We start from the raw sequence: 57,671 nt of genomic DNA, 5'->3' as shown, positions 1-57,671 counted from the left end.
AGGAACCGGGAGAAGGGACGTCAGGGGGACCGGTACAGCCCGATCTCCCGCCGGGACAGCGGCTCCAGCGCGGCTGGCCGGTCACGCACTACGGTCCGGTCCCCAAGTTCCGGCCCGAGCGCTGGGAGTTCCGGGTCTTCGGCGCCACCGCCGACGGCGGCAAGCGCTGCTGGAACCACGAGGAGTTCACGGCCCTGCCGTACACCACCGTGGTGGCCGACCTGCACTGTGTGACGAAGTTCAGCATGGTCGGCGCCGAGTGGGGCGGCATCCCGGCCGCCACCGTCCTCGACCTCGCCCCGCCCGCGCCCGGCGTCACCCATGTGATGGTGTGGGCCGAGTACGGGTACAGCGCCAATGTGCGGCTGTCCGACTTCGCCGCCGGGACCACCCTCTTCGCCACCCACAAGGCCGGCGAGCTGCTCACCGCCGAGCACGGCTTCCCGCTGCGCCTGGTCGTTCCCCACCTGTACGCCTGGAAGGGCCCCAAGTGGGTCCGCGGCGTCGAGTACATGACCGCCGACCGCCGGGGCTTCTGGGAGGAGCGCGGCTACCACAACGTCGGCGACCCCTGGCGGGAGCAGCGGTACTCCTACCAGGAGGAGCCGGGGGAGGGGCCCGAGCTGTAGGGCGCTGAGCTTGCGGGGGTTTCAGCCGTCCCGGAGCTTCTTCAGGCGCTCCACGTCCGCCGCGTGGCCCTCCTTGCCGCCCGGTGTCTCGATGACCAGCGGTACGCCCTCGGTCGCGGGGTGCGTCATCAGCGCGCGGAACGGGTCCTCGCCGATGTGGCCGGCGCCGATGTTGGCGTGCCGGTCCTTGTGGGCGCCCACCACGTCCTGGGAGTCATTGGCGTGGATCAGCTTCAGCCGGCCCGCGCCGACCGTGTCCACCAGCAGGTCCAGCGTCCGGTGGGCGCCGGCCGGGCCGGTCAGGTCGTGCCCGGCGGCGAAGATGTGGCAGGTGTCCAGGCAGACCCCGAGCTTCGGATGGGCGTCCAGCGCCTCGAAGTACGGGCCGAAGTCCCAGGTCCGCGAGCACAGGGAGGCACCCTGCCCGGCGGTGGACTCCAGCAGCAGGTACGGGTCGTCGTCGTGGGTCAGCTCGTCCAGCAGCGGCAGCAGGTGCGCGCGCACCTGGGCCAGGGCCACCGACCGGTCCCGGCCGCCGGTCGCGCTGCCGGTGTGCACGACCACGCCGAGCGCGCCGATCTCCCGGCCGCGGCGCAGCGAGTGCCGCAGCGATTCCACCGACCGCTCCACGGTCGCCTCGGTGTGCGAGCCGAAGTTGATCAGGTAGGGGGCGTGCACCCACGCGGTGACCGACTCCGCCGCGCAGGCGGCGCGGAACGCCTCGTCCTGCCGGGGGTTGCCCACCGGGGTGGCCCACCCGCGCGGGTTGGCGACGAAGACCTGGACGGCCTCGGCCTTCAGCTCACGGGCGTAGGACAGTCCCACGGAGTGCAGTCCGCCGGCCACGGGGACGTGGGCGCCGACGGGGTTGCGGGGGGAGGGCGGGGGCGGGGGTGAAGTGCTCATGTCCCGATCCAGGATGCCAGGCTCCGTGCGGTGACCACGTACGGGGCCGCACGCGCGATCGATCCGGAGCGGGGCGGGTCAGCGGATCGTCAGGGTGATCGTCGAGCCCTTCGGGGCGGTGTCGCCGCCCTCGACGGACTGGCTCTTGACGGTGTCGCCGAACAGCCCGAGCAGCCCGCGGTCCTCGTCCACCTCGAACCCGGCCGCCTTCAGCTCCTCCTCGGCGTCGTCCACGCTGTCGCCGACCACGTCCGGGACCTCGATCATCTCCGGGCCCTTGGACAGCGTCAGCGTCACGGTGTCGCCCTCGGCGACCCGGCTGCCGTCGGCCGGGGCCTGCCGGGCGACCTGCCCGGCCTCGTGGTCGTCGGAGGTGACCCGCTCGGCCGCGACCTTCACCTTCAGGCCGGCCTCCGCCAGCTCGGCCCGCGCGTCGCCGAGGTCCTCGCCGGTGACGTCGGGGACGTCCACCGGGCGGCCCTTGCTGACGGTGAGGGACACCGCCGAACCGGCCCGCACCGTCGTGCCCGCCTTCGGGCCGGTGGCGACCACGAAGCCCTTGGGGACGTCCTCGCTGAACGCCTGGGTGACCATGCCCGGCTCCAGCCCGTCCTGCTTCAGCACGGACCGGGCCCGGTCCAGCTTGTAGCCGCTCAGATCGGCCACCTCCACCGTCCGGGGGCCGTCGGAGACGGTGAGCGAGACGGAGTCGTTGCCGCGGATGCGGGTGCCCGCCGCCGGGTCGGTGCTGATGACCGCCCCGCGCTTCACCGTGTCGCTGTACGCGTGCTCGACGTCGCCGACGTCCAGGCCCGCGTCCGCCAGCCGGTCCTTGGCCTGCGCCTCGGTCTTCTCCAGCAGCGGCGGGACCTGGGTGAACTGCCCCGAGTTGATGTACCAGACGCCCGCGCCGACGCCCAGCGCCAGCAGGACGGCGACGACGACGGCGAGCGGACCGCGCCGGAGCGCCGGGACCCGTCGCCGCGGGGGCTCCGGCGGCGGGGGCGCCAGCCTGCTGGTGCGGTGGAAGGCGTCCGTGGCCTCGTCGTCCTCGTTCACCGGCAGCGGCCGCACGGCCAGGGAGCGCGGGAGCACGCTCGTACGGTCGTCCGCGGTGTCGTGCCCCTCCGCCAGCGCCTGCGGCGGTACGGCGTCCAACTGCTCGTCGGTCAGCGCGCCGCGTGCGCGGCGGGCCCCGGCGAGCAGCGCCACCGCGTCGTACGGGCGGATCTCCGGGTTCCGGGCGGTCGCCGAGGCGACCAGCTCGTCCAGCTCGAACGCGAGGCCCGGCACCAGGGCCGACGGCGGCGGCACGTCCTCGCCCAGGTGCTGGTAGAGCACCTGGGCGGGGGAGTCCCCCTGGTGCGGCTTGGCGCCGGTCAGCATCTCGTACAGGACGACACCGCACGCGTACACGTCGACGCGGGGGTCGGCGGTGCCCTGCTCGATCTGCTCGGGCGCCAGATAGGAGACGGTGCCGAGGACCGCGCCGGTGCTGCTGGTGACCGTGTCCACGGCCCGGACCAGCCCGAAGTCGGCGACCTTGACCCGGCCGTCGTCCCCGATCAGCACGTTCTCCGGCTTCATGTCGCGGTGCACGAACCCCGCGCGGTGCGCGGCGCCGAGCGCGGCCAGCACCGGCTCCAGGATGTCCAGCGCGGCCCGGGGCTGCAGCGCCCCGCGCTCGCGCAGCAGGTCCCGCAGGGTGCAGCCGGAGACGTACTCCATCGCCAGGTAGACGTACCCCGCGTCGGTGCCCTGGTCGAAGACCTGGACCACGTTGGGGTGGGCGAGCCGGGCGACCGACTTGGCCTCGCGGATGAACCGCTCGACGAACGTGCCGTCGGCGGCCAGCGTCGGGTGCATCACCTTCAGCGCGAGCACGCGGTCGAGGCGGGTGTCCACGGCCCGGTAGACCGTGGCCATCCCGCCGACCGCGATCCGCGCGTCGACGCGGTACCGGCCGTCGAGCTGTCGCCCGACCAGAGGGTCCTGAAGGGTCGTGTCCACGCAGGCGAGTCTACGAGCCGGCACCGACACCGGGCCGGGCCCGGCCGCGGCGGGCCCGGTACTGGAGCGGAGCTGTGACGCAACACACCCCCGGACGCGGGGCCGCGCGCCGCGCGGTGCGCCGCGCCCGCCGGTCCCGTGGCGCGGATCACCGCGCCACTCCCGGCCCGCAGCCGTCCCGGCGCCGCGCCGGGACGGCTCCGCTCCGGTCCGTGGCCGGGTCGGGCCCGCTCCGGTCCGTAGTCGGGTTCGGTGCCGCGTCGGGGGCGGCTTCGCTTGGGTCCGTGGCCGTCCCGGTGCCGCATCGGAGGGGCCCGTTTCGGTCCTCAGGCGGGTCCGGCGTCGGGGACGGCTCCGCTTCGGTCCGTGGCCGTCTCTGGCGCCGCGTCGGGGCGGCTTCGCTCAGAAGGCGGGCCGTTCCGGGTCCAGTGCGGCGCGGCCCGCCGTCGGCGAGGACGGCTCGGCGAAGTGCCGGCGCGGAATCCGCCCGGCCCGCCTGGCGAGCCGGCCCGCCTCCACCGCGTGCCGCATCGCCTCCGCCATCAGCACCGGCTCCTGCGCCCGTGTCACCGCCGAGGCGAGCATCACCCCCGCGCAGCCCAGCTCCATCGCCAGCGCCGCGTCCGACGCCGTACCGGCCCCGGCGTCCAGGATCACCGGCACGCACGCGTGCTCGACGATCAGCTCGAAGTTGTGCGGGTTGCGGATGCCCAGGCCCGAGCCGATCGGCGAGCCCAGCGGCATGACCGCGGCGCAGCCCACGTCCTCCAGCTTGCGCGCCAGCACCGGGTCGTCGTTGGTGTACGGCAGGACGGTGAACCCGTCGTCGACCAGTGTCTCGGCCGCGTCCAGCAGTTCGATCGGGTCGGGCAGCAGGGTCCGCTCGTCGGCGATGACCTCCAGCTTGACCAGGTCGGTGCCGAGGGCCTCGCGGGCCAGGCGGGCGGTCAGGACGGCCTCCCCGGCGGTGAAGCAGCCCGCCGTGTTGGGCAGCACGCGGATGCCGAGCCGCTCCAGCACCGACAGCACCGAGCCGTGCACGGAGGGGTCCACGCGGCGCATGGCGACCGTGGTCAGCTCGGTCCCGGAGGCCACCAGCGAGCGCTCCAGCACATCGAGGCTGGGCGCCCCGCCGGTGCCCATGATCAGACGGGACGTGAAGGACGTACCGCCGAGGACGAAGGGGTCGTCGGCCATGGGTCAGCCTCCTTGGACGGCGGTGAGGACTTCGACGCGGTCGCCGTCGGCCAGCGCCGTGGACGACCACCGCGCACGCGGGACGACGGTCTCGTTGAGGGCGGCGGCCACCCCGGAGGGCGCCTCGGTGAGCGTGCGCACCAGGGCGTCCAGGGCCGTGCCGGGAGCCACCTCGCGCGGCTCCCCGTTGACCGAGATGTTCATACGGGCTGCTCCGTGGGGACGTCGGCGGCGTCGAAGCGCCGGGGGGTGAAGGGGCGGGCCTCCTCGGGAAGCTCGCCGCTGGTCAGCAGGTGGGCCATGACGTCGCCGGTGACCGGGGTGAGCAGGACGCCGTTGCGGAAGTGGCCGGTGGCCAGCAGCAGCCCGTCCAGCGCGGTCGGGCCGAGCAGCGGCGCGTTGTCCGGGGAGCCGGGCCGCAGCCCCGCCAGGGTCTCCGTCAGGGGCAGCTCGGTGATGCCCGGCACCAGCTCGTGGGCGTCGCGCAGCAGCTCGTACACCCCGCCGGCGGTGACGGTGGTGTCCCAGCCCAGTTCCTCGCTGGTGGCGCCGACGACGAGTTCGCCGCTCTCCCGGGGCACCAGGTAGAGCGGGTTGCCGCGGACCACCGCGCGGACCGTGCGGTGCAGCAGCGGCGGCCGGTCCGCCGGCATGGCCAGCCGCAGGACCTGCCCCTTCACGGGCCGTACCGGCGGCAGGACCTCCTCCGGAACGCCCGTGAGCCGCCCGCTGAGGCTGCCCGCGGCCAGTACCACCCGGCCGGCCGGCAGCGCCGTGCCGTCCTCGGTGACCACGCCCGTCGCCCGGTCCCGGACCACGGTCAGCCGCTCGGCGCGCACCCGGTGCAGGACCACCCCGGCCCGTTCGCAGGCGGTCACCAGGGCGCGGGCGAGCCGCCGGGGGTCGATCTGGTGGTCGCCGTCCACCCGCAGCCCCCCGCGCACGCCCGGCGCGAGCATCGGCTCCAGGCGGCGGCACTCACGCCCCGACAGCCACTCCGCGTCGAGGCCCGAGCGGACCTGGAAGGCGTGCAGCTCCCGCAGGTGGGCGCGGTCGTCGGCGTCGAGGGCGACGGCCAGGGTGCCGCACCGGCGGTACCCCAGGTCGTGCCCGGTCGCCTCGGCCAGCTCGGCCGCGAAGGCGGGGTAGCGGCGGGCCGAGGCCAGGTTCAGCGCGAGCAGGGTCTGCTCGCCGTAGTGCAACTCGGTGACGGCGGCCAGCATCCCGGCCGCCACCCGGGCCGCCCCGCCGCCCGGCGCGGGGTCGACCACGGCCGCGGCCAGCCCGCGCTGCGCGGCCCGCCAGGCGGTGACCAGGCCGATGACGCCGCCCCCGACGACCAGGACGTCGGGGACACGGGGGTTGCGTGCGGATCGCTCGGACGACATGGGTGTCCAGCCCCTCCCTTCGCCGGCATGACCCGGATCAGGTTCGTACGGTCGGAGGCCGCCAGCCTCCCTCTCAGCCCGGTGCGTCCGGGCTCCCGCGAGTGCGTTACGTCGGCCACCCTAACCGTTCGGTCTCCGCGCCGGTAAGGGAGCGTCCCGGCGGCCGGCCGGGCGGGCCGGCTGTGCAGCACATCACCCACCGTGCCGCCTGACTGACGTTCCGTCAGGTGTCTATGGTGATCAGGTGAGCGATCAGACGCAGGAACGGGCGGAGTCCGCGCGGCGGCGCGTGGTCGTCGTGGGAGCGGGCATGGCCGGCGTGCAGACGGCCGTCGCCCTGCGCGAACAGGGGTTCACCGGCACGGTGACCCTGATCGGCGCGGAGCCCCACCAGCCCTACGACCGGCCCCCGCTGTCCAAGGCCGTCCTCCTCGGCACCGCCGAGGGCTCCGCCTTCGACGTCGACTTCGAGGCGCTCGGCATCGAGGTCCGCCTCGGCTGCGAGGCCCTGGGCGTCCGCCCCGACGCCCGCCTCCTGGACACCGCCGCGGGGCCGGTGCCGTACGACGCCCTGGTTCTGGCCACCGGCGCCGAACCGGTCCGGCTGCCCGGCACCGAGAGCGTCCCCGGCGTCCATCTGCTGCGCACCCTGGACGACGCCGAGCGGCTGCGCCCGGTGCTCGCCCGCCAGCACGACATCGTGGTGGTCGGCGCGGGCTGGATCGGCGCCGAGTTCGCCACCGCCGCGCGGGAGGCGGGCTGCGCGGTGACCGTCGTGGAGGCCGCCGCCCGGCCGCTGGCCGGCGCGCTGCCCGCCGACGTGGCGGCGCCGATGGCCCGCTGGTACGCCGACGCCGGTGCCGTCCTGCGCACCCACGCACGCGTGGCCCGCGTCGAGCCCGGCGCGGTGGTCCTCGGCGACGGCACGCGCGTGCCCGCCGGCGCGGTCGTCGTCGGCATCGGCGCCCGCCCCGCCACCGCCTGGCTGGCCGGTTCCGGCATCGCCCTCGGCGCGCACGGCGAGGTCCTCGCCGACGACCGGCTGCGCACCTCGGTGCCGGACGTCCACGCGGTCGGCGACTGCGCGTCCTTCCCCTCCGGCCGGTACGGCGAGCGGCTGCTCGTGCACCACTGGGACAACGCCCTCCAGGGGCCGCGCACGGTGGCCGCCGACATCGTCGGCGCCGGCACCGGGCAGGAGCCGCCGGTGTACGACCCGGTGCCGTACTTCTGGTCGGAGCAGTTCGGCCGCTTCGTGCAGTACGCCGGGCACCACACGGCCGCCGACACCACGCTCTGGCGCGGTGACCCGGCCGGCCCCGCCTGGACGGTGTGCTGGCTGCGCGGGAGCCGGCTGGTCGCCCTGCTGGCCGTCGGCCGCCCCCGCGACCTCGCCCAGGGCAAGCGGCTGATCGACGCGGGCACGCCCGTGGACCGGGGGCTGCTGGCCGACCCGGCCCGGCCGCTGAAGGCGGCGGTGGCGTAGTCCGTCCGTCCTGGCCGGACGGGTCCGGCTTCCTAGTGTCAGTGGCAGATGGCAGGCTTGATACGTGACCGAGATTGACGCAAAGATCGATGCTCTCGTCCCCGCATGGCTCACCCTGCCCGACATCGCCGAGATGTTCGACGTGGAGGTGACCCGCGTCCGGCAGTTGGTCAAGGACGGCCAGCTCATCGCCGTACGCCGCGGGGAGAACCGCGCGCTGCACGTGCCCGCCGCCTTCATCGACGGGGACAAAGTGGTCAAGGGCCTGTCCGGGACCCTGACGCTGCTGCGTGACGACGGGTTCACGGACGAGGAGATGCTGGAGTGGCTCTTCACGCCCGACCCGTCCCTGCCCGGCACCCCCGCGCAGGCGCTGAGCGAGAATCGCGGCACGGAGGTGAAGCGCCGCGCCCAGGCGCTCGCCGTCTGACCCGACCGACCACCCGGTGTGCGGGCCGCGCCCCTGAGGGGACCCGGCCGGTACGCCGCCGAGGACCGGCGCCGCCCGCGCCGGGCGCCACCGACGCGTGACGCACCGGAGCGGGCGCGCCGCCGACACCGGCGCCAGCCGACACCGGCGTCGCCGCCGGGTGTGCCACCGGGGGCCGGTGCCACCCGTCGGCCCGCCATTCGACCAGAGGGGGATTCCCGTATGCCCGTGACCGCCGACCGCGGGGGCGCCACCGCGCGTGAGCGACTGGCCGACGCCCGGCTGTACCTCTGCACGGACGCGCGCAAGCGCCAGGGCGACCTGCCGGAGTTCCTGGACGCGGTGCTGGCCGGCGGCGTCGACATCGTGCAGTTGCGGGACAAGGGCATGGAGGCCGCCGAGGAACTGGAGCACCTGGCCGTGTTCGCCGACGCCTGCGCCCGGCACGGCAAGCTGCTCGCGGTCAACGACCGCGCGGACGTCGCCCACGCCGCCCGCGCCGACGTCCTCCACCTCGGCCAGGGCGACCTGCCGGTGCCCGCCGCCCGCGCCCTCCTGGGCGAGGACGTCCTCATCGGCCGCTCCACCCACGCCGAGTCCGAGGCCGCCGCGGCGGCCGCGCAGGACGGCGTCGACTACTTCTGCACGGGCCCGTGCTGGCCGACCCCCACCAAGCCCGGTCGCCACGCCCCCGGCCTGGACCTCGTGCGCTACACGGCCGGGCTGGGCACCGGCCGCCCCTGGTTCGCCATCGGCGGCATCGACCTCGGCACCCTCGACCAGGTCCTGGACGCGGGCGCCCGCCGGGTGGTCGTCGTCCGCGCGATCACCGAGGCCGGTGACCCGGGCGCCGCGGCGGCCGAGTTCGCCAAGAAGCTGCGCGGCGCCGGTGATGTCCAAGGGGTGGACAACTAATGGACAATTCGGACGATCTTCCGTCTCCGGTTGGGGGACCGGCGCCCCCTGGCTAACCTGCCGGTATGGCCCTCGGAACCGCGTCCACCAGGACTGATCGCGCACGCACCGTCCGCGACATGCTCGCGTCCGGCAAGACGACGTACTCGTTCGAGTTCTCCGCGCCGAAGACCGCCAAGGGCGAGAAGAACCTGTGGAGCGCGCTGCGCAGGGTGGAGGCGGTCGCCCCGGACTTCGTCTCCGTGACATACGGAGCGGGCGGTTCCACCCGGGCCGGCACGGTCCGGGAGACCGAGCAGATCGTCGCCGACACCACGCTCACCCCGGTCGCCCACCTCACCGCGGTCGACCACTCCGTCGCCGAGCTGCGCAACATCATCGGCCAGTACGCCGACGCGGGCATCCGCAACATGCTCGCCGTGCGCGGCGACCCGCCCGGCGACCCCACCGCCGACTGGGTGCCGCACCCGCAGGGCCTGACCTACGCCGCCGAGCTGGTCGAGCTGATCAAGGAGTCGGGCGACTTCTGTGTCGGCGTGGCGGCCTTCCCGGAGATGCACCCGCGCTCCGCCGACGCGGACACCGACGTGGCGCGCTTCGTCGACAAGTGCCGGGCCGGCGCCGACTACGCGATCACCCAGATGTTCTTCCACCCCGAGTCGTATCTGCGCCTGCGCGACCGGGTGGCGGCGGCAGGGTGCGCGACCCCGATCATCCCCGAGGTCATGCCGGTGACCAGTGTGAAAATGCTGGAAAGGCTGCCGAAGCTCAGCAACGCCTCGTTCCCGGCCGCGTTGAAAGAACAGATCCTCGGAGCAAAGGACGATCCGACCGCTGTACGCTCCATTGGCATCGAGTTCGCCACGGAGTTCTGCGCGCGACTGCTCGCCGAGGGTGTGCCCGGACTGCACTTCATCACGCTCAACAACTCCACGGCGACGCTGGAAATCTACGAGAACCTCGGCCTGCACCAGCCACCGCGGGCCTAGACCGGCCGCACGTACATGCGACACACTGCGTAACGGTCACTGGGAGAGGGGCGTACATGGGCTGGACGGTCCTCTACATCGCGTTCGGCGGCGTCGCGCTGTGGCTGCTCGGTGAGGTGCTGCTGCAGTACAAGGCGCGGCTGCGCTGGCGGCTGCTGGCCTTCGCCGGCTTCCTCGGTGTCGTGGCCGGAGTGCTGATCCAGTCGGTCGTCGTCATCGGACTGGGCGCGGCGGCCTTCGCGGTCGGCCAGACCTACGTCACCCTGTCGTTCCGCCGCGGCTTCGCCTCCGGCTGGGCGGTCAACGCCCCGGCCGGACTCGTCGGCGGCAAGCGCCGCCGCCCCGAACGCGCCCGGCAGGAACCGGCGTCGGAGGTCTCGGGGCCGGAAGCGGCCGGACCCGGTCACGGCGCCCACGACGGCCACACCCCGGAGTCCCACGCCGCCGACGCCTACGGCCACGACTTCGACCCGGACGACGTCTTCACGCCCGTCCGCCCCGCCGACCCCGCGGCCGCGGAGACCACCGCCGTCTACGAACCGCAGCCGATGCCCGAGGACTCCGGCTCGTACGACACCTACGGCGGCGCCGGCTACGGCCACGACCAGCACGCCCCGGCCGCCTACGACTACTCCGGCTACCCCCAGCAGGAGTACGGCTACGACGGCGCCGGCCAGCAGCAGTACGCCGCCTACTCCGACCCGTACATCGGCACCCACACCTACGGCGGGGCCCCGTACGACACGGGGTACGACACCGGCACCGGGGCGCAGCAGTACCCCCCGCCGGATTACCCGCAGGACCCGTACGCCACCGGCGGCTACGGCGGCCAGACCCCGGCGGGCGGCGTCTGGGTGCCGCAGCAGCGCACCACCGACGACGCCTACGGCGGCGAACTCCCGCCCGAGCAGCCGTACCCGCCGTACCACGGCGACGGCCAGGGCCAGAGTCAGGGCCAGGGCCAGGGGCACGGCTTCGACGAGCAGTACCGCTTCTGATCCTGACGGAGGGTCACCGGGGCCCGGTCCTCACCGCGAACCCCGGAACTCCGGTCCCTCCACGATCAGTCCGGCCACCAGCGCGCCCGACATCCCGGCGTGCGGCAGGCCGCCGCCCGGATGCGACCAGCCGCCGACGGTGAACAGCCCCGGTGCGCGGGTGCCGTTCGCCGGGTGCAGCAGCCGTCCGCCGGCCGCGGCCAGCGCCGGGGCCGGCACCGCGCCGCCCGCCGCGCCGGTCGCCTCCTCGATGTCGGCCGGGGTGCGCACCTCGTGCCAGAGCAGCCGGTCGCGCAGCCCCGGTATCGCGGCCTCGGCGGCGGCGATCAGGTCCTCGGCCCGGCCGCCGGGCTCCGCGCCGGCGCCGGAGGCCGCCGGCACCGCCGCCGAGAGCACGACCGCCTCGTGCCCGGTGTCGGGGACCAGCGCCGGGTCGTCCGGCCGCAGCACGGTCACCGTCGGACGCGCGGGCGCGCCCGGCGCCGGTCCGAAGAGGGACGCCAGCTCGGCGTCCCGGTCCGGCGCGTGCACCACCGTGCGGTGCGCGACGCCCTCGGGACGGGCGCCCCGCAACGCCAGCAGCACGGTGAGCCGGCTCGCCGCCGACCGCCGCGCCGGGACCTCGTCGGCACCGCGCGCCACCAGGTCACCGGCGACACGGTCCAGGACGCCCGGTGCGACACCGGCGACCACGAAGTCGGCTTCCGCGACCTCGCCGCCGGCCAGCTCCACACCGGCGGCCCGGCCGTCCTTCTCCGCGACCGCCGTGACCTCGGTGCCGAAGCGGAACTCCACCTTGCGGGCCAGGCACCGCTCGTACACCGCCCGCGCCAGCTCCCGCAGCCCGCCGCGGACGTACCACGTGCCGAAGGCGTGCTCCATGTAGGGCAGGACGGCCGCGCTCGCCGGGGTGGTGCGCGGGTCCAGCCCGTACGCCAGGGCGTGGCTCTCCAGCAGGGCGGCCAGCCGGGGGTCGCGCAGCTCCCACGCGCCGACCTCGGCGAGCGTGCCGGCCCGGCGGGTGCGCAGCAGCCGCCTGTGCGGCACCGCCGGGTAGGGCTCGCGCTCGGCCAGCACCCGCCAGTTCGGCCACAGGGGCTCTTCCAGGAGTGGTCTGCGGGTGCGGTCCCAGGCTTCCCGGGCCCGCACCAGGAAGTCGCCCCAGCGCTGCCCGGCATCCGCCCCGAGGGCCGTGTCCAGGGCGGCGACGACGCCGGCGCGCGAGGCGTTGGGCAGCGCCGCCCCGGTGCCGTCCGCGAACACGTGCCGGGCGCTGGGGTCGACCTGCACCGCCTCGACGCGGCTCTCCAGCGGCTCCTTGCCGGTCTTCAGGAACAGGTCCCGCCAGACCGCGGGCAGCGGCAGCAGACCGGGGCCGGTGTCGAAGCGGAAGCCGTCCCGCTCGAAGCGGCGCACCGCCCCGCCGTACGTCGCCGTACGCTCGTACACCACCACCCGGTGGCCCGCGACGGCCAGCCGGGCGGCGGCCGCCATCGCGCCCATCCCGGCGCCGATCACCGCAATCCGTGCCATGCCAGGGACTTTATCGGCCACCACCGACAGTCCCGCCCGCAGGGGCCCTGACCTGCGGCGATGACCGGCAGTGCCGGGACGGGGGAGTATCGGAGCGGACGTGTTGCGCCCCGGGCGGTGTCGCGGGGGTGTGGGGAGGGGTACGCAGGGGTGAGTACGCGTACCTAGCCGGACAGTTGAGTAGCCGCGCGGATGGGGTCCCACCTGCGCGGACGAGAGAGTGAGGGCACGGAGAGGGGCACGGTCCGGCACCGGCGACACGGGGCGCCGGAACGGACCGGGCCCGCGATCCGCTCCTTCCGCCGGCCGCGGTCGGCGGGAGCGAGGCACGGGGGAACCCGGGGGACGACCGAGAAAACGGGGGAACCACGGGGGAGCAACAGGGAGCGCCGGTCGGCGATGGCCCGCGGGGGACGCGGCCACGGCGGACCGGCGCTCTCCCCGTTGCCGCGGGACGGGCTTCGGCGGCCCCCGCTCCGCGATGAGCGTGCCGACCTGCCGCCTCGCGGTGCTTCTGCCGAGCGACCGCGTTGCGGCCGGCGGCACCGCCCCTCCACGGCCCTGGGCGCCCAACAGCCCGCCCGATTCCGCATCCACGCCCTCGTCCGGGGCAAAAGACCAGGTCACAACGGATTGTCAGTGCCATACCGCACGATGGGCACATACAGCACTACGTGTGCTGTGACAGCGACGACAGGAGGTTCGTCATGGCCAACTCGTCCGCAGCAGCCGCCCGTCGGCGCCGCGCATCCGGCCCTGCCCCCTCACTGACCGGACCGGCGAGCGACGTCCACCCGGTGCTGCGCCGGGCCACGGCCCCGCCCGCCGCTCTCGACCTGCTCGCCCAGGCCCGCGCCGGACTGGACGAGGCCACCGTCCTCGAAACCCCCAACGAGCGGTACGCGCAGGCACACCTCGCCGCCCTGCGCACCGCCGCCGCCGTGCTCGCCGCGCGGGGGCGCCCCGAGACCACACCCCGGGCCCGCGCCCGCATCCGGAGCGCCTGGGAAGTGCTCCCCGAGATCGCGCCCGAGCTGTCCGAGTGGAGCGCGCTGTTCGCCTCCGGGGCCCGGCGCCGGGCCCGCGCCGAGGCGGGCATCAAGGGCGCGGCCAGCGGCCGGGACGCCGACGACCTGATCCGGGACGTGGCGATGTTCCTGCGCCTGGTGGAGCGGATGCTCGTCCTCCAGCCGGTCCTGCCGCAGCCCCGCCCCGACACCGACCGGCCGGGCACCGGCACCCCGGGCCGAGACATACCGGACGCGGGATGAACCGGCCCGCCCCGCCCCGCCCGCCGGGGTGACCAGGCACGGCGGCCGAGGCAATAGGGTGGAGGGCGCCTGAAGCCCGCCTGCCCCCGCCGCACCCCGGCCGGGGAGGCACCCCGTTCGCGCCGAGGAGTCAACTGCCGTGTCGGACCCGTCGCGCCCCCGCGCCTCCCTCCGTACCGCCGTGGTCTGGGAGGTCCTCCAGGACGCCCTCGACCGCCGGGTCAAGGCCACGGGCCGGCAGGCGCTGGACGTCCTCGACACCGGAGGCGGCAGCGGCAACTTCGCCGTGCCCCTGGCCCGCCTCGGCCACCGCGTCACCGTCGTCGACCCCAGCCCCAACGCGCTCTTCGCGCTGGAGCGCCGGGCCGCCGAGGCCGGCGTCGACGACAAGGTGCGCGGCGTCCAGGGCGACGCCCACGGCCTGTTCGACGTGGCCGAGCGCGGCGGCTACGACGCGGTGCTCTGCCACGGCGTCCTGGAGTACGTCGACGACCCCGCCGAGGGCGTCCGCAACGCGGTGGCCGCGCTGCGCGCCGACGGCGTCCTCAGCCTGCTCGCCGCGGGGCTCGGCGGCGCCGTGCTGGCCCGCGCCCTCGCCGGGCACTTCACGGAGGCCCGGCAGGCCCTCGGTGACCCGGACGGCCGCTGGGGCTCGGGTGATCCCGTCCCGCGCCGCTTCACCGCCGAGCAGCTCACCGGGCTGGTCGAGGGCGCCGGCCTGCGGGTCGGTGCCGTGCACGGGGTGCGGGTCTTCGCCGACCTCGTTCCCGGCGTGCTGGTGGACACCGAACCGGGGGCCCTGGACGCGCTGCTGAAGCTGGAGGCCGCCGCGGCGGAACTGCCGGCCTTCCACTCCGTGGCCACCCAGCTCCACGTGCTCGGTGAGACCGGTGGGACCGAAGGGATGCCAGGGACCTGAGTCACCCCCGGGACCGTGCCGCTGATCAGCGGGTTGCGGGCACATGGAGTACGCCACAGGCCCCCCGAACGGGGGCCCGGCGCCGTATGATCGAGGGAGACCGCCCGGCATGACGGGTCGGCCGCCGGGGAATGGGAACCTCAGCGAGCCGGGACGGCCATGACGGAGTCCGGTTGGCCAATTGGCGTAGAGGGGCGGGTTTCACGGGGGCGATTCCCTGCCTATCCTGAAGGGACCCCCCCCGGGTCGCCCCGGCGACTGCACGATGAGGAGGACTCCGTGCCGCTCTCGGAGCACGAGCAGCGCATGCTCGAGCAGATGGAGCGAGCGCTGTACGCCGAAGATCCCAAGTTCGCGACAGCGCTCGAGGGAAGCGGGCTGCGTACGTACACCCGGCGACGGGTCTACCAGGCGGTCGCGGGCTTCCTCGTAGGTATTGCGCTCCTCATGGCCGGCATGGTCGCCCAGCAGGTCTGGCTCAGCGTGGTGGGATTCCTCGTCATGCTGGGCTGTGCCGTGCTCGCGGTGACCGGATGGCGCAAGGCTCCGAAACCGGGTGAGCAGCCCGCCGCCGGAGCGGCGCCCCACGCCCGCCACCAGGGACGTCAGCGGCGTTCCGTGATGGACCGCATCGAGGAGCGCTGGCAGCGCCGCCGGGACGAGCAGCAGGGCGGCCACTAGCCCGGCGGGCGCGCCGCAGCCGCACCCGGACAGACGTATGTGAGAGGGGTGACCACCGGCGAGGTGGTCACCCCTCTCACGCATGCCCCGGGGCGGCCGGGGCATGTCCGCCCGCCTCCGGGCCCCGAGCGGCGGGGAAACCCAGGCCCCGGGCCCGCGCCACGTCCGCAGCCGCGTGCGGGGGCGTCCGGCCCCCGCGGTCCGCTCAGCCCCGCTGTCTCAGGGGCCTGCGGGGCAGGTTCGGGCGGGCTGCCCGGACGCGGTGGCGCAGGGCGGCCCAGCGGGTGGAGACCGTCCATGCCGCGCGTACCGCCGAGCGGGGGGCGAAGCGGGCGCGGAGCCTCGTGCTCCGGCCGGATCTGGCGCGCAGCCCCGCGGCCACCCGCTGGACGTCGTCCGCGAGACCCGCCGTCCGGCGCGGCCGGGGAGCGTAGAGCACCTGCTCCACCGCGTCCGCCACCCGGTGCACCGCCTCCGCCGCCACCGGGTCCAGTTGCCCCAGCCGGATCATCCGGACCGCCGCCTTGCGCGGGGTCTGCGACTCGTCCGGCGCGATCCCGAAGTCCCACGCCGTGTCGGTCAGCTCCTGCCAGACCGCCAGGGTGTGCGCCACCGCGCCCGCCTCGCCGCGGCCGTGCGCCCCGAGCCGCACCGCACGGGCCCGCGTCCGCCACAGCATCGGCGACAACGGAACCGCCAGCACCACCAGGCCGGCCAGGGTCCACAGCAGCAGCGCGTACCACTTCGGGCCGTCGTCGCCCGCGGCGAGCGCCGCCTCGGGGGACTCGCTCTCACAGCCCTCCAGCTTCTTCTGCTGCGCGGTGCAGCCCTCGCTCGCCGAGGCCGACGCGGCGGGCGCCTCCGACGCCTCCTGCGAGGGCCGCGCCACGTCCGGCACGGAGGTGCCCGGGGCGTCCGGCACGGTGTACGCCGGTATCGAGCCACGGTTGGGGGTCGGCTCGAAGCGAGTCCAGCCGACGCCCTCGAAGTACAGTTCCGGCCAGGCGTGGGCGTCCCGCAGGCTCACCGACACCGAGCCGTCCGTCTGCGGGGAACCCGGCGCGAAACCGACCGCGACCCGGGCCGGTATGTCCAGGGAACGGGCCATCGCCGCCATGGCGAACGAGAAGTGGATGCAGAAGCCCTGCTTGTCCTTGAGGAACCGGGCGATGGCCTGGGAGCCGCTGCCCACCTGCACGTCGGTGTCGTACTCGAAGCCCCCGTTGACCGCGAAGTACTCCTGGAGCGCGACCGCCCGGTCGTAGGCGGTGGCCGCGCCCTCGGTGACCTCCCGCGCGGTCCTGGCCACCACCGGCGGCAGCGAGTCCGGCAGCTCGGTGTACTCGCTCTCCAGGGACGCCGGGGGCCGCGGCGCGGCGGCGAGCTGCTCCGCCGTGGGCCGCACCTGGAGGCTGCGCACCTCGTACGTCAGACCGCGGGTGTTCTGGCCGTGGTCGCCGACCAGGGTCATGCCGACCGGCTCGTACCGCCACTCGCCGCCGACCTGGACCCCGCTCGGCGGGTACGGCATCGGCAGCCAGTCCTGGGCGTACCAGTCCGCCGCCGAGACGGTGGCGGTCATCTCCGTGCGCTCGACCTCGGGGCCGAGGCCGGCGGGCAGCGGGAAGGTGCCGTCCGGCACGGCGACGATCTGCCGCTTGGACGGCTTCCAGGTGGTGCCGTCGAAGTCGTCCAGGGAGACGATCCGCAGGTACAGGTCGGAGATGTCGTTGGTCCTGGTGCGGACGGAGAGGACCTGGCGGTCCTCGTCCACGTTCAGGCTGTCGCGCAGGGAGACCAGCGGGTTCACCGCCGAGATGGTGCCGCCGCCCCCGCCGCCGGAGCCCATGCCGGTGCCGGTGCCGTCGAGCAGCCCGCCGTCCATCGCCGGCAGGGCGAGCGGCACGACCAGGGCGGTGCCGAGCGCGACCGCGCCGATCCGCCGGCCGGTGCGCACGGGTGCCGTCGCGCCGGCCGGTCCGCCGCCCGGGGTGCGCGGGACGCCGCCGAAGACGCGGCCCCACTGGGAGAACCGGTCCCGGCCCTCGATCAGCAGCAGCATCAGATAGCCGGCCGCCGCGACCAGGAACCACAGCCAGTCGGTGCCGCCCTCGGACAGGCCCGCCGCCACCGAGTACAGCGCCAGCAGCGGCAGCCCGGCCGGGGCGGCGCCGCGGAAGGTCACCGCGAGCGTGTCCACCAGCAGGCCGATCACCAGCACGCCGCCGACCAGCATCAGCCGGATGCCGTCGGACTCCAGGGGCGCGGGGATCGCGTACCGCGCGATGTCGTCGGCGCCCTGTTGCAGCAGGTCGGCGAAGTGCCGGAAGGTGCCGGGGCCGGGCAGCAGTCCGGCCGCCGCCTGCTCACGGGCGAAGACCAGGGTCAGCGCCAGCAGCCCCACCAGGGCCTGGGCCGCGACCGTCAGCGGCCGGGGCAGCGGCACCGTGCGGGCCGCCGCGCCCACCCCGGACTGGACGGCCAGCAGGAACGCGGCCTGGAAGATCCAGGTCGCCGGATCGACCAGCGGCAGCAGCGCGCACGACGCCATCAGCGTCGCCGCCCACGCCCCGAGCGCCAACCTCGCCCGCCCGCTCATCGCACACCTTCCCCGCCGCCGCCCGCCACGCGGCGGCCCGGCCGCCCGCGCCACCGGGACGCGCCCGGCGCCGATCGTGTCCGCCCGCGCCCCGGGGATGCCCCCGGCGCCGGCCTCGCCCGCCCGCTCATCGCGTGCCCTCCCCGCCGGTCGTCGTCAGGCCGGAGCGGGAGTGGTCGGCCGCGCGCCACAGGGTGTCCAGAGCGGCGCCGCGGGGGACGCGGACGACCGTCCAGCCGGCCTCGCGCAGCAGCCGGAGCCGCCGCGCGCTGTCGTCGGACTCGCCGGGCACGTCCGCCGGCTCCCGCAGCCAGGTCCCGCTGTCCAGCACGAAGGCGATCGCGCCGCCGCTGCGGTGGCGCATCTTCGCGGCCACCGTGGCCTGCTCCTCGTCGAGGTCGCCGAAGAACGCCACCAGCAGCCCCTCGTTGCCGCCGCGCAGCACGTCGTAGGCGCGGGACAGGCCCGTGCCGTCGGAGTGGTCGATCACCGCGAGGGTGTCCATCATCAGCCCGGCCGCGTCCGCCGTCTCCTGGCTGGCGCCCGCGAAGCCGTCACCGCCCTCGCCGGGCAGCGAACTGCCGGTGTCGGTGAGCAGCCGGACGGAGAAGCCCCGCTCCAGCATGTGCGCCAGCACCGACGCCGTGCCGGACACCGCCCACTCGAAGGCCGAGTCGGGTCCCGCGCCCGCGTAGGCGACGCCCCGGGTGTCCAGCAGCACCGTGCACCGGGAGCGCTGCGGCTGCTCCTCGCGGCGCACCATCAGCTCGCCGTAGCGCGCGGTGGACCGCCAGTGCACCCGGCGCAGGTCGTCGCCGTAGCGGTAGCCGCGCGGGATCACGTCGTCCTCGCCGGCCAGCGCCGGCGAGCGCTGCCGCCCGTCGCCGTACCCCTTGGCCTCGCCGCCGAAGCGCACCGGCGACAGCGGCTCCACGCGCGGGATCACGGTCAGCGTGTCGTACGTGGAGAAGGACCGGGTCAGCTCGCACATGCCGAACGGGTCGGCCAGCCGCAACTGGAGCGGCCCCAGCGGATACCGGCCGCGCAGGTCGGAGCGGACCCGGTAGGACACCTCGCGCCGGCCGCCCGCCTCGACCCGGTCCAGGACGAACCGGGGACGCGGGCCGAGCACGTAGGGAACCCGGTCCTGGAGCATCAGCAGGCCGGTGGGAAGCCGCGAGACGTTCTCGATCCGCAGGTGCACGCGGGCCTCACCGGCGGCGGGCACGCGTGCGGGGGAGAGCCGGCGGCTGCCCGCGACCCGGTACCGCGTGCGGTACAGCACCGTCGCGCACACCAGCGGCAGCACCGCCAGCAGCAGCCCGACGCGCAGCAGATCGCTCTGCCCGAGGACGTACGCGCAGACCGCGGCGGCCACACCGGCCGCCAGGAAGGAGCGGCCACGGGTGGTCAGGCCGGCCAGCGCCGTGCGGACACCGCCCTTGTCGTCCGTCCCGTCCGCCGCCCGGCCCGTCCCCCCGGTGGTCATCACAGCCTCCGCGGCGGCTGCTGGGGATAGGCCGGACCGCCGCGGCCCAGGCCGAAGCCGCTCGGCTGCTGGGGCGCCGCGGGCACCGGGGTGTGCTGGAGGATCTCCCGCACGACCTGCTCGGCGGTGCGCCGGTTGAGCTGGGCCTGGGCGGTGGGCAGCAGCCGGTGCGCCAGGACGGCGACGGCGAGGGACTGCACGTCGTCCGGCAGCGCGTACTCCCGCCCGCTCAGGGCGGCGGTTGCCTTCGCCGCGCGCAGCAGGTGCAGCGTGGCCCGCGGCGAGGCGCCGAGCCGGAGGTCGGGGTGGGTGCGGGTGGCGGCGACCAGGTCCACCGCGTACCGCCGGACCGGGTCGGCGACGTGGACGCCGCGCACCGCCTCGATCAGCTTCACGATCTCGTGGGCGTGCGCCACCGGCTGGAGGTCGTCCAGCGGGCTCACCCCGCCGTGCACGTCGAGCATCTGCAACTCGGCCTCCGGGCTCGGATAGCCGATGGAGACCCGGGCCATGAACCGGTCGCGCTGGGCCTCCGGCAGCGGATACGTGCCCTCCATCTCGACCGGGTTCTGGGTGGCCACCACCATGAACGGGCTGGGCAGCTCGTAGGTGCTGCCGTCGATGGTGACCTGGCGCTCCTCCATGGACTCCAGCAGCGCGGACTGGGTCTTCGGCGAGGCGCGGTTGATCTCGTCGCCGATCACCACCTGCGCGAAGATCGCGCCGGGCTTGAACTCGAAGTCCCGGCGCTGCTGGTCCCAGATGGACACCCCGGTGATGTCCGAGGGCAGCAGGTCGGGCGTGAACTGGATACGCCGCACGGAGCAGTCCACGGACCGCGCCAGCGCCTTGGCCAGCATGGTCTTGCCGACTCCGGGGACGTCCTCGATCAGCAGATGTCCCTCGGCGAGCAGCACGGTCAGCGAGAGCCGTACGACCTCGGGCTTGCCCTCGATCACGCTCTCCACCGAACCGCGTACCCGCTCCACCACCGCGGTCAAGTCAGTGAGGCTCGCTCGATCGTCATAGGTCGTCACCCGGCCCTCCTCGGCCCATCCCCACGCCCGCCGCGGAGCGAGGGGTTACCCCAGCTTTCCGGACCGATGCCCCGTACCGCGGACAGGCCCACCCCGAACACGGACACCGGGCGGGAAAAGTTCCGCACGGCACCGCTTCAGGCATTCTTGCCGCCGTTACCGATTCGTGTCACTCGCCTGTGGACAACTGCCAGCGATATGTCGGGTCTTGCGTCTTTCGCGCGTCCTGTCGGTCCGCTGTCCCCGGCACCCGGCCGGGTCGGGCGGGGACGGCCTCGCGCGGCAGGCCGGCGCGGGTGCCGCCGGTGGCGGCGCCGGAGCCGGCGGAAACCGGCGCGGAGGACGTCATAGCCACGACGGTACTGGCCGGCCGCCGACCCGGCTCGCCGTGCGCGGGGCCGGGGAACCCCGGGCCGCCCTGTGGTGAGCTGGGCCACAGGAGTGGTGTGGGCGCGTCCGTCCGGGTGACCGGCCGCCGCCGTCCGCATCCCGGGCCCCGGGTCCGCGACGCGCAGGCCGGTTGATTGACCGCGCGAGACGGTGGACTAAAGTGGCGCGAAGCGGGAGGCGAGGCTCTCCCCGCTGGACTGAATCCCCGGAGACCTGCGCGATGTCCGCCAGGTCTCCCCACGTGCGCGGCGCGTACGTACGGCTCGGCCTCCTCCCGCTCCCGGCCGGCCGACGCTCGCAGGCGCCGGCAGGTCTCCCCTTCGCGAGAGGGCGGGGACCCGGCGGTACGTGACGCCGCGCCGGACCCGAGAGGCCGACCCCCCTTGAGCCAGAGTCGACACGTCCCGGTGATGCTCCAGCGGTGCCTGGACCTGCTGGCGCCCGCCCTGCAGGAGCCGGGGGCCGTGGTCGTGGACTGCACCCTGGGCCTCGGCGGGCACAGCGAGGCGCTGCTGGAGCGGTTCCCCGGGGTACGGCTCGTCGCCCTGGACCGGGACAAGGAGGCCCTGAGGCTGTCCGGCGAACGGCTCGCGCCGCACGGCGAGCGCGCCACCCTGGTGCACGCCGTCTACGACGAGCTGCCCGACGTCCTCGGCCGGCTCGGCGTCCCGCGCGTCCAGGGCGTCCTGTTCGACCTCGGCGTCTCCTCCATGCAGCTCGACGAGGCCGGCCGGGGCTTCGCCTACGCCCAGGACGCCCCGCTGGACATGCGCATGGACCAGACGACCGGCATGAGCGCCGCCGAGGTCCTCAACACCTACCCGCCGGGCGAACTGGTCCGCATCCTGCGGGCGTACGGCGAGGAGAAGCAGGCCAAGCGGATCGTCTCGGCGATCGTGCGGGAGCGCGAGAAGGAGCCGTTCAGCAACAGCGCCCGCCTCGTGGAGCTGATCCGCGCCGCCCTGCCCCAGGCCGCCAAGCGCACCGGCGGCAACCCGGCCAAGCGCACCTTCCAGGCCCTGCGCATCGAGGTCAACGGCGAACTCGCCGTCCTGGAGCGGGCGATCCCGGCCGCCGTGCAGGCGCTCGCCGTGGGCGGACGGATCGCGGTGCTGTCGTACCACTCGCTGGAGGACCGGCTGGTCAAGCAGGTCCTCGCGGCGGGCGCCGCCACCACCGCCCCGCCCGGACTGCCCGTCGTGCCCGAGCGGTACGCCCCCCGGCTCAAGCTGCTCACGCGCGGTGCCGAACTTCCCACCGAGGAGGAGATCGCGGAGAACCGGCGGGCCGCCCCGGCGAGGCTGCGCGGGGCCGAGCGCATCAGGGAGGACGCCGAGTGAGCCAGGCCAGGCGCGGGCGCGGCCCGCACCGAGGGGAGGGTGTGTGAGCGGGAAACCGGAACTGAAGGGCAGGGCCGCCCGGCTCGCCCGGCTCTTCCCGACGGGCGGGGGACAGGCTGCCCGCGCCCCCTTCGTCCTCCTGGTCGTCGTCCTCCTCGGCGGCGGTCTCCTCGTGCTGCTGGTGCTGAACTCCGCGCTCAGCGAGGGATCGTTCCAGCTCGACGACCTCAAGCAGCAGACCAAGGAACTCACCGACGAGGAACAGGGCCTCCAGCGGGACGTCGACGCCTACTCCGCCCCGCAGGCCCTGCAGCGCCGGGCCCGGGAACTGGGCATGGTCCCCGGCGGCGACCCCGCCTTCCTCGCTCCCGACGGCACGGTCAAGGGCGCTCCCGCCCCGGCCTCGCCCGCGAGCGCGCCCCTCGTCATCGCACCGGAGGCGCTCACCGCGCGGCCGGTCCCGGCGACCCCGACCCCCGGCAGGTGACGGAAGTGGCCAACGACTCCGGCAGGCAGACGCCGCGCCGCCGTGTGCCCGGACCCGCCGGGCCGGTGCGCTCCGGCGCCGGGCGCCGGCCCGGCCCCGGCGCCCGCCCCGCCCGCCGCCCCGGCCCGCCGCGCCGCCCGGCCCCGCCCAAGGTCATCCGCCTGGGCAGCCCCCGGCCGCGGCTGCGCCTGGTCGGCGTCGCGCTGGCCCTGGTGCTGACCGCCTTCACCGTACGGCTGCTCCAGGTGCAGGCCGTCGACGCCGGCACGTACACCGCCAAGGCCGAGCAGAACCGGTACGTGGTGCACACCCTGACCGCCGAGCGCGGCGGCATCACCGACCGCGACGGCGTGGCGCTGGCGGCCACCGTGGACGCCTACGACATCACCGCCGACCCCACGATGTTCACCCGCGAGGAACTGAAGGTCGGCGACGGCCCCGAACAGGCGGCGGCACTCCTCGCGCCGATCCTCGGCGAGAGCGAGGACGACCTGGCCGCCCGGCTCCGTCCGAAGGACGGCAACCTGCGCTACGTCCGGCTGGCCCGTGCCAAGACCCCGCAGGTGTGGAACCAGATCAAGGACCTCAAGAGCGCGCTCACCAAGAAGGCCGAGACCGACAAGTCGGCCGTCAACGTGCTCGCCGGTGTCTTCGCCGACCCCAGCAGCAAGCGGGTCTACCCCAATGGCGACCTCGCCGCGAGCGTCATCGGCTGGGTCGACGCCGAGGGCCAGGGCGGCGGCGGCCTCGAACGCAAGCTCGACAAGACGCTGGCCGGCCAGGACGGCGAGATCCGGTACGCCCAGTCAGGCGGCCACCAGGTGCCCACCGTCGGCGCCAACGAGACGCCCGCCGTGCCCGGCAGGACCGTGGAGCTGACCCTCGACCGGGACATCCAGTGGGCCGCCCAGGACGCCATCAGCGACCAGGTCGAGGAGTCGGCGGCGGACGGCGGCTACGTCGTCGTCCAGGACACCCGGACCGGCGAGATCCTCGCCATGGCCAACTCGCCCGGCTTCGACCCCGGCGACCTCACCCACGCCGACCCCGCCGCGCTCGGCAACGCCGCCCTCCAGGACGCCTTCGAGCCCGGCTCCACCGCCAAGGTGATCTCGATGGCCGCCGTGCTGGAGGAGAACGCCGCCACCCCCACCACCCACGTCACCGTCCCCAACCGGCTGCACCGCGGCGACCGGCTGTTCAAGGACGACATCGACCACCCCACCTGGTACCTCACGCTCAACGGCGTGCTCGCCAAGTCCAGCAACATCGGCACCATCCTGGCCACCGGAGAACTGGGCGAGAACCAGCGCGAGGCCAACCAGGTCCTCTACTCCTACCTGCGCAAGTTCGGCCTCGGCAGCTACAGCGGCCTCGGCTTCCCCGGCGAGACCAAGGGCATCCTGGCCCCTCCGGAGCAGTGGTCGACCTCGCAGCAGTACACGATCCCCTTCGGCCAGGGCGTCTCCCTCAACGCGACGCAGGCGGCCTCCGTCTACTCCACGATCGCCAACGGCGGCGTCCGCATCGAACCCACGCTCGTGAAGGGCACCACCGGCCCCGACGGTCGCCTCACCGCCGCGGCCAAGCCCAAGAAGACCCGGGTGATCAGCGAGAAGACCGCCGAGACCCTGTCCAGGATGCTGGAGTCGGTCGTCGACGACGAGGAGGGCACCGGCACCAGGGCCCGCATCCCCGGCTACCGGGTGGCGGGCAAGACCGGCACCGCCAACCGGGTGGACCCGGTCACCGGCAAGTACAAGGGGTACACCTCCTCCTTCGCCGGGTTCGCGCCCGCCGACCAGCCCCGCGTCACCGTCTACTGCGCCATCCAGAACGCCACCGAGGGCAGCTACTTCGGCGGACAGATCTGCGGACCGGTCTACAAGCGGGTGATGGAGTTCGCGCTGAAGACGCTCCAGGTCCCGCCGACCGGGGCCGAGCCCGAGAACTTCCCGGTCACCTTCCAGCCCTGACCTGATCGAACCGAAGCCGTACCGAGCCACCAGGAACCACCCGTGACAACGATCACCCCCGATCCCGGGAACCAGCACGGCCCCCGCCCCTCACTTCGCCCGGAGGCCGGTCAGCCCGGTACGCTCACCGCCGTGCCACAGCCTGATCAGTCCCGAACCACCCAGAAGGGCCAACCCGTGAGCCATCCGGGACCGCCCCGGCCGGTGCAGGTCTCCGCCACCCCCCTCGCGGAACTCGCCGGCCAACTGGGGGTCACCGCGCCGGAGGGCGGCGCCGAGGTCACGGGCATCACCCATGACTCCCGGGCCGTCCGCCCCGGCGACCTGTACGCCGCCCTGCCCGGCGCCCGCGCGCACGGCGCCGACTTCGTCACCCAGGCGGCCGGCCTCGGTGCCGCCGCCGTGCTGACCGACCCGTCCGGCGCCGGACGCGCCGCCGCCACCGGCCTGCCGGTGCTGGTCGTGGACGACCCGCGCGGGCACATGGGCGAACTGGCGGCCACCATCTACGGCCACCCCGGCCGCGATCTGCTCCAGATCGGCATCACCGGCACCTCCGGCAAGACCACCACCGCCTACCTCGTCGAGGGCGGCCTGCGCACGGCGCGGTCCACCGGCCTGATCGGCACGGTCGAGATGCGCATCGGCGACGAGCGCATCAAGTCCGAGCGGACCACGCCGGAGGCCACCGACCTCCAGGCCCTCTTCGCCGTCATGCGCGAACGCGGCACCGAGGCCGTCGCCATGGAGGTCTCCAGCCACGCCCTGGTGCTCGGCCGGGTCGACGGCTGCGTCTTCGACGTCGCCGTCTTCACCAACCTCAGCCCGGAGCACATGGAGTTCCACTCCGGCATGGAGGACTACTTCCAGGCCAAGGCGCAGTTGTTCACGCCCGGACGCAGCCGCCTGGGCGTGGTCAACGCCGACGACGAGTACGGCCGCCGGCTCGCCAAGGAGGCCGGTGTCCCGGTCGTCACCTACTCGGCGGAGGGGCACCCCGACGCCGACTGGCGGGCCGAGGACGTCGAGGTCGGCCCGCTGGACTCGGCGTTCACCGCGGTCGGCCCCGAGGGCGAGCGGATCGCCGCCCGGTCGCCGCTGGCCGGGCCGTTCAACGTGGCCAACACCCTCGCCGCGATCGTCGCCCTGGCCGCGGCCGGCCTGGACCCGCAGCGCGCCGCCGACGGGGTGGCCGCGGTGCCGGGCGTGCCGGGGCGGCTGGAGCGGATCGACGCCGGGCAGCCGTATCTGGCCGTCGTCGACTACGCGCACAAGACGGACGCCGTGGAGTCGGTGCTCAAGGCCCTGCGCAAGGTCACCGGGGGCAGGCTGCACGTGGTCCTCGGCTGCGGCGGCGACCGCGACCGCAGCAAACGCGAGCCGATGGGCGCCGCCGCCGCCCGGCACGCCGACACCGCCGTGCTGACCTCCGACAACCCCCGCTCCGAGGACCCCCTCGCGATCCTGGCCGCCATGCTCCGGGGCGCGGCGTCGGTGCCCGCGCACGAGCGCGGCGAGGTGGCCGTCTTCGAGGACCGGGCCGCCGCCATCGCCGCCGCCGTGGCACGGGCCGAGCCCGGCGACACCGTGCTGGTCGCGGGCAAGGGCCACGAGCAGGGCCAGGACATCGCCGGGGTGGTCCGTCCCTTCGACGACCGCCAGGTGCTTCGCGAAGCCATCCAGAAGACCCAGGGATGAACTCCCGAATGATCCAGGGGATGAACTTGTGATCGCCCTCTCTCTCGCCGAGATCGCAGACGTCGTCGGCGGGCAGATGCACGACATACCGGAACCGTCCGCCATGGTCACCGGTCCGGTCGTCCGGGACTCCCGCGAGGCGGGGCCCGGCTGTCTCTTCGTCGCCTTCGTCGGCGAGCGCGTGGACGGCCACGACTTCGCCGCCGCGGTGGCCGGGGCGGGTGCGGCGGCCGTGCTCGGCTCCCGGCCCGTCGGCGTGCCCGCCATCGTCGTGGACGACGTCCAGTCCGCCCTCGGCGCCCTCGCCCGGCACGTCGTACGCCGTCTCGGGGCCACCCTGGTGGCGCTGACCGGCTCGGCCGGCAAGACCAGTACCAAGGACCTCATCGCGCAGGTGCTCCGGCGCAAGGCGCCCACGGTGTTCACGCCCGGCTCGCTCAACAACGAGATCGGGCTGCCGCTGACCGCGCTCACCGCCACCGAGGAGACCCGCTTCCTCGTCCTGGAGATGGGCGCCCGCGGCATCGGCCACATCCGGTACCTCACCGAACTCACGCCGCCCAGGATCGGCCTGGTCCTCAACGTCGGCTCCGCGCACATCGGCGAGTTCGGCGGCCGGGAGCAGATCGCCCAGGCCAAGGGCGAGCTGGTCGAGGCGCTGCCCGAGGACGGCGCCGCGATCCTCAACGCGGACGACCCGTACGTACGGGCCATGGCCTCCCGTACGAAGGCGAAGGTGATCCTTTTCGGAGAGTCCGACGAAGCGGACGTCCGGGCCGAGAACGTGCGACTCACGGACACCGGACAGCCCGCCTTCAGCCTTCACACACCCTCCGGTGCAAGCGATGTGACCATGCGCCTGTACGGTGAGCATCACGTGTCGAACGCGCTCGCCGCGGCCGCCGTCGCCCACGAGTTGGGCATGTCCGCAGACGAGATCGCCGTCGCGCTCTCCGAGGCGGGCTCCCTCTCCCGCTGGCGGATGGAGGTCACCGAGCGCCCGGACGGCGTGACGGTCGTCAACGACGCCTACAACGCGAACCCCGAGTCCGTACGGGCCGCCCTGCGCGCGCTCGTGGCCATGGGCAAGGGACGCCGTACGTGGGCGGTGCTCGGCAAGATGGCCGAGCTCGGGGACGAGGCGCTCGCCGAGCACGACGCGGTCGGACGGCTCGCCGTCCGGCTCAACGTCAGCAAGCTCGTCGCGGTCGGGGGCAGGGAAGCCCAATGGCTGCAACTGGGCGCATATAACGAGGGTTCGTGGGGTGAGGAGTCGGTGCACGTGTCCGACGCACAGGCGGCGGTCGACCTGTTGCGCAGCGAGTTGCGCCCGGGGGACGTCGTACTCGTGAAGGCGTCCCGTTCGGTGGGTCTGGAGCGCGTCGCCACGGCGCTGCTGGAGACCGGCGCCGAGGGTGAGGTTGCCGCCCGATGATGAAGCAGATCCTGTTCGCGGGCGTCCTCGGGCTGTTCCTGACGCTGGTCGGCACTCCGCTGCTGATCAAGCTGCTGGCCCGCAAGGGCTACGGCCAGTACATCCGCGACGACGGCCCGCGCGAGCACGCCAGCAAGCGCGGTACGCCGACCATGGGCGGCATCGCCTTCATCCTGGCCACGGTCGCCGCGTACTTCCTGGCCAAGGTGATCACCGGCTATCTGGACCCCGAGGCCGACGCGGCGCCGACCTTCTCCGGCCTGCTGGTGCTCGGCCTGATGGTCGGCATGGGCCTGGTCGGCTTCCTCGACGACTACATCAAGATCGTCAAGCGGCGGTCGCTGGGTCTGCGGGCCAAGGCGAAGATGGCCGGCCAGTTGATCGTCGGCATCGCCTTCGCGGTGCTGTCGCTGCAGTTCGCGGACAACCGCGGCAACACCCCGGCCTCCACCAAGCTGTCGTTCATCACGGACTTCGGCTGGACCATCGGCCCGGTGCTGTTCGTGGTCTGGGCGCTGTTCATGATCCTCGCGATGTCGAACGGCGTGAATCTGACGGACGGTCTGGACGGCCTGGCCACCGGCGCCTCCGTCTTCGTCTTCGGCGCCTACACCTTCATCGGCGTCTGGCAGTTCCAGGAGTCCTGCGCCAATGCGCAGACCCTCACCAACCCGGGGGCCTGCTACGAGGTGCGCGACCCGCTCGACCTCGCGGTGGTCGCCTCCGCGCTGATGGGCGCCTGCCTCGGCTTCCTGTGGTGGAACACCTCGCCGGCCAAGATCTTCATGGGCGACACCGGCTCGCTGGCGCTCGGCGGCGTGCTGGCGGGCCTGGCGATCTGCTCGCGCACCGAACTGCTGATGGCCATCCTCGGCGGCCTGTTCGTCCTGATCACCATGTCGGTGGTCATCCAGGTCGGCTCGTTCAAGATGACCGGCAAGCGGGTCTTCCGGATGGCACCGCTCCAGCACCACTTCGAACTCAAAGGCTGGTCCGAGGTCCTTGTCGTGGTCCGTTTCTGGATCATCCAGGGCATCTGTGTGATCGTCGGGCTGGGCCTCTTCTACGCGGGATGGGCAGCGGACAAGTGACCGAATCGGCGTCCTCGGAGTTCCAGGGCAAGCACGTCACCGTCGCCGGACTCGGCGTCTCCGGCGTCCCGGCGGCCAAGGTGCTCAGCGGTCTCGGCGCCCGGGTGACCGTCGTCGACGACGGCGCCGACGAGCGTGCGCGGGCGCAGGCGGCCCAGTTGGAGGCTTGGGCGGGGGCGGCGCGGAGCGCCTCGGACAGGGCTGGTGGCGGGCGACGGGCGGGCATCACCGTGCGCCTCGGTGACGGCGATTCGCTCCCCGAGGGCACCGACCTCGTCGTCACCGCGCCCGGCTGGAAGCCCGACAAGCCGCTGTTCACGGCGGCCGGGCGGGCGGGCGTCCCGGTCTGGGGCGACGTCGAACTGGCCTGGAGGCTGCGGGGCGAGCACGCCGCGCCCTGGCTCGCCGTCACCGGCACCAACGGCAAGACCACCACCGTCCGGATGCTCGCGTCGATCCTCCGGGCGGCGGGCCTGCGCACCGCCGCCGTCGGCAACATCGGCGTCTCCCTGCTGGACGCGGTCACCGGCGACCAGGAGTACGACGTCCTGGCGGTGGAGCTGTCCAGCTACCAGCTCCACTGGGCTCCGTCGCTGCGCGCCCACTCGGCCGCCGTCCTCAACCTCGCCCCCGACCACCTCGACTGGCACGGCTCCATGGAGGCGTACGCCGCCGACAAGGGCCGCATCTACGAGGGCAATCGCGTCGCCTGTGTCTACAACGCGGCCGACAAGGCCACCGAGGCCCTGGTCCGCCAGGCCGACGTCGAGGAGGGCTGCCGGGCCGTCGGCTTCACCCTCGGCACCCCGGCGCCGTCCCAACTCGGCGTCGTGGACGGCATCCTGGTCGACCGGGCCTTCGTCGCGGACCGGCAGAAGAACGCCCAGGAACTCGCCGAGGTCTCCGACGTCGTCCCGCCGGCCCCGCACAACATCGCCAACGCGCTCGCCGCCGCGGCCCTCGCCCGCGCCTACGGCGTCCCCCCGGCCGCCGTACGCGACGGACTGCGCGCCTTCACCCCCGACGCCCACCGCATCGCGCACGTCGCCGACCTGGACCAGGTGGCCTACGTCGACGACTCCAAGGCCACCAACACCCACGCCGCCGAGGCGTCGTTGGCGGCGTACGGGTCGGTCGTGTGGATCGCGGGCGGCCTGGCCAAGGGCGCCACCTTCGACGAACTGGTCGCGGGCGCGGCGGAGCGGCTGCGCGGGGTCGTGCTGATCGGCGCCGACCGCGCGCTGATCCGCGAAGCCCTGACGCGACACGCCCCGGAAGTACCCGTGGTCGACCTCGACCGGACCGACACTGGGGCGATGCTGAAGGCGGTCCAGGAGGCCCGGCGGCTCGCCCGGCCCGGCGACACGGTGCTGCTGGCCCCGGCCTGCGCCTCCATGGACATGTTCGCCAACTACAACCAGCGCGGTGACGCGTTCGCGGAGGCCGTTCGCGAACTCGGCGCCCTGTAGACCCGGCCGCCTGCGCCGGGCGATCCTGGGAGGGACGCGTGGGACGGTCCAGGCCGACGGACGACGGAGGCCGCTATGCCCGGTAGTCCCGGTAGCCGTACCGGACGACCGCCCGCGCAGCGGGCCGTCGGCCGGCCGCCCGCCGCGCGGCCGGTCCGGGACAACCCGGCGGTGCGGTTGTGGACCAGGCTGCGCCGCGCCTGGGACCGGCCGCTGACCGCGTACTACCTGATCCTCGGCGGCAGCGCGCTGATCACCGTGCTCGGCCTGGTGATGGTGTACTCCGCCTCCCAGATCACCGCGCTGCAGTTGTCGCTGCCGGGCTCGTACTTCTTCCGCAAGCAGTTCCTGGCCGCCGTGATCGGCGCGGGGCTGATGGTCGCCGCGCTGCGGATGCCGGTCAAGCTGCACCGGGCGCTGGCCTACCCGATACTCGCCGGTGCCGTCTTCCTGATGGCGCTGGTGCAGGTGCCGGGGATAGGGCGGTCGGTCAACGGCAACCAGAACTGGATCTCCGTCGGCGGCCCCTTCCAGCTCCAGCCCAGCGAGTTCGGCAAGCTCGCCCTGGTGCTGTGGGGCGCCGACCTGCTCGCCCGCAAGCAGGACAAGAAGCTGCTGACCCAGTGGAAGCACATGCTCGTCCCGCTCGCCCCGGTCGCCTTCATGCTGCTCGGGCTGATCATGATGGGCGGTGACATGGGCACCGCGATCATCCTGACGGCGATCCTGTTCGGCCTGCTGTGGCTGGCGGGGGCGCCCACCCGGCTGTTCGCCGGGGTGCTGTCGGTGGCCGCGCTGCTCGGCGTGATCCTCATCAAGACCAGCCCCAACCGGATGGCCCGGCTCGCCTGCATCGGCGCCACCGACCCGGGGCCGGGCGACTCCTGCTGGCAGGCGGTGCACGGCATCTACGCCCTGGCCTCCGGTGGGCTGTTCGGCTCCGGGCTCGGCGCCAGCGTGGAGAAATGGGGCCAACTCCCCGAGGCGCACACCGACTTCATCTTCGCCGTCACCGGTGAGGAACTGGGTCTGGCGGGCACGCTGTCGGTACTCGCCCTGTTCGCGGCTCTAGGCTATGCGGGTATCCGCGTGGCCGGACGCACGGAGGACCCCTTCGTGAGGTATGCCGCGGGAGGCGTGACCACCTGGATCACGGCCCAGGCCGTGATCAACATCGGTGCGGTCCTCGGGCTGCTGCCGATCGCCGGCGTCCCGCTCCCGCTGTTCTCCTACGGAGGTTCCGCCCTGCTGCCGACCATGTTCGCCATCGGGCTGCTGATCGCCTTCGCACGCGACGAGCCCGCTGCGCGGGCGGCGCTCGCGATGCGGCAACCTCGCTTTGGTAGAAAGCGGGGGACCGGGGGCACCGGGTCCAAGGGAAGTCCCCGGAGTTGGAACACGATGCGACGGCGTGCCTCGGCGGCGCGCTCGTCCGGAGAGCGGTGAATTTCGGTGCATGTCGTACTCGCCGGCGGAGGAACCGCGGGCCACATCGAGCCCGCGCTCGCCCTCGCGGACGCCCTGCGCAGGCAGGACCCGACCGTGGGCATCACGGCCCTGGGCACGGAGCGCGGCCTGGAGACCCGTCTCGTACCCGAGCGCGGGTACGAACTGGCGCTGATCCCCGCCGTACCGCTGCCGCGCAAGCCCACCCCCGAGCTGATCACCGTCCCGGGCCGGCTGCGCGGCACCATCAAGGCGACCGAGCAGATCCTGGAGCGCACCAAGGCGGACGTCGTGGTCGGCTTCGGCGGCTATGTCGCGCTGCCCGGCTACCTCGCCGCCAAGCGGCTCGGGGTGCCGATCGTCATCCACGAGGCCAACGCCCGTCCCGGCCTGGCCAACAAGATCGGCTCCCGGTACGCCGCGCAGGTCGCCGTCTCCACCCCCGACAGCAAGCTGCGCAACTCCCGCTACATCGGCATCCCGCTGCGCCGCTCCATCGCCACCCTGGACCGGGCGGCGGTGCGCCCCCAGGCCCGCGCCGCGTTCGGGCTGGACCCCAACCTGCCGACGCTGCTGGTCACCGGCGGCTCGCAGGGCGCCCGGCGGCTCAACGAGGTGGTCCAGCAGGTCGCGCCCTGGCTCCAGCAGGCCGGCATCCAGATCCTGCACGCGGTCGGCCCGAAGAACGAACTGCCGCGGGTGCAGCAGATGCCGGGGATGCCCCCGTACATCCCGGTAAGTTATCTGGACCGGATGGACCTCGCGTACGCCGCGGCCGACATGATGCTCTGCCGCGCGGGCGCGATGACCGTCGCCGAACTCTCCGCCGTCGGACTCCCGGCCGCCTACGTCCCGCTGCCCATCGGCAACGGCGAACAGCGGCTCAACGCCCAGCCGGTGGTCAAGGCCGGCGGCGGACTGCTGGTCGACGACGCGGAACTGACGCCCGAATGGGTCCAGCAGAACGTACTGCCCGTGCTCGCCGAACCGCACCGGCTGTACGAGATGTCCCGCGCCGCCGCCGAGTTCGGCCGCCGGGACGCCGACGAACTCCTCGTCGGCATGGTGTACGAGGCGATCGCCGCCCGTGCGCACCGCTAGTCAGGGCTGACGGAAGGCAGGGAGCGTGGCCGGAACGACCACCGCCGGGCGCGGCGACCGTCGGCGGGAGTCGTCCGGCCCGCCCCGGACGCGGCGCCCCCGGGCGCCCCGGCTCCGTACGGCCGTCGTCCTGGCCGCCGCCCTCGGGCTGCTGGCCGCCGGGACGCTCTGGCTGCTGTACGGCTCCGGCTGGCTGCGGGTGGAGCGGGTCGCGGTCTCCGGCACCGGCGTGCTGACGCCCGCCCAGGTGCGGGAGGCCGCCGGCGTACCGGTCGGGGAGCCGCTGGTCTCCGTCGACACCGCGGCGATCGAGGCGGAGCTGAAGCGGAATCTGCCCCGCGTCGACACGGCCGAGGTCACCCGCTCCTGGCCGGACGGAATCGGACTGAAAGTGACTGAGCGTACTCCGGTTCTCGTGGTGCGAAAAGCCGGAAAATACCTTGAAGTGGACAAAAAAGGTGTCCGTTTCGCCACGGTTTCCCGCGCCCCGAAAGGCATCCCCGCACTGAAAATGGCAGTCTCCCGCTCGGGTTCGGCGGCGGCCGGCGCGCGGCGTTTCGGCGAGGGCCGGCTGACCCGGGCGGCGGTCGCCGTCGCGGACCGCGTCCCGGCCGCGCTCGCCCGGGAGACGCGCCTGGTCACGGTGCGTTCCTACGACGACATCTCGCTGGAGTTGGCCGACGGCCGGACCGTGGCCTGGGGCAGCGCCGAGCAGGGCCGCGAGAAGGCCCGCGCGCTCACCGCGCTGATGAAAGCGGAGCCGGACGCACGGCACTTCGACGTCAGCGTTCCCACCGCTCCGGCGTCATCAGGGAGTTGACGGGGAGTTGACGCACATCCGTGCAGGCCAGCACCCTGGTTGGGCACCGCTACGGCTGATCACATAGGGTGAAAAGAAAAACGGGAGGTTCGGCGTGTTCGTTGAACGCGCGCCGCTTGTCGACTTAGTGTCCTGTTCAGAAGACTCCAAGGAACGGACACACTGGTAACCCTAAACTTCAGGGTTAGGGTTCGGGTCGGCGATACGGACCGTCCCATTCGGCATCAGTCGCCGGATCGCGGGGCAGCAGTTGCTTCCCGGTCCGACGACACGTAACTCGAGGCGAGAGGCCTTCGACGTGGCAGCACCGCAGAACTACCTCGCAGTCATCAAAGTCATCGGTGTCGGCGGCGGTGGTGTCAATGCCATCAACCGGATGATCGAGGTCGGTCTCAAGGGCGTCGAGTTCATCGCCATCAACACCGACGCGCAAGCCCTGTTGATGAGCGACGCCGACGTCAAGCTGGACGTCGGCCGTGAACTCACCCGAGGACTCGGCGCCGGAGCCAACCCGGCCGTCGGCCGCAAGGCCGCCGAGGACCACCGCGAGGAGATCGAGGAGGTCCTCAAGGGGGCCGACATGGTCTTCGTGACGGCCGGTGAAGGCGGCGGCACCGGCACCGGCGGCGCGCCCGTCGTGGCCAACATCGCCCGCTCGCTGGGCGCCCTCACCATCGGCGTGGTCACCCGCCCGTTCACCTTCGAGGGCCGGCGCCGCGCCAACCAGGCCGAGGACGGCATCGCCGAGCTGCGCGAAGAGGTCGACACCCTCATCGTCATCCCCAACGACCGGCTGCTGTCCATCTCGGACCGCCAGGTCAGCGTGCTCGACGCCTTCAAGTCCGCCGACCAGGTCCTGCTCTCCGGTGTGCAGGGCATCACCGACCTGATCACCACGCCCGGTCTGATCAACCTCGACTTCGCCGACGTCAAGTCGGTCATGTCCGAGGCCGGTTCGGCCCTGATGGGCATCGGCTCGGCCCGCGGCGACGACCGCGCGGTGGCCGCCGCCGAGATGGCGATCTCCTCGCCGCTGCTGGAAGCCTCCATCGACGGCGCCCGCGGGGTGCTGCTCTCCATCTCCGGCGGCTCCGACCTCGGCCTGTTCGAGATCAACGAGGCCGCCCAGTTGGTCAGCGAGGCCGCCCACCCCGAGGCCAACATCATCTTCGGCGCGGTCATCGACGACGCCCTCGGCGACGAGGTCCGGGTCACCGTGATCGCCGCCGGGTTCGACGGGGGCCAGCCGCCCGCCAAGCGGGACACCGTGCTGGGCTCCGCCGCGGCCAAGCGCGAGGAGCCCGCCGCCCCGCCCCGGCAGCCCGAGAGCCGCCCGTCCTTCGGCTCCCTCGGCAGCGTCAAGCCGAAGGAGGAGCCCGAGCCGGTCGCGCCGGAGCCGGTGAGCGACCTGCCGCCGGTGGCCGGGCCGCCGGTCCCGCCGTCGCGGACCTACTCGGACAGCGCGGCCGAGGAACTGGACGTGCCGGACTTCCTGAAGTGATAGGACAGCGCTCCGCGACGAGCACGCCGAACGGCGCGCACTTCGCCTTCACCGACCGGTGGGGCGGGGTGAGCGCCGTTCCGTACGAGGAGCTGAACCTCGGCGGCGCGGTCGGCGACGACCCCGCCGCCGTGCGCGCCAACCGGGAACGGGCCGCCGGGTCGCTCGGTCTCGACGCCGCCCGGGTGGTCTGGATGAACCAGGTGCACGGCGCCGAGGTCGCCGTGGTCGACGAGCCCTGGGGCGACCGTCCGGTCCCGTCGGTCGACGCGGTCGTCACGGCGGCCCGGGGCCTAGCCCTCGCCGTGCTCACCGCGGACTGCGTGCCGGTGCTGCTCGCCGACCCGGTCGCCGGTGTCGCCGCCGCGGCCCACGCGGGCCGGCCCGGCCTGGTCGCCGGCGTCGTCCCCGCCGCCGTACGGGCGATGACGGAACTCGGCGCCGACCCCGCCCGCATCGTCGCCCGCACCGGGCCCGCCGTGTGCGGGCGGTGCTACGAAGTACCGGAGCGGATGCGCGCCGAGGTGGCCGCCGTCGCGCCGGGGGCGTACGCCGAGACGAGCTGGGGCACGCCGGCGGTCGACGTGGCCGCGGGGGTGCACGCCCAGCTCGACCGGCTCGGGGTGCGCGACCGGGAGCGGTCGCCGGTGTGCACCCGGGAGTCGAAGGATCACTTCTCGTACCGCCGTGACCGCACCACCGGGCGGCTCGCGGGCTATGTGTGGCTGGACTGATGGGGCATGACGGACCGTAAGGAAGAACTCGCCGGGAATCTGGCGAAGGTGGAGGAGCGGATCGCCGCCGCCTGCGCGGCGGCCGGCCGGCCGCGCGAGGACGTGACCCTGATCGTGGTCACCAAGACGTATCCGGCGAGCGATGTGCGGGTCCTGGCGGAGCTGGGGGTGCGGCACGTCGCCGAGAACCGGGACCAGGACGCGGCGCCCAAGGCCGCCGAGTGCGCGGATCTGCCGCTCACCTGGCACTTCGTGGGTCAGTTGCAGACCAACAAGGTACGATCTGTGGTCGGTTATGCCGACTTGGTGCAGTCCGTCGACCGTTCCCGGCTGGTCGCCTCGCTGTCGAAGGAGGCCGTCCGGGCCGGGCGCGAACTCGGCTGCCTCATCCAGGTCGCCCTCGACGCGGGGGCGAGCGGGCGCGGCGAGCGGGGCGGAGTCGCCCCCGAGGGGATCGAGGAGTTGGCGGGTCTGGTCGCCGGGGCGCCCGGCCTCCGGCTGGACGGCCTGATGACCGTGGCCCCGCTGACGGGGGAGTACGCCGGGCGGCAACAGGCCGCCTTCGAGCGCCTCATGGATTTGTCGACCCACCTGCGCCGGGGCCATCCTGCTGCGAACATGGTCTCCGCAGGGATGAGCGCGGACCTCGAACAGGCCGTGGCCGCCGGAGCGACACATGTACGCGTCGGCAGCGCGGTACTCGGAGTCCGCCCCAGGCTCGGGTAACGTCGCCAAGAAGTCGGACCACAGCAGAAAATATGGTCATTACCGCCGAAAGGCGGACGCAACGACCTCGTGGATCGCGGGCATTTGGCAGTCGTCAGCCGATCCACCACAGAGCGGAGGACTCAGAGCATGGCCGGCGCGATGCGCAAGATGGCGGTCTACCTCGGCCTCGTGGAGGACGATGGGTACGACGGCCGGGGGTTCGACCCCGACGACGATTTCGAACCTGAACTCGACCCGGAGCCCGAACGGGACCACCGGCGTCACGAGCCGTCGCACCAGTCGCACGGATCGCACCAGCCCCAAAGGGACGAAGAGGTGCGAATCGTGCAACCGCCCGCGCCCCGCGAGCCGGTGGCCCGATCCGCTTCGCTCGCCGCGGAATCCGGGCGTCCGGCGCGTATCGCGCCCGTGGCATCCATCACACAAGAACGCGCAAGCCTGGAAAAGAGCGCACCGGTCATCATGCCCAAGGTCGTGTCCGAACGAGAGCCCTACCGGATCACCACACTTCACCCCCGGACCTACAACGAGGCCCGTACCATCGGGGAACACTTCCGTGAGGGCACGCCGGTGATCATGAATCTGACTGAGATGGACGACACAGATGCGAAGCGACTTGTCGACTTTGCGGCCGGTTTGGTGTTTGGTCTTCACGGCAGTATCGAGCGGGTGACGCAGAAGGTGTTCCTGTTGTCTCCTGCTAACGTCGATGTCACGGCGGAGGACAAGGCCCGCATCGCAGAGGGCGGGTTCTTCAACCAGAGCTGAGGCGTAGCAACCGGTGAGCTGGATCAGGGGAGAGGGAAGCGCGGGTCATGAGCGTGGTTCTGGATGTCGTCTACATCGCGCTGATGTGCTTCCTCATCGTGCTGATCTTCCGGTTGGTCATGGACTACGTCTTCCAGTTCGCCCGCTCGTGGCAACCCGGCAAGGCGATGGTGGTCGTACTGGAGGCCACCTACACTGTCACCGATCCACCGTTGAAGCTTCTGCGGCGGTTCATCCCGCCGCTGCGTCTCGGGGGCGTGGCGCTCGACCTGTCCTTCTTCGTACTGATGATCATCGTCTACATCCTGATCTCGATCGTGAGCCGGCTGTGAGCGATGAGAGAGATACGGGCTTGCCGAATGCCGACGACTACGTTGAGGTGAAGAGATGCCGTTGACCCCCGAGGACGTGCGGAACAAGCAGTTCACGACCGTCCGCCTCCGAGAAGGCTATGACGAGGACGAGGTCGATGCCTTCCTCGACGAGGTCGAAGCCGAACTGACCCGTCTGCTGCGCGAGAACGAGGACCTGCGCGCCAAGCTGGCCGCCGCCACGCGTGCGGCCGCGCAGAACCAGCAGAACATGCGCAAGCCCCCCGAGCAGCAGCAGGACCAGCAGCAGGGCGGGATGCCGCAGCAGGGTGGTATGCCCCCGCAGGGCGGAATGCCGCAGCAGGGCGGAATGCAGCAGCAGGGCGGGATGCCCCAGCAGGGCGGGATGCCGCAGCAGGGCATGCGAGGTCCCGGCGCTCCGGTGCCCGCCGGCATATCGGGCCCGCCGCAGCAGCAGATGGGCGGCCCCATGGGTGGTCCGCCCCAGTTGCCGAGCGGCGCCCCGCAGTTGCCCGCCGGTCCCGGCGGACAGGGCGGCCCGCAGGGTCCCGGCCCGATGGGCCAGGGTCCGGGGCCGATGGGCCAGGGTCCCGGTCCCATGCAGGGACAGATGGGCCCCGGTCCGATGGGCGGCCCCATGGGCGGCCCGCAGGGTCCCGGCCCGATGGGCCAGGGTCCCGGTGGCGACAGCGCCGCACGCGTGCTGTCGCTGGCCCAGCAGACCGCCGACCAGGCGATCGCCGAGGCCCGGTCCGAGGCCAACAAGATCGTCGGCGAGGCGCGTTCGCGCGCCGAGGGCCTGGAGCGGGACGCCCGCGCCAAGGCCGACGCCCTGGAGCGGGACGCGCAGGAGAAGCACCGCGTCGCGATGGGCTCCCTGGAGTCCGCCCGCGCCACGCTGGAGCGCAAGGTCGAGGACCTGCGCGGCTTCGAGCGCGAGTACCGTACGCGGCTGAAGTCCTACCTGGAGTCGCAGCTCCGGCAGTTGGAGACGCAGGCCGACGACTCCCTCGCCCCGCCGCGCACTCCCGCGACCGCCTCGCTGCCGCCGTCCCCGGCGCCGTCGATGGCCCCGGCGGGCGCGAGCGCCCCGGCCTACGGCGGGAACCAGTCCATGGGCAGCGGTCCGGGCGGGTCCGCCGGACCGTCCTACGGCTCGCAGCAGCAGATGTCGCCGGCCATGACGCAGCCGATGGCACCGGTGCGGCCGCAGGCGCCCTCGCCCATGGGGCAGGCGCCGTCGCCCATGCGCGGGTTCCTGATCGACGAGGACGACAACTGACGGCGGCTGCCGGCTCGTAGTACGGCTTGGCCGTCGGCAGCGTTCAGGGCGGGCCCCGGGTTTCGACCCGGGGCCCGCCCTGTTGTGTGCGTGCACGGCGCACGGCGTGGCGAGGCCGGGCCCCCTGGTGAGGGGGCCGGGCCTTTCGTGCCGGTTACGCCTTGCGGAGGCGGAACGTCAAGGACAGGCCCTCGTCGGTGAACGCGGTGCCGTAGCCGTCGTCCGCCTCGCCCTGGGCGAAGTCCGTCGCCAGGACCTCGTCGGCGATCAGGCCGGCGTGGTCGCTCAGGGCGGCGAGGACCGCCGGGTCCGTGGCCGTCCAGCGCAGGCTGATGCGGTCGGCGACGTCCAGGCCGCTGTTCTTGCGGGCCTCCTGGATCAGGCGGATCGCGTCCCGGGCGAGGCCCGCGCGGCGCAGCTCCTCGGTGATCTCCAGGTCCAGGGCGACCGTCGCGCCCGAGTCGGAGGCGACCGACCAGCCCTCGCGCGGGGTCTCCGTGATGATCACCTCGTCCGGGGCGAGGGTGATCGTCTCACCGTCGACCTCGACCGAGGCCGTGCCCTCGCGCAGGGCGAGGGAGAGGGCGGCGGCGTCCGCGCCCGCGACGGCCCTGGCGACGTCCTGGACGCGCTTGCCGAACCGCTTGCCCAGCGCCCGGAAGTTGGCCTTGGCGGTGGTGTCGACCAGCGAGCCGCCGACCTCGCTCAGCGAGGCGAGGGACTCGACGTTCAGCTCCTCCGTGATCTGCGCGTGCAGTTCGGGGGAGAGCGTCTCGAAGCCGGTCGCCGCGATCAGCGCGCGCCGCAGCGGCTGCCGGGTCTTGACGCCGGACTCCGCGCGGGTGGCGCGGCCCAGTTCGACCAGGCGGCGCACGAGCGCCATCTGCCGGGACAGCTCCGGGTCGACCGCCGTCAGGTCCGCCTCCGGCCACGTGGACAGGTGGACGGACTCCGGGGCGCCCGGGGTGACCGGGACGATCAGGTCCTGCCAGACCCGCTCGGTGATGAACGGCGTCAGCGGGGCCATCAGCTTGGTGACCGTCTCGATCACCTCGTGCAGGGTGCGCAGCGCGGCCTTGTCGCCCTGCCAGAAGCGGCGGCGCGAGCGGCGGACGTACCAGTTGGACAGGTCGTCGACGAACGCGGAGAGCAGCTTGCCGGCGCGCTGGGTGTCGTAGCCCTCCAGCGCCTGGGTCACCTGGTCGGTCAGCGCGTGCAGTTCGGACAGCAGCCAGCGGTCCAGCAGCGGGCGGTCGGCCGGGGCCGGGTCGGCCCCGCTCGGCGCCCAGCCCGTGGTGCGGGCGTACAGGGCCTGGAAGGTGACCGTGTTCCAGTACGTCAGCAGCGTCTTGCGGACGACCTCCTGGATGGTGCCGTGGCCGACGCGGCGGGCCGCCCAGGGGGAGCCGCCGGCCGCCATGAACCAGCGCACCGCGTCGGCGCCGTGCTGGTCCATCAGCGGGATCGGCTGGAGGATGTTGCCCAGGTGCTTGGACATCTTGCGGCCGTCCTCGGCGAGGATGTGGCCGAGGCACACGACGTTCTCGTAGGAGGACCTGTCGAAGACCAGGGTGCCGACCGCCATCAGCGTGTAGAACCAGCCGCGGGTCTGGTCGATGGCCTCGCTGATGAACTGCGCCGGGTAGCGGGACTCGAACAGTTCCTTGTTCTTGTACGGGTAGCCCCACTGCGCGAACGGCATCGAACCCGAGTCGTACCAGGCGTCGATGACCTCCGGCACGCGCGTGGCGGTCTTCCCGCACCCGTCCTGCGGGCAGGCGAAGGTGACCTCGTCGATGTACGGGCGGTGCGGGTCCAGGTCCGAGTGGTCGGTGCCGGACAGCTCGGTCAGCTCCGCGCGGGAGCCGGCGACGGTGAGGTGGTCGTCCTCGCAGCGCCAGATCGGCAGCGGGGTGCCCCAGTAGCGGTTGCGGGAGAGCGCCCAGTCGATGTTGTTGTCCAGCCAGTCGCCGTACCGGCCGTGCTTGACGGTGTCGGGGAACCAGTTGGTCTTCTCGTTCTCCGCGAGGAGCCGGTCCTTGATCGCCGTGGTGCGGATGTACCAGGACGGCTGGGCGTAGTACAGCAGCGCGGTGTGGCAGCGCCAGCAGTGCGGGTAGCTGTGCTCGTACGGCAGGTGCTTGAACAGCAGGCCGCGCTCGGCGAGGTCCTCGGTGAGCCGCTCGTCGGCCTTCTTGAAGAAGACGCCGCCGACCAGCGGGAGGTCCTCCTCGAAGGTGCCGTCGGGGCGGACCGGGTTGACGATCGGCAGGCCGTAGGAGCGGCAGACCCTGAGGTCGTCCTCACCGAAGGCGGGGGACTGGTGGACCAGACCGGTGCCGTCCTCGGTGGTGACGTACTCGGCGTTGACCACGTAGTGGGCCGGCTCCGGGAACTCCACCAGCTCGAAGGGGCGCCGGTACGTCCAGCGCTCCATCTCGGCGCCGGTGAACGTCTGCCCGGTGCTCTCCCAGCCCTCGCCGAGGGCCTTGTCCACGAGGGGGGCGGCGACGACGAGCCTCTCCTCGCCGTTCGTCGCGACGACGTAGGTGACCTCCGGGTGGGCCGCCACCGCGGTGTTCGAGACCAGCGTCCAGGGCGTGGTGGTCCACACCAGGAGGGCGGCCTCGCCGGCCAGCGGGCCGGAGGTCAGCGGGAAGCGGACGTAGACGGAGGGGTCGACGACCGTCTCGTAGCCCTGGGCCAGCTCGTGGTCGGACAGGCCCGTGCCGCAGCGGGGGCACCAGGGGGCGACGCGGTGGTCCTGGACCAGCAGGCCCTTGGTGAAGATCTCCTTCAGGGACCACCAGACGGACTCGACGTACTCCGGGTCCATCGTCCGGTAGGCGTCGTCCAGGTCGACCCAGTAGCCCATGCGGGTGGTCAGCTCGGCGAAGGCGTCCGTGTGCCGGGTCACCGACTCGCGGCACCTGTCGTTGAACGCCGCGATGCCGTACGCCTCGATGTCCGGCTTGCCGCTGAAGCCCAGCTCCTTCTCGACGGCCAGCTCCACCGGGAGGCCGTGGCAGTCCCAGCCGGCCTTGCGGGCCACGTGGTAGCCGCGCATGGTGCGGAAGCGGGGGAAGACGTCCTTGAAGACGCGGGCCTCGATGTGGTGGGCGCCGGGCATCCCGTTGGCGGTGGGCGGGCCCTCGTAGAACACCCATTCGGGGCGTCCCTCGGACTGCTCCAGGCTCTTGGCGAAGATCTTCTGTTCGCGCCAGAAGTCGAGCACCGCGTGTTCGAGCGCGGGCAGGTCGACCTGGGCGGGTACCTGGCGGTACTGCGGCGGCGTATTCAACGCGATTCCTCCGGCGGACGTGCTGCCTTCCGTCGGAGGGACGAGAGCGGTGTGCTCCCGCGGTACCACCCTCCTTGGCTCCCGGTGCGCAGGGTGCGCCGGTGAGCCCCCTCATTGGGCTCGCGAGGCCGGGTCTACTCGCCCCTGGGGGCTTTCTTCCGGCGGCTCCGGGGTGATCTTCACGCCGCGCTCGCCCCCGGGCTCACACCGTCCCCGGGTCGCTCTGGGCTGCCTGCGCCGCTACTCGTCCCCATCCACGCTTTTCGCTCCGCCCAGTGTACGGCGCCCGGCGGACGGCGTCCGACCGGTATTCCCGGCGGCGGTGCCCCGGACGGCGACCGCCGGCCGCGCCCCGGGGCGTCCGGCGCGGCGCATACCTGGCGGTGAGCTGGGCACAACGCATGCAGATCCGTCGAGCGGCGTTCGCGAGGCGGGCGAATCGGGCGGTGCGCCCCGTTGCCGCGGGACCGAAGTCGATTTATCGTCCCAGCACGGTTCGCGAGCAAGATCACATATGTGAAGGGGCGGCGCAGGCCGCGGAGCAGACGGGAGCCACGACAGTGGTTGCGAAGAAGACTCCTGGCACGGCCACGGCGGCCACCTCCGCCGTTCCGAAGGCGCGGGGCACCGCGGTGGACCCCGGCGACCTCGCGGTACGTCCGGGCGAGGACCCCTGGACGCCGGAGGAGGTCGATCAGGCGCGCGGCGAACTGGCGTCCGAGGAGGCGCGGCTCCGCGCCGAGCTGGACTCCTCCGAGCGGGCGCTGCAGGGCCTGATGCGGGACTCCGGGGACGGCGCGGGCCACGACGAGGCGGACACCGGCACCAAGAACATCACGCGCGAGCACGAGCTGGCGCTGGCCGCCAACGCCCGCGAGATGCTCACCCAGACCGAACACGCCCTGGAACTGCTGGACGCCGGCACCTACGGACTGTGCGAGAACTGCGGCAAGCCGATCGGCAAGGCCCGGATGCAGGCGTTCCCCCGGGCCACCCTCTGTGTGGAGTGCAAGCAGAAGCAGGAGCGCCGGTAGGCCGTGCCGTACCCTCGTCTCCAGTCAGGTACCTAGGTCGAGGGACTCACGTGGCAGAGGCGGAGCGCATCATCGGTACGCCGGACACCCCGGACGCGGCGGGGGACGGGCAGCGGGAGCCCGATGCCGGAGGGGCAGGGACGACGGCCGCCGAGGCCGGGGGCGGCGCCGAGGCCCGGCCCGCGCGCAGGCGCCGGATCGCCGTGCTGTTCGCGGTGGCCGTGTGCGCCTACCTCCTGGACCTGGTCAGCAAGATGATCGTGGTCGCCAGGCTGGAGCACCACGAGCCGATCGAGATCGTCGGGGACTGGCTGCGGTTCGAGGCGATCCGCAACGCGGGCGCCGCCTTCGGGTTCGGCGAGGCGTTCACCGTCATCTTCACGGTGATCGCCGCGGCCGTGATCGTCGTGATCGCCCGCCTGGCCCGCAAGCTCTACAGCGTGCCGTGGGCGGTCGCGCTCGGCCTGCTGCTCGGCGGCGCCCTCGGCAACCTCACCGACCGGATCTTCCGCTCGCCCGGCGTCTTCGAGGGTGCGGTCGTGGACTTCATCGCGCCCAAGCACTTCGCGGTGTTCAACCTGGCCGACTCGGCGATCGTCTGCGGCGGCATCCTGATCGTGCTGCTGTCCTTCCGGGGCCTGGACCCGGACGGGACCGTCCACAAGGACTGAGCGCGGTACGGCGGTGTCGGCGCCGTCCGGCATACTCGACCGGGTGAGCACGATTCCCGAGATCCGCACCCTGCCCGTGCCCGACGGCCTGGAGGGCGAGCGCGTCGACGCCGCCATCTCCCGCATGTTCGGCTTCTCCCGTACCAAGGCCGCGGAGCTGGCCGCCGCGGGGAAGGTCACGGTCGACGGGTCGGTGGTCGGCAAGTCGGAGCGGGTGCACGGCGGGGCCTGGCTGGAGGTCGAGATGCCCCAGGCGCCGGCGCCCGTGCGGGTCGTCGCCGAGCCGGTCGAGGGCATGGAGATCGTCCACGACGACGAGGACGTCGTCGTCATCGTCAAGCCGGTCGGCGTCGCCGCCCACCCGTCGCCCGGCTGGACCGGCCCGACCGTGATCGGCGGGCTCGCCGCCGCCGGGTACCGGATCTCCACCTCCGGCGCCGCCGAGCGGCAGGGCATCGTGCACCGCCTGGACGTCGGCACCTCGGGGCTGATGGCGGTCGCCAAGTCCGAGCGCGCCTACACCTCGCTCAAGCGCCAGTTCAAGGCGCGCACGGTCGACAAGCGCTACCACACCCTGGTGCAGGGCCACCCCGACCCGACCAGCGGCACCATCGACGCGCCCATCGGCCGCCACCCGCAGCACGACTACAAGTGGGCGGTCACGGCGGACGGCAAGCCCTCCGTCACGCACTACGACCTGATCGAGGCGTTCCGCGCGGCCTCCCTGCTCGACGTGAAGCTGGAGACCGGCCGCACCCACCAGATCCGCGTCCACATGGCCGCCCACCGCCACCCCTGCGTCGGCGACCTGACCTACGGCGCCGACCCCACCCTCGCCAAGCGGCTGAAGCTGACCCGCCAGTGGCTGCACGCCGTCCGCCTCGGCTTCGAGCACCCCGGCACCGGCGACTGGGTGGAGTACGCCAGCGACTACCCGGACGACCTCCAGCAGGCCCTGGACCGGGTCAGGGAGGAGACCTACGCATGACCCCGCCGTACCAGGTGCGCGTCGCCGAGGACCCCGCCGACCGGGACGCCTGCTTCGCCGTGCGCAAGGACGTTTTCGTCGCCGAGCAGGGCGTGCCGGAGGACATCGAGTACGACGCCCACGACGCCGGCGCGGTGCACGTCCTGGCGGTGGGCGAGGACGGCGTGCCGCTCGGCACCGGACGGCTGCTGTACGGCGCCGAGGCGGCCGGGAAGACCGGCGGCGACCCCGGCGTCGGATCGCTCGGCCGGCTCGCCGTGACCCGGGCCGCCCGCGGACTGGGCGTCGGGGCCGCGCTGGTCCGGGCGATCGAGGAGGCCGCGCGGGCGCGCGGGCTCGCCGCGGTCGACCTGCACGCCCAGACCCACGCCCTGGGCTTCTACGAGAAGCTGGGCTACGAGGCGTACGGCCCGGAGTTCCCCGACGCCGGGATACCGCACCGGGCGATGCGGCGCGCGCTGTGACCCGAGAGTGCCGCACGGGCTGACGGGGCAGGTGGTGGCAGGGTGGAAGTCTGCCCCGTGACCGCCGAGACACACCGGAGCGCTGACCGTGGATCAGTTGGGCCTGCTTTTCCTGCTGTTGCTCGGGGCCCTGGTGAGCGTCCCGGTCGGGGACCGTCTCAGGCTTCCGGCGCCGGTGCTGATGACCGTGTTCGGCATCGTCCTGGCACTGCTGAACTTCGTGCCCAACGTCGACATCCCGCCCGACCTCATCCTGCCCGCACTGCTGCCGCCGCTGCTCTACGCGGCCGTACGGCGCACCTCCTGGCGGCAGTTCGCGGCCAACGTCCGGCCGATCTTCCTGCTGGCGGTGGCGCTGGTCTTCGTCACCATGGCGTGCGTGGCCACCGTCGCGCACGCGATCGTGCCGGGGCTGCCGCTGGCCGCCGCCTTCGCGCTCGGGGCGCTGGTCGCGCCGCCCGACCCGGTCGCCGCGACCGCCGTCGCCGGGCAGTTGGGGCTGCCGCGCCGCCTGGTGTCCATCCTGGAGGGCGAGGGGCTGTTCAACGACGTGACGGCCATCGTCCTGTACCACGTGGCCATCGCCGCCGCGGTCAGCGGGGCCTTCTCGCCCTGGAGCGCCGGGGCCGACCTGGTGCTGTCCGCGGTCGTCGCCGTCGCCGTCGGCCTGGCGCTGGGCTGGGGCGCCAACAGGCTGCACGGGCTGCTGGGCGACGCCACCCTCCAGATCGGCCTGACCCTGCTGGTGCCGTACGCCTCCTACGTCCTGGCCGAGGAACTGCACGGCTCCGGGGTACTGGCGGTGCTCACCACCGCGATGTTCCTCGCCGAGTACGCCGCCGACGCCGACGACGTGCTCACCCGGCTGGCCGGGCACACCGTCTGGGACGTCGTCGACACCCTCGTCACCGGGGTGGCGTTCGGGCTGATCGGGCTGGAGCTGCACAACGCGCTGCGCACCGCGTCCGGGCACTGGGCCGAGCTGCTGGCCTGGTCCGCCGCGGTCGTCGTGGTGGTGATCCTGGTCCGGCTGCTGTGGCTGCTGCCGGCCACCTGGCTGACCAAGCGGCTGCACTCCCGGCGCGACCAGGACGAGGACATCCCGACGAGCTGGCGGGAGACGATCGTCATGTGGTGGGCCGGGATGCGCGGCGTCGCCTCGGTCGCGCTCGCCCTGGCGATCCCGCTGGAGACGGACGACGGATCGGCCTTCCCGCACCGCGAGGAGATCATCTTCATCGCCTTCGCGGTGATCATGGTCACCCTGCTGCTCCAGGGCCTGACCCTGCCCTGGCTGGTCAACCGGCTCGGCGTACGGGCGGACTCCGAACGGGAGAAGCACCTGGAGCGGGAACTGGCCCTGCGGGCCGCCAAGGCCGCCAAGCGGAGGCTGCGGGAGATCGAGTCGGTGGAGGACCTCCCCGAGGAATTGTCCGAGCAGTTGCTGCGGCGGGCCTTCGACATCGGGGTGCGGATCAGCCCCGAGATCGGCGACGACGAGCGCCGCGAGGCGGTGGAGCAGCGGGCGCGCCGGGTCCGCCGGGTCCGCCGCATCCAGGGCGAGATGCTCAGCGCCGCCCGGCACGAGGTGCTGGCGGCGCGCAGCGAACCCGGCGCCGATCCGGAGATCGTCGACCGGGTGCTGCGCCACCTGGACGTCCGCAGCCTGCGCTGAGCAGCGCGTTCAGTGCTCCCGGGCCGGCTGTTCCGGGAAGCGGCGGGGCACGCCGTCGGGGGAGTTCCCGCGCCGCCGGTCGCGGCCGGGCGGCAGATACGCCTCCGCGGTGTTGACGCGGGGCAGCGCGTACGGGTGCTCCTCGGCCAGCCAGCGGACCATCCGCTCCCGCATCGTGACCCGTACCGTCCACAGGTCGTCGGAGTCCTTCGCGGTGGCCAGGCCCCGGATCTGGAGGGTGTTGGGGGTGGTGTCCGTGACGTCCAGGCCGTAGCCGCGGCCGTCCCAGGCCGGGCACTCGCGCAGGATGTCGCGCAGCTTGTCGCGCATCGCGTCCACGGGCGCCGCGTGGTCCACGTGCCAGTAGACGACGCCGGTCATCTCCGGAGTGCCGCGCGACCAGTTCTCGAACGGCTTGGAGGTGAAGTACGACACCGGCATCGTGATCCGGCGCTCGTCCCAGGTCCGCACGGTCAGGAAGGTCAGCGTGATCTCCTCGACCGTGCCCCACTCGCCGTCCACGACCACCGTGTCGCCGAGCCGCACCATGTCGCCGAACGCGATCTGGAACCCGGCGAACATGTTGCTCAGCGTGGACTGCGCGGCGATGCCGGCGACGATGCCGAGGACACCGGCCGAGGCCAGCAGCGAGGCGCCCGCCGTCCGCATCTCCGGGAACGTCAGCAGCATCGAGGCCACCGCGACCACGCCGACCACCGCGGCCACCACCCGCATGATCAGCGACACCTGGGTGCGCACCCGGCGCACCCGGGCCGGGTCGCGCTGGGCGCGGGCGTGGGCGTACCGGTCGTAGGAGGTCTCCACGATCGCCGCGGCGATCCGGATGACCAGCCACGCCACCGAGCCGATCAGCACCAGCGACAGGATGTGCCCGATGGTCGCCCGGTGCGAGGGGAACACCCGGGCCTCCACGTACGAGCCTCTGAGCATGGCCGCGCACAGGACGAGCTGGTAGGGGATGCGGGCGCGCCGGAGCAGCCCCCACAGGGGCGTCTCATGGTGCCGTTCGTCGGCCTTGCGCAGCAGCAGATCGGTCGCCCAGCCGATGAACAGGGTCAGGACGACCGAACCGCCGACCACGGTCAGCGGACGGAGTATGTTCTCCATGCACACGAACGTAACCGGGACCGAGGGGCACTGAACATGTGACTTCGCGGCGGTCCTGGGTAGCGGCCGGGCCGCGCGGCCGGACCCGGCTGGCACGATGGCCCCATGGACATCGTGCTCTTTCACTCGACCTTCGGTCCCCGGCCCGCGGTGCGGCAGGCCGCCGACAAGCTGCGTGACGCCGGTCACCAGGTGTGGACCCCGGACCTCTTCGAGGGCCGGACGTTCGACACGGTGGAGGAGGGCATGGCGCACAACGAGTCGATCGGCCGGGAGGAACTGCTGAAGCGGGCCGTGCTGGCCGCCGCGCCCTACTCCGAGCGGGGCCTGGTCTACGCCGGGTTCTCGCTCGGCGCCTCCATCGCCCAGACCCTCGCCCTCGGCGACCACCGGGCGCGCGGACTGCTCCTGCTGCACGGCACCTCGGACATCGCGCCCAACGCCTCGGTGGACGACCTGCCCGTCCAACTGCACGTCGCCGAGCCCGATCCGTTCGAGACGGACGACTGGCTGAGCGCCTGGTACCTCCAGATGGGCCGGATCGGCGCCGACGTCGAGGTGTTCCGCTACGCCGGGGCCGGCCACCTCTACACCGACCCCGGCCTGCCGGACTACGACGGGGAGGCCGCCGAGGCCACCTGGCGGGTGGCGCTCGGCTTCCTCCGGTCGCTGGAGTCCTGAGCCGGGCCCGGAGCGGGGCGGGTCAGACCGGGTCGTAGGCGCGCTCGACCCGCTGGGTGCCGCTGCGGGTGCGGTACGAGCGGGCCCAGGCGGAGGCCGCCGCCGGGTCGGTGCGGTCGGCGACCACGTAGTAGTCCATCTGCGCCCGCTCGGCGGTGACGTCCAGCACGCCGTAGCCGTGGCGGTCGGTGTCGACCCAGTGGACATGCCGGTTGGCGGCGCGGATCAGCGGCGCGGCGACCGCGGAGACGGTGCCCTCGGGGACCTTCACCGCGTCGTCGAGGTTGTCGGAGGTCACCGAGGTGACGACGAACTCGGTGGCCGCCGACGCCGACAGCGGGTACGTGCCGGCGTTCACCGGCACGTCGTTGGCCCACGCCATGTGGATGTCGCCGGTCAGGAACACGGTGTTGCGGACGGCGCCCGACCGCAGGTGGGCCAGGAGTTCCCGGCGGTCGTCGGTGTAGCCGTCCCACTGGTCGGTGTTGAGGGCGAGGCCCTCCCGGGGCAGGCCCAGCAGTTCGGCGAGCGGCGCCAGCAGTTCGGCGGGGAGCGAGCCGACCGCGAACGGGGAGATCATCACCGGGTTGCCGACCAGCCTCCAGGTGGTGTCGGAGGCGGACAGCCCGGCCTTGAGCCAGTCCAGTTGGGCACGGCCGGTCAGCGTGCGGTCCGGGTCGTCGACCGCGCCGGAGCCGGCCGCGACCTGCTGGGAGCGGTAGGAGCGCAGGTCCAGCAGCGACAGGTCGGCGAGCCGGCCGAAGCGCAGGCGCCGGTAGGTGGTGCCGGCCAGCGCCGGGCGCACCGGCATCCACTCGAAGTACGCCTGCTTGGCGGCGGCCTGGCGGGCCGCCCAGGCACCCTCCGCGCCCTCGGTGTGGTTCTCGGCGCCGCCCGACCAGGCGTCGTTGGCGATCTCGTGGTCGTCCCAGATGGCGACGACCGGCGCGGCCGCGTGCAGGGCCTGGAGGTCGGGGTCGGTCTTGTACCGGCCGTGCCGGACGCGGTAGTCGGTGAGGCTGACGATCTCGTGGGCGGGGGCGTGCGGGCGGACGACGGTGTCGCGGGTGCCGTACTCGCCGGTGCCGTACTCGTAGATGTAGTCGCCCAGGTGCAGCCAGGCGTCCAGGTCGCCGCGGGCCGCGAGATGGCGGTACGCGGAGAAGTGGCCGGCCTCCCAGTTGGCGCAGGAGACCACGCCGAAGCGCAGGCCGGGCACGGCGGCGTCGGCGGCGGGCGCGGTGCGGGTGCGGCCGACGGGGGAGTCGGTGCCCCCGGCGGCGAAGCGGAAGAAGTAGTCGGTCGCGGGGGCGAGGCCGCGCACGTCGGCCTTGACGGTGTGGTCGGAGGCGGGGCGCGCGGTGACGGTGCCCTTGGCGACGACGTCGGTGAACGCCCGGTCCCGGGCGACGGTCCACTCGACGGGGGTGTCCGGGCCGGTCCCGGAGCCCGGTATGGCCTCCGGCACCGGCGTCACCCGGGTCCACAGCAGGACCCCGTCGGGCAGCGGGTCGCCGGAGGCGACGCCGTGCAGGAAGGCGGGGGCGGCGTCGGCGGCCCCGGCGGGCGGGGCGGCGGCCAGCGGCGATGCGACGAGGACGGCGCCGGCGGCCCCGGCCGCGGCCTTGACCACCGTACGGCGGCTCGGTACGGCGGCGGGGCGGGCGCCCGTGGACGGCTCGGTTGCTCTGTAAGGACTGGTCACGGGCGAGCAGGCTACTGATCGGTACGCGCCCGGAGCGGGCGAACCGGAAAAGTTCGCCCGCTTTTCAGCCAGTGGCCAGCCGCGGGGTCACGCCTTCAGCGCCGCGTCGATCGCCGTCTTGAACTCGGCCACCGTCATGGGCGCGTTCTTGCCGTCGGAGCCGGTCAGGGTCTTGCCGTCCATCTTCAGGCTCGGCGTGCCCGACACCCCGCTCTTGTCGAACTCGGCCGACATCTCCAGCGCCCACTTGTCGTAGGTGCCGTCCTTCACGGCGGCCTGGAACTCCTTGTTGCCCTTCAGGGCGTCGACCGTGTCCGCCACCTTGATCAGGTAGGCGTCGTCCTTGAACTTGTCGTCGGTCTCCTCGGGGTGCCACTTCGCCGAGTAGAGCGCCGCCTTGTAGTCGAGGAACGCCTCGGGGCCGACGTTCAGCGCGGCGCCCAGGGCGCTCAGCGCGTTCTTGGAGCCCTCGCCGGTCAGATTGCCGTCGAGGAAGGTGGCGCCGATGAACTGGATCTTGTACTTGCCGTCCTCGACGTCCTTGGCGACGGTCTCGCCGACGGTCTGCTCGAACTGGGCGCAGATCGGGCAGCGCGGGTCCTCGTACAGCTCCAGGGTCTTCTTGGCGTCGGCCTCGCCGATGACGACGGTGGTGCCGTCGGTGCCGGTGGTGTTGGCCGGCTTGACGAGCTGCTCGTCGGCGACGGCCTCCCAGTGGTCGGGCTTGTTGGCCTGGACGACGGCGTAGCCGATGCCGCCGGCTATCGCCAGCACGCCGACGATGGAGCAGGCCACGATGACCTGCCGCTTGACCTTCTGCCGCTTGGCCTGGCGCTCGCGCTCCTGGCGCAGCTTCTCACGGGCCGCCGTCTTCGCCGTCTGGGTGTTCCGCTTGCTCATGGTGATGATCTCCGTGGGGAGGCGCACACGCGGGTGTGCGGGGGACTGGTGCTCGGGGGGCGGGGTCACACGAGGGCGACCGAGCACGGCGGTCCACGCCGTCCCAGGGAGTGCGCGAGGAGCCGGTCGCGGGCGCCGGCGGGCCGGCGGGCCGGCGGCGCGGGCCGGCCGGTGGCCGGGGCGGGCCGCACGGTGACCGCGGCGACCGCGAGCAGCAGCGGCCGGAACGTGGTCGCGGTCACCGCCCGCAGCGTCTGGGCCAGCGCGCGCTCGCCCCGGCGCAGCCAGGCGGCGGCGAGCAGGCCGACGCCGACGTGGGCGCCGAGCAGCAGCCAGGAAGTGCCGGTGCCGGCGTGCGCCAGCAGGGCGGCGAGCCGGTCGGTGTCGGCGCCGGTGACCCGGGTCAGCGGGGCGGTGACCCCGGCGCGCACCCCGGTGCCGTCGCCGCACAGCACGTCGAAGCCGACCGAGCGCAGCGGGCCGGTGACCGGGCCGCCCGCCCGGCCGTAGCAGAGGTGCTGGCCGGTGGTGAAGACCGTGTCGGCGGCCAGCTCCAGCGGGATCAGCAGGGCGGCGATCCGCCCGAAGGAGCGCTCCCGGGCCGCCAGCGCGTACGCCAGGGCGAACACGGCGGCGGCCACCGCGGCCACCGTGGGCAGCGGCAGCGGGACCCCGGACAGCAGCACGTGCGACGCGGTGCTGAGCGTCACGGCGAGGGCCGTGAACAGCGCCGCGCGAACGGCTCTGAGCGGGGTTCCGGATATGTCCATGGCGTAGGAGAGTGTGACACGGGCTCCGGTAAAAGAACCCTAAAGGGTGAGTGTGAACGAGCGGATCACAGACCCGGGATACGGCCGTTGCGGAACAGGTCGACGAAGATCTGGTGGTCCCGGCGCGCACGGGCGCCGTAGGAGTGCGCGAAGTCCACCAGCAGGGGCGCGAAGCCCTCCTCGTCGGCCGCGATCGCCGCGTCGATGGCCCGCTCGGTGGAGAACGGCACCAGGGACTCGCCGGACTGGTCGTCCGCCGCCGCGTGCATGGTGGCGGTCGCCCGGCCCAGGTCGGCGACGACCTCGGCGATCTCCTCCAGGTCGTCGATGTCGCCCCAGTCCAGGTCGACGGCGTACGGCGAGACCTCGGCGACCAACTGCCCGGCGCCGTCCAGCTCGGTCCAGCCCAGCCACGGGTCGGCGTGCGCCTGCAGGGCGCGCTGGGAGATCACCGTGCGGTGGCCCTCGTGCTGGAAGTAGTCCCGGATGGAGCGGTCGGTGATGTGCCGGGAGACGGCCGGGGTCTGGGCCTGCTTGAGGTAGATCACCACGTCGTTCTCCAGGGCGTCGCTGTTGCCCTCCAGCAGGATGTTGTACGACGGCAGCCCGGCCGAGCCGATGCCGATGCCGCGCCGGCCGACGACGTCCTTCACGCGGTAGGAGTCGGGGCGGGTCAGGGAGGACTCCGGGAGCGTCTCCAGATAGCCGTCGAAGGCCGCCAGCACCTTGTAGCGGGTGGCGGCGTCCAGCTCGATGGAGCCGCCGCCCGGCGCGAACCGGCGTTCGAAGTCGCGGATCTCCGTCATCGAGTCCAGCAGCCCGAACCGGGTCAGCGAGCGGGCCATGCGCAGCGCGCCCAGCAGCGGCCCCTCGGCCGTGTCCAGCGTGAACGGGGGCACCTCGTCGCTCTTGGCGCCGAGCGCCAGCGCGCGCACCCGCTCCCGGTAGGCGCCCGCGTAGACCCGCACCAGCCCGCTGATCTGCTCGTCGCTGAGCGCCTTGGCGTACCCGATCAGCGCCACGGAGGCGGCGAAGCGCTTCAGGTCCCAGGTGAAGGGGCCGACGTACGCCTCGTCGAAGTCGTTGACGTTGAAGATCAGGCGGCCGGTGGAGTCCATGTACGTGCCGAAGTTCTCCGCGTGCAGATCGCCGTGGACCCACACGCGCGAGGTGCGGTCGTCCAGGTACGGGCCGCCGTCCTTCTCCGCGTCCAGGTCGTGGTAGAAGAGGCTCGCCGTGCCCCGGTAGAACGCGAAGGCCGACGCCGCCATCTTCCGGAACTTCACGCGGAACGCGGCCGGGTCGGCGGCCAGCAGCGCGCCGAAGGCGGTGTCGAAGACGGCGAGGATCTCCTCGCCGCGGTGCTCCACGTCGAGCTGCGGGACCGACATCGCTGGGTGCCTCCTGGTACGGGTGGTGCTGTCACGGGTGGAGCGGTTCTCCCCCGCCGTCAACGTTCGAGGGGCCGTGCGAGTGCCCGCGCCCCGGGGTGCCGCGCGACACGCGGGCCCCCGCACGAAGGTACGCGGACGAGCCCGCGGAGTGTCAGCCGCGAGGCATAGACTTCGACGCTGACCCCCCGGACTGTCCGCAGCCCGTCGCCCACTGTTCCCCCAGGAGGCCGAACGTGTCCAAGCCGCCGTTCACGCACCTGCACGTCCACACCCAGTACTCCCTGCTGGACGGTGCCGCGCGGCTGAAGGACATGTTCAACGCGTGCAACGAGATGGGCATGACCCACATCGCCATGTCCGACCACGGCAACCTGCACGGGGCGTACGACTTCTTCCACTCCGCGCAGAAGGCCGGGATCACCCCGATCATCGGGATCGAGGCGTACGTCGCCCCCGAGTCGCGGCGGAACAAGCGCAAGATCCAGTGGGGCCAGCCGCACCAGAAGCGGGACGACGTCTCCGGCTCCGGCGGTTACACGCACAAGACGATGTGGGCCGTGAACAAGACGGGCCTGCACAACCTCTTCCGGCTCTCCTCCGACGCCTACGCCGAGGGCTGGCTGCAGAAGTGGCCCCGGATGGACAAGGAGACGATCTCCCAGTGGTCCGAGGGGATCGTCGCCTCCACCGGCTGCCCCTCCGGCGAGGTGCAGACCCGGCTGCGGCTCGGCCAGTTCGACGAGGCCCTCAAGGCGGCCGCCGACTACCAGGACATCTTCGGCAAGGAGCGGTACTTCCTGGAGCTGATGGACCACGGCATCGACATCGAGCACCGGGTCCGCGACGGCCTGCTGGAGATCGGCCGGAAGCTCGGCATCCCCCCGCTGGTCACCAACGACTCGCACTACACGTACGCGCACGAGGCCACCGCCCACGACGCGCTGCTGTGCATCCAGACCGGCAAGAACCTCTCCGACCCCGACCGCTTCAAGTTCGACGGCACCGGCTACTACCTGAAGTCGACGGAGGAGATGTACGCCATCGACTCCTCCGACGCCTGGCAGGAGGGCTGCGCCAACACGCTGCTGGTCGCCGAGATGGTCGACACCACGGGCATGTTCGAGAAGCGCGACCTGATGCCCAAGTTCGACATCCCCGAGGGGTACACCGAGGTCACCTGGTTCCAGGAGGAGGTCCGCCGCGGCATGGAGCGCCGCTACCCGGGCGGCGTCCCCGAGGACCGCCAGAAGCAGGCCGAGTACGAGATGGACGTCATCATCCAGATGGGGTTCCCGGGCTACTTCCTCGTCGTCGCCGACTTCATCATGTGGGCGAAGAACCAGGGCATCGCCGTCGGCCCCGGCCGAGGCTCCGCGGCCGGCTCGATCGTGGCGTACGCCATGGGCATCACCGACCTCGACCCGATCCCGCACGGCCTGATCTTCGAGCGGTTCCTCAACCCCGAGCGCGTCTCCATGCCCGACGTCGACATCGACTTCGACGAGCGCAGGCGCGTCGAGGTGATCCGGTACGTGACGGAGAAGTACGGCGCCGACAAGGTCGCCATGATCGGCACGTACGGCAAGATCAAGGCGAAGAACGCCATCAAGGACTCCGCGCGGGTCCTCGGCTACCCGTACGCGATGGGCGACCGCCTCACCAAGGCGATGCCCGCCGACGTCCTCGGCAAGGGCATCGACCTCGACGGCATCACCAACCCCTCGCACCCCCGCTACAGCGAGGCCGGCGAGATCCGCTCGATGTACGAGAACGAGCCGGACGTGAAGAAGGTCATCGACACCGCCAAGGGCGTCGAGGGCCTGGTCCGGCAGATGGGCGTGCACGCGGCCGGCGTGATCATGTCCAGCGAGCCGATCGTCGACCACGCCCCGATCTGGGTCCGGCACACCGACGGCGTGACCATCACCCAGTGGGACTACCCGCAGTGCGAGTCGCTCGGCCTGCTGAAGATGGACTTCCTCGGCCTGCGCAACCTCACGATCATGGACGACGCCGTCAAGATGGTGAAGTCCAACAAGGGCGTCGAGCTGGACCTGCTCTCCCTGCCGCTGGACGACCCCACGACCTTCGAACTGCTCCAGCGCGGCGACACCCTCGGCGTCTTCCAGTTCGACGGCGGGCCCATGCGCTCCCTGCTGCGCCTGATGAAGCCCGACAACTTCGAGGACATCTCCGCCGTCTCGGCCCTGTACCGCCCGGGTCCGATGGGCATGGACTCGCACACCAACTACGCGCTGCGCAAGAACGGCCTCCAGGAGATCACCCCGATCCACAAGGAACTGGAGGAGCCGCTCAAGGAGGTCCTGGACGTCACCTACGGCCTGATCGTCTACCAGGAGCAGGTGCAGAAGGCCGCCCAGATCATCGCCGGGTACTCGCTCGGCGAGGCCGACATCCTGCGCCGCGTGATGGGCAAGAAGAAGCCCGACGAACTGGCGAAGAACTTCGTCCTCTTCCAGGCCGGCGCCCGCAAGAACGGTTACAGCGACGAGGCGATCCAGGCGCTGTGGGACGTGCTGGTCCCCTTCGCCGGCTACGCGTTCAACAAGGCGCACTCCGCCGCGTACGGACTGGTCTCCTACTGGACCGCCTACCTCAAGGCCAACTACCCGGCCGAGTACATGGCCGCCCTGCTCACCTCCGTCAAGGACGACAAGGACAAGTCGGCCGTCTACCTCAACGAGTGCCGGCGCATGGGCATCAAGGTGCTCCCGCCGAACGTCAACGAGTCCATGGCCAACTTCGCCGCCCAGGGCGACGACGTGATCCTCTTCGGCCTCTCCGCGGTGCGCAACGTGGGCACCAACGTGGTGGAGTCGATCATCCGGAGCCGCAAGGCCAAGGGGAAGTTCGCCTCCTTCCCCGACTACCTCGACAAGGTCGAGGCCGTCGTCTGCAACAAGCGGACCACCGAGTCGCTGATCAAGGCCGGCGCCTTCGACGAGATGGGCCACACCCGCAAGGGCCTCACCGCGCAGTACGAACCGATGATCGACAACGTGGTCGCGGTCAAGCGCAAGGAGGCCGAGGGCCAGTTCGACCTCTTCGGCGGCATGGGCGAGGAGCAGAGCGACGAACCGGGCTTCGGCCTGGACGTGGAGTTCTCCACCGAGGAGTGGGACAAGACCTATCTGCTCGCCCAGGAGCGGGAGATGCTCGGTCTGTACGTCTCCGACCACCCGCTGTTCGGTCTGGAGCACATCCTGTCCGACAAGGCCGACGCGGGCATCTCCCAGTTGACCGGCGGTGAGCACGCGGACGGCGCGGTCGTCACCATCGGCGGCATCATCTCCGGCCTCCAGCGCAAGATGACCAAGCAGGGCAACGCCTGGGCGATCGCCACCGTCGAGGATCTCGCCGGCTCCATCGAGTGCATGTTCTTCCCGGCGACCTACCAGTTGGTCTCGACCCAACTGGTGGAGGACGCCGTGGTGTTCGTCAAGGGCCGCCTCGACAAGCGGGAGGACGTGCCCCGGCTGGTCGCGATGGAGCTCCAGATCCCCGACCTGTCCAACGCCGGGGCCAACGCGCCCGTGGTGCTGACCATCCCCGCCACCCGCGTCACCCCGCCCATGGTCAGCCGCCTCGGCGAGATCCTCACCCACCACCGGGGCGACAGCGAGGTCCGGATCAAGCTCCAGGGGCCGACGAAGACCACCGTGCTCCGCCTGGACCGGCACCGGGTCAAGCCCGACCCGGCCCTCTTCGGCGACCTGAAGGTGCTGCTCGGCCCGTCCTGCCTGGCCGGCTGACCGAGGCCCGGTACGGCTGTGGGGGGGGGGCCGCCCCCGCCCCGCCCCCCCCCCCCCCCCCCCGGCCGCCCCCCCCCCCCCCCCCCGGGGGCGGTGTGGGGGGGGCGCCTG

46 protein-coding genes, 1 pseudogene and 1 riboswitch (1 of these 48 running past the window's edge) are annotated in these 57,671 nt (G+C 73.0%); of the genes and pseudogenes, 32 read left to right on the top strand and 15 right to left on the bottom strand.

From position 1 onward, the window contains the following. Window positions 1–629: the 3' portion of a sulfite oxidase-like oxidoreductase gene (locus tag ACFY32_RS08410; RefSeq protein WP_390673744.1), read on the top strand. It extends 19 nt beyond the left edge of the window; only the last 629 of its 648 coding nucleotides appear in the window; the start codon falls outside the window, past its left edge; it ends in the stop codon at window positions 627–629. Between the two features lie 21 nt (window positions 630–650). Here the strand turns inward: ACFY32_RS08410 and ACFY32_RS08405 are convergent, their stop codons facing one another. From ACFY32_RS08405 to thiO, 5 genes are all read right to left on the bottom strand, one after another. Next, on the bottom strand, window positions 651–1,535 hold the full coding sequence (locus ACFY32_RS08405; protein WP_390673743.1) for a deoxyribonuclease IV: 885 nt from the start codon (window positions 1,533–1,535) through the stop codon (window positions 651–653). A 78-nt stretch (window positions 1,536–1,613) separates the two neighbouring features. Next, window positions 1,614–3,545: a Stk1 family PASTA domain-containing Ser/Thr kinase gene (gene pknB, locus ACFY32_RS08400; RefSeq protein WP_390673742.1), complete on the bottom strand. Its 1,932-nt coding sequence runs from the start codon at window positions 3,543–3,545 to the stop codon at window positions 1,614–1,616. A 402-nt stretch (window positions 3,546–3,947) separates the two neighbouring features. Then, window positions 3,948–4,742, bottom strand: coding sequence for a thiazole synthase (locus tag ACFY32_RS08395; RefSeq protein ID WP_390673741.1), 795 nt, complete (start codon window positions 4,740–4,742; stop codon window positions 3,948–3,950). A gap of 3 nt (window positions 4,743–4,745) precedes the next feature. Then, a complete protein-coding gene (thiS, locus tag ACFY32_RS08390; RefSeq protein WP_190208350.1) occupies window positions 4,746–4,946 on the bottom strand; it encodes a sulfur carrier protein ThiS in 201 nt (66 codons plus the stop codon). Then, window positions 4,943–6,130, bottom strand: a complete 1,188-nt coding sequence (thiO, locus tag ACFY32_RS08385) for a glycine oxidase ThiO (RefSeq protein ID WP_390673740.1) — start codon at window positions 6,128–6,130, stop codon at window positions 4,943–4,945. Before thiO ends, thiS begins: the two co-directional genes overlap by 4 nt. Continuing rightward, window positions 6,128–6,239, bottom strand: a riboswitch (TPP riboswitch). (Overlaps the previous gene by 3 nt.) Window positions 6,240–6,374: 135 nt before the next feature. Between thiO and ACFY32_RS08380 the strand changes: the two genes are divergently transcribed. The 5 genes from ACFY32_RS08380 (at window position 6,375) to ACFY32_RS08360 (ending at window position 10,948) form a co-directional block, all read left to right on the top strand. After that, window positions 6,375–7,616, top strand: coding sequence for an FAD-dependent oxidoreductase (locus ACFY32_RS08380; RefSeq protein WP_359193061.1), 1,242 nt, complete (start codon window positions 6,375–6,377; stop codon window positions 7,614–7,616). Window positions 7,617–7,680: 64 nt separating this feature from the next. Continuing rightward, window positions 7,681–8,046: an Rv2175c family DNA-binding protein gene (locus ACFY32_RS08375; protein ID WP_359193058.1), complete on the top strand. Its 366-nt coding sequence runs from the start codon at window positions 7,681–7,683 to the stop codon at window positions 8,044–8,046. Between the two features lie 222 nt (window positions 8,047–8,268). Beyond that, entirely contained in the window at window positions 8,269–8,961 is a 693-nt protein-coding gene (gene thiE, locus ACFY32_RS08370; RefSeq protein ID WP_390673739.1) for a thiamine phosphate synthase, read from the top strand. Between the two features lie 65 nt (window positions 8,962–9,026). Next, a complete protein-coding gene (gene metF, locus ACFY32_RS08365; protein WP_359193052.1) occupies window positions 9,027–9,950 on the top strand; it encodes a methylenetetrahydrofolate reductase [NAD(P)H] in 924 nt (307 codons plus the stop codon). Between the two features lie 56 nt (window positions 9,951–10,006). Beyond that, window positions 10,007–10,948 (top strand): hypothetical protein, encoded by a 942-nt coding sequence (locus tag ACFY32_RS08360; RefSeq protein ID WP_390673738.1) that lies wholly within the window; start codon window positions 10,007–10,009, stop codon window positions 10,946–10,948. Window positions 10,949–10,978: 30 nt separating this feature from the next. On the opposite strand, the gene ACFY32_RS08355 is transcribed toward ACFY32_RS08360, so the two are convergent. Next, the gene (locus ACFY32_RS08355; RefSeq protein WP_390673737.1) at window positions 10,979–12,481 is read right to left on the bottom strand and encodes a phytoene desaturase family protein; all 1,503 of its coding nucleotides are present in this window, start codon (window positions 12,479–12,481) and stop codon (window positions 10,979–10,981) included. Between the two features lie 707 nt (window positions 12,482–13,188). On the opposite strand from ACFY32_RS08355, the gene ACFY32_RS08350 reads away from it, so the two are divergent. The 3 genes from ACFY32_RS08350 (at window position 13,189) to ACFY32_RS08340 (ending at window position 15,352) form a co-directional block, all read left to right on the top strand. Then, on the top strand, window positions 13,189–13,752 hold the full coding sequence (locus ACFY32_RS08350) for an SAV_6107 family HEPN domain-containing protein (RefSeq protein ID WP_359193043.1): 564 nt from the start codon (window positions 13,189–13,191) through the stop codon (window positions 13,750–13,752). A 139-nt stretch (window positions 13,753–13,891) separates the two neighbouring features. Further along, complete coding sequence (locus ACFY32_RS08345) at window positions 13,892–14,671, top strand: methyltransferase (RefSeq protein ID WP_390673736.1); 780 nt, start codon at window positions 13,892–13,894, stop codon at window positions 14,669–14,671. Between the two features lie 279 nt (window positions 14,672–14,950). Beyond that, window positions 14,951–15,352, top strand: a complete 402-nt coding sequence (locus ACFY32_RS08340) for a DUF3040 domain-containing protein (protein WP_359193038.1) — start codon at window positions 14,951–14,953, stop codon at window positions 15,350–15,352. Window positions 15,353–15,557: 205 nt separating this feature from the next. Here the strand turns inward: ACFY32_RS08340 and ACFY32_RS08335 are convergent, their stop codons facing one another. The 3 genes from ACFY32_RS08335 to ACFY32_RS08325 all read right to left on the bottom strand — a co-directional run bounded on the left by ACFY32_RS08335 (window position 15,558) and on the right by ACFY32_RS08325 (window position 20,477). Next, window positions 15,558–17,951, bottom strand: a complete 2,394-nt coding sequence (locus tag ACFY32_RS08335; RefSeq protein WP_390673735.1) for a DUF3488 and DUF4129 domain-containing transglutaminase family protein — start codon at window positions 17,949–17,951, stop codon at window positions 15,558–15,560. Between the two features lie 127 nt (window positions 17,952–18,078). After that, window positions 18,079–19,440, bottom strand: coding sequence for a DUF58 domain-containing protein (locus ACFY32_RS08330; RefSeq protein ID WP_390673734.1), 1,362 nt, complete (start codon window positions 19,438–19,440; stop codon window positions 18,079–18,081). After that, on the bottom strand, window positions 19,440–20,477 hold the full coding sequence (locus tag ACFY32_RS08325; RefSeq protein WP_359193029.1) for a MoxR family ATPase: 1,038 nt from the start codon (window positions 20,475–20,477) through the stop codon (window positions 19,440–19,442). The genes ACFY32_RS08330 and ACFY32_RS08325 overlap by 1 nt, the downstream gene beginning before the upstream one ends. A gap of 773 nt (window positions 20,478–21,250) precedes the next feature. On the opposite strand from ACFY32_RS08325, the gene rsmH reads away from it, so the two are divergent. The 16 genes from rsmH (at window position 21,251) to ACFY32_RS08245 (ending at window position 39,076) form a co-directional block, all read left to right on the top strand. After that, on the top strand, window positions 21,251–22,207 hold the full coding sequence (gene rsmH / locus ACFY32_RS08320; protein WP_359193026.1) for a 16S rRNA (cytosine(1402)-N(4))-methyltransferase RsmH: 957 nt from the start codon (window positions 21,251–21,253) through the stop codon (window positions 22,205–22,207). 43 nt (window positions 22,208–22,250) lie between these two features. Continuing rightward, window positions 22,251–22,694, top strand: a complete 444-nt coding sequence (locus tag ACFY32_RS08315) for a hypothetical protein (RefSeq protein WP_390673733.1) — start codon at window positions 22,251–22,253, stop codon at window positions 22,692–22,694. Beyond that, window positions 22,691–24,670: a penicillin-binding protein 2 gene (locus ACFY32_RS08310; protein WP_359193021.1), complete on the top strand. Its 1,980-nt coding sequence runs from the start codon at window positions 22,691–22,693 to the stop codon at window positions 24,668–24,670. Before ACFY32_RS08315 ends, ACFY32_RS08310 begins: the two co-directional genes overlap by 4 nt. A 177-nt stretch (window positions 24,671–24,847) precedes the next feature. Beyond that, on the top strand, window positions 24,848–26,368 hold the full coding sequence (locus ACFY32_RS08305; protein ID WP_390673732.1) for a UDP-N-acetylmuramoyl-L-alanyl-D-glutamate--2,6-diaminopimelate ligase: 1,521 nt from the start codon (window positions 24,848–24,850) through the stop codon (window positions 26,366–26,368). A gap of 28 nt (window positions 26,369–26,396) precedes the next feature. Continuing rightward, entirely contained in the window at window positions 26,397–27,803 is a 1,407-nt protein-coding gene (murF, locus tag ACFY32_RS08300; protein WP_359193016.1) for a UDP-N-acetylmuramoyl-tripeptide--D-alanyl-D-alanine ligase, read from the top strand. Further along, window positions 27,803–28,894, top strand: a complete 1,092-nt coding sequence (gene mraY / locus ACFY32_RS08295; RefSeq protein ID WP_359193318.1) for a phospho-N-acetylmuramoyl-pentapeptide-transferase — start codon at window positions 27,803–27,805, stop codon at window positions 28,892–28,894. The genes murF and mraY overlap by 1 nt, the downstream gene beginning before the upstream one ends. Beyond that, on the top strand, window positions 28,876–30,363 hold the full coding sequence (gene murD, locus ACFY32_RS08290) for a UDP-N-acetylmuramoyl-L-alanine--D-glutamate ligase (protein ID WP_359193013.1): 1,488 nt from the start codon (window positions 28,876–28,878) through the stop codon (window positions 30,361–30,363). Before mraY ends, murD begins: the two co-directional genes overlap by 19 nt. A gap of 75 nt (window positions 30,364–30,438) precedes the next feature. Next, window positions 30,439–31,809: a putative lipid II flippase FtsW gene (gene ftsW / locus ACFY32_RS08285; RefSeq protein ID WP_359193010.1), complete on the top strand. Its 1,371-nt coding sequence runs from the start codon at window positions 30,439–30,441 to the stop codon at window positions 31,807–31,809. 6 nt (window positions 31,810–31,815) lie between these two features. After that, on the top strand, window positions 31,816–32,910 hold the full coding sequence (murG, locus tag ACFY32_RS08280; protein WP_390673731.1) for an undecaprenyldiphospho-muramoylpentapeptide beta-N-acetylglucosaminyltransferase: 1,095 nt from the start codon (window positions 31,816–31,818) through the stop codon (window positions 32,908–32,910). A 25-nt stretch (window positions 32,911–32,935) separates the two neighbouring features. Continuing rightward, on the top strand, window positions 32,936–33,730 hold the full coding sequence (locus tag ACFY32_RS08275; protein ID WP_359193004.1) for an FtsQ-type POTRA domain-containing protein: 795 nt from the start codon (window positions 32,936–32,938) through the stop codon (window positions 33,728–33,730). Window positions 33,731–34,028: 298 nt separating this feature from the next. Continuing rightward, window positions 34,029–35,231 (top strand): cell division protein FtsZ, encoded by a 1,203-nt coding sequence (gene ftsZ / locus ACFY32_RS08270; protein WP_390673730.1) that lies wholly within the window; start codon window positions 34,029–34,031, stop codon window positions 35,229–35,231. Next, a complete protein-coding gene (gene pgeF / locus ACFY32_RS08265; RefSeq protein ID WP_359192999.1) occupies window positions 35,228–35,965 on the top strand; it encodes a peptidoglycan editing factor PgeF in 738 nt (245 codons plus the stop codon). Before ftsZ ends, pgeF begins: the two co-directional genes overlap by 4 nt. A 6-nt stretch (window positions 35,966–35,971) precedes the next feature. Then, window positions 35,972–36,691, top strand: coding sequence for a YggS family pyridoxal phosphate-dependent enzyme (locus ACFY32_RS08260; RefSeq protein WP_390673729.1), 720 nt, complete (start codon window positions 35,972–35,974; stop codon window positions 36,689–36,691). A gap of 129 nt (window positions 36,692–36,820) precedes the next feature. Beyond that, window positions 36,821–37,462: a cell division protein SepF gene (locus ACFY32_RS08255; RefSeq protein WP_359192993.1), complete on the top strand. Its 642-nt coding sequence runs from the start codon at window positions 36,821–36,823 to the stop codon at window positions 37,460–37,462. A 47-nt stretch (window positions 37,463–37,509) separates the two neighbouring features. Beyond that, complete coding sequence (locus ACFY32_RS08250; protein WP_007448661.1) at window positions 37,510–37,794, top strand: YggT family protein; 285 nt, start codon at window positions 37,510–37,512, stop codon at window positions 37,792–37,794. 55 nt (window positions 37,795–37,849) lie between these two features. Continuing rightward, on the top strand, window positions 37,850–39,076 hold the full coding sequence (locus ACFY32_RS08245; RefSeq protein ID WP_359192990.1) for a DivIVA domain-containing protein: 1,227 nt from the start codon (window positions 37,850–37,852) through the stop codon (window positions 39,074–39,076). Window positions 39,077–39,230: 154 nt separating this feature from the next. On the opposite strand, the gene ileS is transcribed toward ACFY32_RS08245, so the two are convergent. Next, window positions 39,231–42,377, bottom strand: coding sequence for an isoleucine--tRNA ligase (gene ileS, locus ACFY32_RS08240; protein WP_390673728.1), 3,147 nt, complete (start codon window positions 42,375–42,377; stop codon window positions 39,231–39,233). A gap of 518 nt (window positions 42,378–42,895) precedes the next feature. Between ileS and ACFY32_RS08235 the strand changes: the two are divergent. The 5 genes and pseudogenes from ACFY32_RS08235 to ACFY32_RS08215 all read left to right on the top strand — a co-directional run. After that, window positions 42,896–43,411: pseudogene (locus ACFY32_RS08235) on the top strand (TraR/DksA family transcriptional regulator); the annotation flags it as partial. A 50-nt stretch (window positions 43,412–43,461) separates the two neighbouring features. Further along, window positions 43,462–44,082 carry a signal peptidase II gene (lspA, locus tag ACFY32_RS08230; RefSeq protein WP_390673727.1) on the top strand — a complete coding sequence of 207 codons (621 nt, stop codon included), beginning with the start codon at window positions 43,462–43,464 and terminating at the stop codon, window positions 44,080–44,082. A 43-nt stretch (window positions 44,083–44,125) separates the two neighbouring features. Continuing rightward, entirely contained in the window at window positions 44,126–45,070 is a 945-nt protein-coding gene (locus ACFY32_RS08225) for an RluA family pseudouridine synthase (protein WP_390673726.1), read from the top strand. Continuing rightward, window positions 45,067–45,534 carry a GNAT family N-acetyltransferase gene (locus ACFY32_RS08220; protein WP_359192979.1) on the top strand — a complete coding sequence of 156 codons (468 nt, stop codon included), beginning with the start codon at window positions 45,067–45,069 and terminating at the stop codon, window positions 45,532–45,534. Before ACFY32_RS08225 ends, ACFY32_RS08220 begins: the two co-directional genes overlap by 4 nt. An 88-nt stretch (window positions 45,535–45,622) precedes the next feature. Further along, window positions 45,623–47,209, top strand: coding sequence for a Na+/H+ antiporter (locus tag ACFY32_RS08215; RefSeq protein ID WP_359192976.1), 1,587 nt, complete (start codon window positions 45,623–45,625; stop codon window positions 47,207–47,209). A 9-nt stretch (window positions 47,210–47,218) separates the two neighbouring features. Here ACFY32_RS08215 and ACFY32_RS08210 read toward each other — a convergent pair whose 3' ends face one another. Continuing rightward, window positions 47,219–48,337: a mechanosensitive ion channel domain-containing protein gene (locus ACFY32_RS08210; RefSeq protein ID WP_359192973.1), complete on the bottom strand. Its 1,119-nt coding sequence runs from the start codon at window positions 48,335–48,337 to the stop codon at window positions 47,219–47,221. Window positions 48,338–48,442: 105 nt separating this feature from the next. Between ACFY32_RS08210 and ACFY32_RS08205 the strand changes: the two genes are divergently transcribed. Then, window positions 48,443–49,018, top strand: coding sequence for a dienelactone hydrolase family protein (locus tag ACFY32_RS08205; RefSeq protein ID WP_390673725.1), 576 nt, complete (start codon window positions 48,443–48,445; stop codon window positions 49,016–49,018). A gap of 22 nt (window positions 49,019–49,040) precedes the next feature. On the opposite strand, the gene ACFY32_RS08200 is transcribed toward ACFY32_RS08205, so the two are convergent. The 4 genes from ACFY32_RS08200 to ACFY32_RS08185 all read right to left on the bottom strand — a co-directional run bounded on the left by ACFY32_RS08200 (window position 49,041) and on the right by ACFY32_RS08185 (window position 53,784). Beyond that, window positions 49,041–50,723, bottom strand: a complete 1,683-nt coding sequence (locus ACFY32_RS08200) for an alkaline phosphatase D family protein (protein ID WP_359192970.1) — start codon at window positions 50,721–50,723, stop codon at window positions 49,041–49,043. 87 nt (window positions 50,724–50,810) lie between these two features. Next, entirely contained in the window at window positions 50,811–51,623 is an 813-nt protein-coding gene (locus ACFY32_RS08195; protein ID WP_390673724.1) for a DsbA family protein, read from the bottom strand. A gap of 65 nt (window positions 51,624–51,688) precedes the next feature. Next, window positions 51,689–52,393 carry a hypothetical protein gene (locus tag ACFY32_RS08190; RefSeq protein ID WP_390673723.1) on the bottom strand — a complete coding sequence of 235 codons (705 nt, stop codon included), beginning with the start codon at window positions 52,391–52,393 and terminating at the stop codon, window positions 51,689–51,691. A gap of 65 nt (window positions 52,394–52,458) precedes the next feature. Beyond that, the gene (locus ACFY32_RS08185) at window positions 52,459–53,784 is read right to left on the bottom strand and encodes a DUF2252 domain-containing protein (protein WP_359192961.1); all 1,326 of its coding nucleotides are present in this window, start codon (window positions 53,782–53,784) and stop codon (window positions 52,459–52,461) included. 236 nt (window positions 53,785–54,020) lie between these two features. Between ACFY32_RS08185 and dnaE the strand changes: the two genes are divergently transcribed. Next, window positions 54,021–57,560 carry a DNA polymerase III subunit alpha gene (dnaE, locus tag ACFY32_RS08180; RefSeq protein WP_390673722.1) on the top strand — a complete coding sequence of 1,180 codons (3,540 nt, stop codon included), beginning with the start codon at window positions 54,021–54,023 and terminating at the stop codon, window positions 57,558–57,560. Window positions 57,561–57,671 lie beyond the last annotated feature (111 nt).

This window comes from Streptomyces sp. NPDC000134, assembly GCF_042899225.1.
Lineage (GTDB): Bacteria > Actinomycetota > Actinomycetes > Streptomycetales > Streptomycetaceae > Streptomyces.
Note: the sequence above shows the minus strand (reverse complement) of the source record. Positions and strands in the feature narration are given on the sequence as shown.

Bases quoted from the DNA above. Each gene is read 5' to 3' on its own strand.
- ACFY32_RS08255 (WP_359192993.1), top strand. From the start codon at position 36,821: ATGGCCGGCGCGATGCGCAAGATGGCGGTCTACCTCGGCCTCGTGGAG.
- ACFY32_RS08210 (WP_359192973.1), bottom strand. From the start codon at position 48,337: ATGGAGAACATACTCCGTCCGCTGACCGTGGTCGGCGGTTCGGTCGTC.
- ACFY32_RS08395 (WP_390673741.1), bottom strand. From the start codon at position 4,742: ATGGCCGACGACCCCTTCGTCCTCGGCGGTACGTCCTTCACGTCCCGT.
- murD (WP_359193013.1), top strand. From the start codon at position 28,876: ATGGGCAGCGGACAAGTGACCGAATCGGCGTCCTCGGAGTTCCAGGGC.
- ACFY32_RS08405 (WP_390673743.1), bottom strand. From the start codon at position 1,535: ATGAGCACTTCACCCCCGCCCCCGCCCTCCCCCCGCAACCCCGTCGGC.
- thiS (WP_190208350.1), bottom strand. From the start codon at position 4,946: ATGAACATCTCGGTCAACGGGGAGCCGCGCGAGGTGGCTCCCGGCACG.
- metF (WP_359193052.1), top strand. From the start codon at position 9,027: ATGGCCCTCGGAACCGCGTCCACCAGGACTGATCGCGCACGCACCGTC.
- ACFY32_RS08250 (WP_007448661.1), top strand. From the start codon at position 37,510: ATGAGCGTGGTTCTGGATGTCGTCTACATCGCGCTGATGTGCTTCCTC.
- ACFY32_RS08205 (WP_390673725.1), top strand. From the start codon at position 48,443: ATGGACATCGTGCTCTTTCACTCGACCTTCGGTCCCCGGCCCGCGGTG.
- ACFY32_RS08355 (WP_390673737.1), bottom strand. From the start codon at position 12,481: ATGGCACGGATTGCGGTGATCGGCGCCGGGATGGGCGCGATGGCGGCC.
- ACFY32_RS08190 (WP_390673723.1), bottom strand. From the start codon at position 52,393: ATGGACATATCCGGAACCCCGCTCAGAGCCGTTCGCGCGGCGCTGTTC.
- ACFY32_RS08330 (WP_390673734.1), bottom strand. From the start codon at position 19,440: ATGACCACCGGGGGGACGGGCCGGGCGGCGGACGGGACGGACGACAAG.
- thiO (WP_390673740.1), bottom strand. From the start codon at position 6,130: ATGTCGTCCGAGCGATCCGCACGCAACCCCCGTGTCCCCGACGTCCTG.
- ACFY32_RS08195 (WP_390673724.1), bottom strand. From the start codon at position 51,623: ATGAGCAAGCGGAACACCCAGACGGCGAAGACGGCGGCCCGTGAGAAG.
- ACFY32_RS08185 (WP_359192961.1), bottom strand. From the start codon at position 53,784: ATGTCGGTCCCGCAGCTCGACGTGGAGCACCGCGGCGAGGAGATCCTC.
- ACFY32_RS08360 (WP_390673738.1), top strand. From the start codon at position 10,007: ATGGGCTGGACGGTCCTCTACATCGCGTTCGGCGGCGTCGCGCTGTGG.
- ACFY32_RS08220 (WP_359192979.1), top strand. From the start codon at position 45,067: ATGACCCCGCCGTACCAGGTGCGCGTCGCCGAGGACCCCGCCGACCGG.
- ftsW (WP_359193010.1), top strand. From the start codon at position 30,439: ATGCCCGGTAGTCCCGGTAGCCGTACCGGACGACCGCCCGCGCAGCGG.
- ACFY32_RS08260 (WP_390673729.1), top strand. From the start codon at position 35,972: ATGACGGACCGTAAGGAAGAACTCGCCGGGAATCTGGCGAAGGTGGAG.
- mraY (WP_359193318.1), top strand. From the start codon at position 27,803: ATGAAGCAGATCCTGTTCGCGGGCGTCCTCGGGCTGTTCCTGACGCTG.
- ACFY32_RS08245 (WP_359192990.1), top strand. From the start codon at position 37,850: ATGCCGTTGACCCCCGAGGACGTGCGGAACAAGCAGTTCACGACCGTC.
- ACFY32_RS08335 (WP_390673735.1), bottom strand. From the start codon at position 17,951: ATGAGCGGGCGGGCGAGGTTGGCGCTCGGGGCGTGGGCGGCGACGCTG.
- ACFY32_RS08350 (WP_359193043.1), top strand. From the start codon at position 13,189: ATGGCCAACTCGTCCGCAGCAGCCGCCCGTCGGCGCCGCGCATCCGGC.
- thiE (WP_390673739.1), top strand. From the start codon at position 8,269: ATGCCCGTGACCGCCGACCGCGGGGGCGCCACCGCGCGTGAGCGACTG.